This is a genomic window from Pseudoteredinibacter isoporae (assembly GCF_011602085.1).
Classification (GTDB): Bacteria; Pseudomonadota; Gammaproteobacteria; order Pseudomonadales; family Cellvibrionaceae; genus Pseudoteredinibacter; species Pseudoteredinibacter isoporae.
In genome coordinates this window covers 1958329-2015999 of sequence record NZ_JAAONY010000001.1, presented here as the reverse complement: position 1 = coordinate 2015999, position 57671 = coordinate 1958329, and the positions used below count along the sequence as shown (strand labels likewise).

Genomic DNA, 57671 nt, shown 5'->3' with positions numbered 1-57671 from the left:
AATACGCGAAGGAATATTCCTCCAATTTACGTGTGAGCTTCGCCTCCAGCTCGGCATTCTCCGCAATAAACACCTCGACCCGAAAACCGGCGCTCGCATCATCGCAGACAGTGACTTGCCCTTGAATGTGCAAGGAGCGCAGATTTTCTGCCACCACCTTGGCGGCGATGTCTCGATGTAAATCCGGTTTGAACACCTTGCCCACCGCAGTTGTTGGAATTTTATCGACAATATGAAGCTCTTTAGGAATGGCCGCGCGCTCACTGATATTGCCCTGGGCAAAACTCAGTAATTCCTGCCCGCTAATATCAATTCCCGCTTTTAATTGCACGTAGACAACCGGCAACTCGCCTACCCGAGCATCGGGCTTTCCTACCGCCGCAACCACCGCAATGGCATCGTGTTTATAGAACGCATCTTCAATCATCAGCGGGTCAATATTGTGGCCGCCGCGAATGATCAAATCTTTGCTGCGCCCGGAAAGCCAGAGATATTCATCCTCATCCAGATACCCCAAATCTCCGGTATCCAACCAATCACCGTGGACCCAGATATCAACATTCTTTTTAGGATCGGTGTAACCGGAAAACACATTGGGCCCTTTAATCAACACCGAACCCAGACTACCAGCCGGGCAATCCAGATACTCACCATTCTCCTGACGTTGTGCGATCTTGATCTGCATATAGGGCATTCGCAAACCAACTGCTCCGACTCGCTGTTCAATACCCGGCGCATGAATGGTACTGACCGCTGTACTTTCCGTAAGACCATAACCTTCCAACAGGCGCAAACCGGTTTTTCTTTCAAAACGACGCATCACTTCTCGAGACAATGGCGCCGCACCACAGCCAGCAAAACGCAGACTGCTTAAATCATAATGGTTCGAGGGAAGCTGCAATAAATCGTGAACAATGGTGGGAACCGTACTGAAATAACTGGCTCGATAACGTTCGATGATTTCCCAAAACGCTTCCTGCACATCGGCATTTCGATAACCGTTTTCGGTCGCTAAAACCACTTCAGCACCAACCATAAACGGCGCCAGGCCGGTAATAAACACCGCATTGACATGAAACATGGGCAGGACACATAAACCGACATCCTGTTCTGTAAGATTGACACTGCCGCCAAACTGCCAGGCATTCACCACTTCATTAAAGTGGCTATGGGGCGCAAGTTTGGGCACACCCGTTGTGCCGCCCGTATGGAACAGAGACGCACGTTGTTCACCAACGGGCGCCTTCACATTCAACTGCGCAGAAGAAAACTCAGCGATGCAGCGATCAAAATCGTCAACATGCAAGCCTTCAACGGTTAAAGAAGCAAGTTCCGCTTCGCTCACCCCCACTGTCAAGGCAGCTTTCAGACGGGGCACTTGTGCCTTAATATCATTTAAGGCGGCAACGTGCTGGGAAGACAACACGAGAACATGGGTTCTGGCTTCATTGAGCACCGCGCAGATATGTTCGATGTCCAGCAGCGGATTGATCGGGTTCACACAAGCCCCCGCCTCGGCGCCCCAGATTGTAAAATGTGCCTGGGGCACATTCTCCAGAAGCATAGAGACAGGCTTGTCGACACTCGCGCCCAAATGAACGAAGGCATTCGCGGTTTGATGGATGATCCCCAACAAATCAGGATAGGTAAAACTGTGCTCAACAATATCCGGCTTAATCGATTCCAGATAGCGCAAGGCAATTCGGTCCCGGTAGCGCTCCGCAGATCGTTTAAAAACCTCATAGCTGCTCACCGGTAACTGTTGTTCCGACAAAGGCACAGACTCAATGTTTTGGATGTCGCGAATATTCCGGATATTAAACGGCTGGATAGTGTTCATAGTGGACCTGTCAGCATTATTATGTTGTTGTGACCAGTAGCGTATCTGAGCCAGCTATTGACATCTCATCTCTCTACGCCAAAAATAAATCAAATCACGCCATCACCTATAACTTGTTCAAGTCAAGCGAAGCATGTTAATAGCAAAAAGGCCTTTAAATTCTGAATTTTCGATCATTGGAACCTGGCTGGCCTTATTTGCCGAGTCACTAAAAAGCTATAATTGCGACACAGTTTCGTTATTTGAAGAATACGACATCTCCCCAACCCAGGCCTTCGACCCCGATAACCGAATCGATGCCAGGCTGTTGAGCAAGCTCTGGGAAGCCGGTGTCCAACTGTCTGGAGATGAGGCCTTTGGTTTACGCACAGGCGCTCGCGCTCACCCAGGGACGTTTCAGGCGTTGGGATTAATGTTGTGTTGCAGCAGTTCCTTAAAAGAACACCTCCAGGACTGGATTCAATACAGCATTGCTTTTTCAACTGCTGGGTATTCCCGCCTTCAGGAAGGCCCTGACCGCTACTACTACAAAACCCGATTGCACAGGGACAAACAAGGCAATGCCAGCTCAAACGCCATCGCACTCGATGCCACCGTAGCCGCCGTTGTTCAACTGTGCCGAACACATTACGACCGCCGCTTTACCCCACTGAAGATCAAACTACCGATTCGTAAACCCGCTGATCGCCAACCCTATACCGAGTACTACAATTGCCCGGTTGAATTTGACTGCGATGGCTATGAAATTCAGATCAGCAAAAGCGATATGGAATCTCCGATTCCCCACGGTAATTCAGTGTTACGCCAGCAACTGGAACACGCCGTCGTCGATTACATTAGCGAACAAGGCCAGGCAGATGTGATCATTGAATTGAGAACACTGATTCAAGAACGTCTTTCCCAAGGCCCTATCCGCCAGGAAGAACTTGCAAAGGCACTGCACCTGAGCGTGCGCAGCCTGCAGAGGCACTTACGTGCAAGAGGCACCTGCTTCAGCGAACTGATTGACGATGTACGAAGGGAACAAGCCATGCTCCATATCCGGCATTCCAAATCCAGCATCGTTGAGCTTGGCGAACTTCTGGGCTTTTCTACTGCGGGTAACTTTTCCCGTAGCTTCAAGCGTTGGACCGGCACCTCCCCTCTGCAATATCGCAAACATCGCCTTTAGGCACCTTCGCCCAAATCCGTTTTACCCAACCTCACTCAGGCCCACTCCTCCTTATCGCTCCCCCCTGCTTCACTTCTCCTCCGGTTTGTAAAAATTGTAAATCCCATAGCTTAAGCACATAAAATTAATGATAATCACTATCATTACGATTAAGAGTGAGAGAGCAATGCGCGTACAATCCTATCCGCTGAAAACCCTGGCTATCGCAATCGCACTGAGCAGCCAAGCCGGTTTCGCTGAAGAAGACATGGAAGTTGTCGAGGTCGAAGGCCACCGTTTAAACGGGGTGAACATCGTCGACTTGACAGACATCCAGAAAAAACAAGCCAACGATCTGGAAGATATCTTCCGCGACCAACCCAGTATCACGGTAGGTGGTTCCTTTGGGATCGCTCAAAAAATCTATGTACGCGGCATCGAAGATACCAACTTGAATGTCAGCGTCGACGGTGCTACCCAGGCAGGCTATCTGTTTCATCATCAGGGCCGTCTTTCGATTGAGCCCGAACTGCTCAAGCAAGCCGAATTAAAAGCGGGGGCCGGTACCGCTTTGGACGGCCCCGGTGCTCTGGGCGGTGCTATTCGTTTTGAAACCAAAGACGCTGAAGACCTTCTTCGCCCGGGCGAAAACTTTGGTGCACTGATCAAGACCGGCTACTACAGCAACACCGACGGCTACAAAGCCAGCTTCAATTTATACGGCCGCCTCAATGATAACTGGAGCGGCCTGCTGGTCCTTGGTCGAAACGACACCCATGAAATTGAAGACGGTCGCGGCAACACCCTGGCCAACACCAGCACGGAGCAGGAATTGGGCCTGTTGAAGCTGAGCGGTGAACTGGCACCCGGCCACAAACTGAGTTTAAGTCATGAACGTCGTTACGATGACGGCCGCCGCAACCTCCGCCCGCACTTCTACGATGCTCCCTGGAACCAGACCACCGATCAGGTTAGTCGCCGCGACACCACCACGGTAAATTACGATCTTGATGGCAACAGTGACTTGCTGAATCTTGAAATCAGTGCGTTTAAAACTGACAGCTATCTGAACCAGAGAAACTCCAGCTTTAACGAAGGTGCCGGTGTTGAAAGCTACGGCCTGAATATTCGCAACAGCAGCCTGCTGGGCGACCATACCTTAATTTACGGTGTCGAGTATCGGGACGATCGAGGCTACTACATCAACCCGAACATCGAAGAAGACGCCAAGGTCTACGGTGTTTATATTCAGGATTTGTACGAGGTGAATGACGTTCTGAGTGTAAGCTATGGCCTTCGTTATGATCGCTACACTCTGGACGATGTAGACAATCAAAGTTTTTCTTCCAATGGCTTCAGCCCCAATGCCAATATCGAATACAAATTTACCGATCAGTGGTCAGTTCGCCTCGGCTACTCCACTGCCCTGCGCGGTCAGAAAATTAAAGAGGCCTATTTGATTGGCTTCCGTGCTAACCATCCGGACCTGAAAGAAGAAAAAGCCAATAACGCTGAAATTTCTTTGAACTATCAAGGCGACAGCATTCGCGGCAGCCTGGAAGTCTATCGCAGCGAAATTGAAGACGTGGTTGGTACAGTGGGCACGCGTGCGACGGGAAGATTCTTTGGCAACGCTGGCGATCTCGTAACCAAAGGCTTTGGTGTAAACATTGCCAAAAGCTGGGAGCGCGGTGAAATCAGCGTAAGCTATTCACACAACAAGCCAGAGCTGGACGGCCAACCTCTGGATGATGGTAATCTCGGCATTGGCACCTCCTTTGGTGATGCTCTGGTTATCAACGCCAATTATCGCTTCCCGGAACAAAACCTGGAACTGGGCTGGAGCGGTCGCTTTGTTCAGGAAATGGATGATATCCAGGAAGGTTACATTCCAAAACCCGCATTCAATACCCAGGACGTTTACCTGGAGTGGCTGCCCATGGGAACCGAGCAGCTGTCCGTCAACCTGACCGTAAGCAACGCCTTCGACAAGTATTATCTTGACCACGGCACCTTCGGATATGACCCGGATTCACAACGAACCATTGGCCTGCCCGAACCCGGCCGAGATGTTCGCTTGACTCTGGGTTGGAAATTCTAGATTCTCCTCCATTGAGATATTTGCCCGGCTAATGCCGGGCTTTTTTGCTTCTGAACATTCCTTTTTGACCCCTACGAATAGCAATCAAGACCATGTCCCGGCATATTCTAATTATTGAAGACGACCCCAAAGTGAATCAGCTTTTGCAGGATTTACTGAACGAACAGGGCTTCCATACCCAAGCATGCTTTGATGGTCAACAAGGTCTGGAATCCATCCGGCAACATACGTTCGATCTGATATTGCTTGACGTTATGCTCCCCAAAATCAATGGCCTTGACGTTCTCAGTCAACTGCGCGAACTTTGCGAAACACCCGTCATTCTGCTGACGGCCCTTGGAGCCGAACAAGATCGAATCGAAGGATTTAAAAGCGGAGCCGACGACTATCTGACCAAACCCTTCAGCACCGCTGAACTGCTCCTCAGAATTGAAGCCATTTTGCGGCGAACACAATACCAGCAACATCAACAAGCAACAAAGATGCTCAGCACTGAACAACTTGATGCTTTATCCCTGACGCCTGTCGAACGACAAATCGTGAACTTTTTCCTGGACAACTACGAGCAGACACTCAGCAAGCCCCTACTCTATCGCCAGGCCCTGCAAAAGAGCTTTAATCAGTACGATCGATCGCTGGATATGCACATCAGCAAGATTCGAAAAAAACTTCAAACTCTGGACAATACTCAGTTGGCCATACAAACCGTTCATGGCCAAGGTTATAGGTTGCACCGTGTTTAAACTACGACTTTTTGGCAAACTGAATTTATGGATTGCCATTTGCATTACAAGTTTCTACTGGTTGTTAACCGACTTAAATGAAAAAGTGGAAACAGAATTCAGCTACATTGCCGAGGCCCACAAAGAGCAGTTGATGGATTATGCCAAACAAGCTGAAAACATCATCGCGACAGGTAATGCTGAACAGCTTCAAGCCTGGAAAGATGCGGTCAGTCGCCAGGAAGATACGCTGGTTGCCGTAATTAAAGTCGACATTCACGATCTCGTAGATACCGAATGGGACAACACACCCTACGATGGAGGATATTTTGGTCGGCATATCGACTACCCCATCCACCTCTACCATACTGAAAATCCCTTAATGGATATTCCCTTTGGCAATGACGGTTACCATTTGTTGATTCGTCTTCCTCAAAGAATGCGCCCCGGCGCGTTTTGGAACGAATTGTATTTTGCCAGCAGAACCCTGCTACCGTTTTTATTCGCCATGCTGATCAGTTATCTGCTCTATCGTTATCTGTTGTCGCCTCTGAGAAAATTGAAATACGCCACGCGGCGTTACGCTAATGGTGATTTCAGCACCAAAATTTATCCTGCGATTGCCCGCCGCCAGGACGAAATTTCCGACCTGGCCGCCAGCTTTGATGATATGGGCAGTAAGCTATCCTCTGCCATCTCCCAACAACGGCAACTGATTCAGGATATTTCCCATGAGCTGCGCACCCCGTTGACTCGCATCCAACTCAGTCTGGATGGTAATGATGCCGAGGAAGTGGTCAACCGGGTTAAAAACGAAGTCGGCGCAATGCGGAAACTCGTGGAAGGTACGTTAACCCTGGCCTGGCTGGAAAACGAAAAGCCACAGCTGAACAAAGACAGTATTGAATTGCCCTCACTGATTGAAAGCATCATAGAAGATGCTCGCTTCGAATTCCCAAGCCATCCCATCAAAGGCGAACTCAATGAAATAGACACGCTAAAAAACAGCAGTCACCTGGCGCTTTCACAATCCATCGAAAACATTATTCGAAATGCCTGCAAATACACACCGGAAGGCAAAGAGGTTCTGGTAAAACTCTGGCAACAGCAAGACGATATTTTTATTGAAGTCGCCGATCAAGGCCCCGGAATCGACGAGCAACACCTGGAAGATATTTTCAAACCCTTCTTCCGTCTGGAAGAATCCCGAGATCGGGAAAAAGGGGGGTTTGGACTCGGGCTCGCACTATCAAAGCGCCAGGTAGAAGCTTGTGGAGGTCGCATTTCAGCTCACAACAGAAACCCCCAGGGCCTGCTGATACAGATTGAATTGAACAATTGTAAAAAACGTAAAAACTTTAGCAGTACCCATCCTGAAAACTTAAAATAAGGGCTTTCTCTAGCCCTTGTTTTCAAGTCTCAATAAATATCATGAAATCCAAACATCGACTGGCCTGGATGAAATGGCATGCCTACCTGGCCTGTTTTTTCTTGCCTCTTGCTCTGCTCTACACCGTGACCGGCACATTGTATATGCTGGATCTTCACGGCAGTAATCGCGAAGAAATTAAAATTGAATTGAATAATGTTCAAAGCTGGCCGGAGGAAGAAAATGCGGCCTATCAGTTGGCCAGTGAATACCTGCCCCAAGAATATGGAGCGATCTCAGGCAAATACTTCAGCTTCGGCGGCGGCCATAGCTGGTACGGTTTCAATCGCGAAGTTTTGCTGCTGACTGAAAAGAAAACTCTGGAAGTTCACATTCACGGCTGGTGGAAAAAACTGATTATGATTCACAAAGGCCATGCCCATATTGGCTTTTGGATTGTCGGCATTGCCCTGGGCCTTAGCCTATTTTTTAGTTTGCTCAGCGGTGTTGTACTGGCTTACAGCAATCCCCGCTACCGCCTTGTTGCCAACCGCTGCATGGCTCTGGGAACCGTTTTACTGGTGGCCCTGTATTTTGCTCCCATTCATCAAACAGCCCTATAAATAGCTCACAGTTTGAACTGCGGTTTTTCATTCAACTTTCGCCAGTCAGCTTTTTGAAAGCAAACTGGCGGAAACAGCCCGAAACACAAAACTTGCACTTTGCAGTACTGAATCCAGAGGCTTGTCAAAATTACAGAGCAGCCAGTGCACCAGAATGGCGTTCACCGAGCCCACCAGACCAATAGCCACCAACTCGACATCGTCAACGTCCAGATGTTTATCCGGATAGTAGTTCCGCAACTGCTCAATCAACATCATCGCAAAACCATGCGTAGTGCTGCCCAACAAATCATCCATTTCCGGACTGACACCACTGGTTTCGATATACAGAATGCGGGCAATGTTCGGGTTCTCTCGCATGTCACCATAGAACGCTCGTAACCCCGCCTCAATCCTCAGCTCCGGCTGCTCACCTTTACAATCCGCAACGGCAGACGCTATCTCTTCCATCACCCGTTCAGAGTGCTCCTGATAAATGGCCTGCAACAACGCTTCACGATTCGCAAAATTCTGGTAGAAGTAACGCTCGGTCAGCCCGGCCTGAGTGCAAATCATCTTACACGAGCAACCCGCATAACCTCTGCTTCCCATCACCTCAATCCCGGCCTGCATCAACTGCTTTCGCCGCATGGCTTGTCGTTCGCTGGTATTCAAGCCCTTATAGGAACGTTCAGCCGGCGCACCGTCTTCTGTTTTCGCTTGCATCGTTACACTCTCAATGGAACCTGCACATGTTGACACGCCATCATGTCAAAAGTAAAGTGACATGAGAGCATGTCACTTTTTACAGGCAGACCCATCATGAGCAATGAGCAGGAAAAACACATCGTCTTGATCCACGGCACTTGGGGCAATGCCGGCAACTGGGATGAGCTGCGGCCCGCATTGGAAGCCATAGGCTTTACCGTACATACCCCAACCCTCCGCCATCATGAGCTGGGATTTTTGGAATGTGCACTTGAGATTGGCTCGGTCTCTCTACGGGATTATGTCGATGACCTTGTCACATATATTGAAGAGCTCGATCACAGTCCGATTATTGCGGGTTTATCCATGGGCGGCCTGCTTTGTCAGCTTGTCGCCGCTCGCTGCAAACATCGCGGGGTCGTCTGCTTCTCACCGGCTCCCGCCTGGGGCATGTTTAACCTGTACCCGTCTATGGTACGAACCTTTCATTACTACACCAACCAGTGGGCCTTTTGGCGGAAACCTCTGTACCCTTCCTGGGAAGAGTTTCGTTGGGGAGTAGTGAACGAACAAACTGAAGAAAAAGCCCGGGAATATTTCCTCGCCTGCGTTCCTGAATCAGGCAAAGCCTACTTTGAAATGGGCTTCTGGTACTTCGACCGCAACCGAAGCAGCTATGTTGACGTTGATAGCATTCAATCACCGGTACTGGTGTTTGTGGGTCAAAAAGACAGAGTCGTCGCCCCAAGAATCGGACGCCTGACTGCCAAACGATACGGCAACAAAGCCACACTGGTCGAACTCCCCGACGCCGACCACTGCATGGTGATTGGTGAGCAATTGGAGAACGTGATGCCGGAGTTTGAGCGATGGGTTGAAAACAACAAGATTTACCTGGCAGATTAAACGACGACCGAATCTGTCAACTTTCCATCCGTCCTGGTCAAGCATTATCAATCAAATTGGTGATTGATAAACATTACGTCGGAGTCGGAGCAGCAGGTTAAAGGTAATGACACTTGTGGCGAAACCTGAAGATAAAGCACTTTAAGCCCTATAAATCGCTGCAAGCCTCCATAATCTGTCCACGTACCCAAGTATGGAGTTGATCCCGATGGTTACGATGATGCCACGCCAAGGAATAGCGCAACGGAGGCACTTTTATGGGGAGTGGCTTACACACAATATCCGATTGTTGCGCATACTGATCAGCCAGCGCTTTCGGAATGGTAAACACCAAATCTGTTCCAAGTAACAGATTAGGAATAGCTACGAAATGGGGGATACGCAGATCAACAACCCGTTGATAACCTTGTCGCTCCAAAATTTTATCAATCAAACTCGGCCCGGTTCCGGTGACGCTAACCATGCCATGTTTGCAAGCAGCGTATTGTTTAACACTGAGTTTTTTTAGGGCAAGCGGGTGATCAGCAGACATTACCGCAACCCAAGGACTGCTGTAGAGCGGCACACTGTGGAAGCTGCTACCTAAATCCGGCACAGCTTCAATCAAAAAATCGGCCTTACCCTCTTCCAGCGATTCCAAGGTCGATCCCCACTGGCAACCCAATTTAAGTTTAATTCCAGGAGCCTGTTGCTGAAGTCGTTTATAGATCGCGGGTAAAAATAAACTCAGGCAATCATCCATCGTCACAATGGTGATTTCAATTTCCGCGCTGCTTGGGTTATAGCACCCACTGTCATAAAACGCTTCAACCCCGGTCATCAAGGTATCGAGTTTTAGCCGTAAACTTCTCGCTACGGGTGTGAGTTGATAACCCTCATTGGATCTCAACAATAATGGGTCATCAAACTGCTGTCGTAAACGCCCCAAAGCCCGACTGACCGCCGGCTGGCTCATATTCAAACGCTGGGCCGTGCGGGTAATATGGCATTCCTCCAACAGTGCTTCAAGCACGACTAACAGATTCAAATCAATATTTCGCAAGCTCATAAGACATTCACTAGATGGATAGCTAATCATATTAATTATGCATTAGAGTAATCATAAAGGGTTTTTTATAGTTGGCCAAGTCACCTATCACCACCTCAGGAAGACGAAACAACTCATATCAGAAATTAGGAAGAGACCCTATGAAAATCAAAGCACCATTGGCATTGGCTATTTCATTCACCGCCATCAGCTTGTCATCAACAACTGTGATCGCCCAACAACAGGACAGTTTTTACCTCAAAGGGCAAATTGGCGTGACCTTTGCCGAGGATGAAAATACTCGCGATGAGGCTGCTGGTCGCCTGCGTGGGATAGACGTGGAAACAGCAATCTCCAGTGCTGTCGCCGTTGGCTATTCTTTTTCTCAAAACTATCGTATTGAACTGGAAGTGGCTCAAAGATCAGGCGATCTCGACGGTGCCGTTGAGGACTCCCCTTTTGCACCCATTATTGGAAGTCAAATCAACTCGAACTTTGACAGTACAAGCTTGATGATCAATGCCTTTTACGATCACCCTCTCGCAAAAGACTGGAATCTGATTCTGGGCGGAGGCATTGGTTTCAGTCGAAACGACGTAGGCGCCTTCGAAATCGATAACTTGAACCCAAATGTTCCCAACTTTATCGCACCAAGAGGACAACAGACCGAATTCGCCTGGAATCTTGGTGTGGGCCTGGCCTACAAACTCAGTGAACGCTCAAGCCTGGAGCTTATGTACCGCCATATTGATCTCGGAGAAGCCTCTTCCGACCCGGAACAGTTTGATGAAACCCTTTTAGGTGCCCCGGTGGCGACTGAAGCCGGTGCCGACTTGTGGGATGCCGAACTCAATGAAATATCACTGGGCCTGAGGGTCCATTTTTAACGAACTGCTACCGAACGTCATGCTGCATACCCATCAACTTTTCCCTTATTACACTGAGAGAAACATCAATGTCGTTACCTAAAGTTACGCTAGCCCTGTGCTTAAGCATCATCACCATATTCGTATCCTTTCCCGCCAGTGCCCAAACAAACGTCAAGCAACTTGCAGACGGCGTTTTTCACATCTGGTTAGACCATTACTCTTCTTTGGTTGTGATCGGAGAAAATAGCATTCTGATCAATGATCCGGCCAATACGGAACGTGCAAAAAAATTAAAAGCCGAAATCCAAAAACTGAGCCACAAACCGGTTCAAACCATTGTACTCAGCCACGAACACTATGATCACGTTGGCGGATCTGAAGTTTTTGAAGATGCTGAAATTGTCTGCCATCGAAACTGCGAATCTGTATTTCAACTCGATGAAAGCAATATGGCTCCCGCAAAAGTAGACACCAACTATTCCGATTTTTTGGAAATTGACCTGGGTACCGCCAAGGTAAACCTTCATCATGTCGGGGCAGCAGACGGAACAGCAACCACACTGATTCACCTTCCCGAACAGGGTATTGTAGCCAGCGCAGATATGTACGAGCCCAAAGAGCTTACCCACGAGCTGTTTATGGACGACGTGAATTATCTGGGCGTACGCCGACTCCTGCAAAAAGCCGTCGATCTAAACCCCAAACACGCCATCAATGCCCACTCCCCTGGCACTGACCCCATAGATCTCATTGAAGGCCTCAAGTTTGTCAACGATCTATACACACAAACAAAACCAGTCCTGTATAAAACCTTGCAAGAAGGAGGTTTTCCAGGCCTTATGCAAGCTATGCCCACATTGCACAAGCGCATCGACATGTCCAAATATCAAGAGTGGAAAAACTATGAGCATTTACCTACACATGTGAGGCGCATGGCGTTATCGATTTTTCATGGTGGCTAGCTTTTGCACTAGCTCATTCACATCGACTTTTTGGCCTCACCAAGAGGCCAAAGCATCCTACAAACAATACGAGTCAACAACCTCATATAACTCACAGCGCTAAGCAAATTCCCAAGTAGACCTTGGTTTTTATAAATTTGTGATGATTTCCCAGGCGCTTCCGCTAAGAATGCCTCTTTTCTCCGGACAAGGAATAAGAGAATGTCTATTCTGCGCAAGTTATTCGCTGTATGGCTAATGGGGTTTTCACTGCACATTGCTGCTCAACAATCTGCGGTTGTAGGTGTCGATCATGTCGGACTCGTGGTAAAGGATATTGAAGCCAGTAGATCCTTGTTTGTTGATGTCCTGGGCTTCTCAGAACGTGGAAGTGATCCAAGCTACCCGGCCTATTTTCTTTCGAACGGCAATACCACGATTACCTTGTGGCGTGCCAGCAACCCCAAATCTGCAACCCCTTTTGATCGTAAAACCAATATCGGGTTACACCATTTGGCACTGGGCATCAGTAGTGAGGATGAGCTCAATCGCCTGTATAAAGTTTTAAAGGCCTTCCCTGGGGTTAACATTGAATTTGCACCGGAACTGGCCTATGGCGGCCCAAGCAAACACATGATGTTCTACGAGCCAAGTGGCAACCGCATTGAATTGGTACATCGTCCCAAGAAGTAAATCCTTTTGAACATAACAGGAGTTCACCATGTCGAGAATGACGAAGGCCAACATTCTGACACTATACCAGCAGAGCCTCTGCCCTTATTGCATCAAAACCCGCAAGGCCATCAAACGGCTGGATTTGAAGATCACCATGAAAGATGTTGGCTTTTCAGGAAAAGTACGACAGGAGTTAATTAAGGGCGGCGGGAAATCCCAGGTTCCCTGCCTACGCATTGAGGGCAAGAATCAGGCGACTCAGTGGCTATATGAATCAGCGGATATTATTCGCTACCTTGAGTCACTCAAAAGCGCTTCCGCCTGATTCAGTACGTTTACTGAATGTTAAAGTCTTAAACCTGCCAGCGGAAAAGCGCCACACTCTCTGACTCAGAGGGCATGGCGCTTGCTATCATGACATTTTATCTGTACATCCCAAAAGCTCTCGATTTCACGAAAAAATGGAGGTGCTCCAGTAAGGGATCGCTTTCCAACTAATTGCGTGCCCGAATATATTCCAGTGCGAATAAGCTGACCCGGTGTGTTTTGTTGTAATACTGGCAGTAAAGCTTCTCTCCACCTTTAGGGGCCAGGGTGCTGGTAAACGCTCGCACGCTGAGCATGGTTTTTCCCTTCTTCTTGAGTTTTTTGCTCCACTCACCGCTGCGATGACTGTTGCTGCCTTCTGCACACTCTTCAATACCTTCGGAGTTTCCGCAATACAACATCATATCCTTGCCACTCAATGCACTGACCGAGTAAATGGATTCTGTTTTAGGTTCAGATTCCGTAAGTGCACCGGCGCTTGGATTTTCTGAACGGAGGCACTGCATTGTCCAATCGTTCGAGTTCCCCAGCGATTCATAGGCTTCCGTATCAACCTCCATATAGGCGAGTTGGCCAGATTTCAACGACGGCAGAATACAACCACCACTCACTGTTCCCGGCTTGCGCTGAATAAAACCAGAGCGCTCTTCTTTTTTGAAACCATCCTGAAAAGTATAGTCGCCCTGATAACCTGTCATAACATTTTCAATCTTGATGTTTGAACAGGTGGTCATTGCCGTCAGATTTTTAGCTGGGCCGCTTCCCAGATTAATCGATGAAGAAGGTTGGCTGTCATTGCTGGCTGCTGGTTTTTCGTCGCCTGCTTTCTGATTAATATTCTGCTCTATTGCCTTTTTGGACTCACTTTTAAGCTTTCCTTTTAATTGATCGAAAATATCCGCATCGGCACTGGAGACACCAGTCAATGCCAGAAGACCAATTGCCATTTTAATGGTTGATGAATTCATTGTTTGCATACCCTCGCTGTGAGTTGAAATAACGCGCGGGATAGTAACGAAAAAAGATAGGTCGCTGAGATTATTTACTACTATAGTAGGATCGAATCATGCAACTGAATAAGTCATTGAATGCACATCAAAAACTAGGCGGCCCTCTTCCGAATAAGCTCAAGCATTTTATGGTTGAAATTGCTTTGATTAATCGCAATCAGCTTATCACTAACTCTGAAAAAATCTTCAATGCTCTTTCCTGAGGAAATCAGTTCTTTCAGGCCTATTACGCCTTTCTTTTCGATGATTTCAGCGCACAGCAGAGCTGACATGACTGAGCGAACCGACACTTCACCGGGCAAGCGCCCCCCAAAATTCAGACCCGAGTTCGATGTAAACCAGTCAATCAGATTACTGTTCTCATCAACATGATTCGCTAAATATGTCAGCAGACGAGAAAACTCTGGAATTTCACCGTCTGCAGCGGTGTAGTATGCATTTCCCCAAAAGTAAGCAAGGCCTTCTTCTGCCGTCCAATTTCTTACCTTGTAAAGTTTCGATGAGTAGTAGTGAACAACATCATGGGAAAAATCTTCATTGTTCATTACCGAGAAAATCGTACCCGCTACAACACCATAACCCTCCCGGTAGACATCAGCGCGGGCTCTGTCGTAGTTGACACCTATTAAGCGCTGATATTCCTGAAAATTGCTTACCATGTAGAATGAAAATGACTCTGAGGGCAATTCAAAATAATAAGCAATCTGCCTGTTCTTTCGATCAAATCGCTTGGCTCGCTCGATATTAATAATGTTCTTATAGTGATAACGGGTATCTCCAACCTGTCTGGTTTTCCAATGGCGAGTATTCAAACCCAAAACCAAATCAAAATAAACCTTAGCTCTTTCGGGCTCATCTCTGGCCAAAAACTTGAACGAATAAAGCAGTGCTTGACTCTCCGTAGCCGTGTAAGACAGTGTGACACTGTGGTTGCCCTCGCCAACAGCGTGAATATTTGACAGGCGTCGTTCGGATTTCCCATCTATCACTTGTTGTTCGAACGCCTTCAACCTCTTGAAGACGGATGTCGCAAATGGCCTGTGCTCGGAATCAATATAGGGGCTGAGGGGTTTATCACTGTGAATCGATTGTAGAAAAGTATCAACAGCCCTTTTAATTCGGCCTTCAATTTCTTGAATTGGCAGCGGCTTTCTATAGACTTCTGTCACAGCACCCTGTTCCGATTGAGCATCCCAAAAGTCGCCACCGAATTGCATCGTTTCATGAACGGACAAGATTCCGCTCAACATCAAGAATACTGACAAAGCCGCTTTCACCATAGTGATTTACCCAAACCAAGCATTCATGGAAACAAGCCATTGAATGAAAAAAAGCCACAAATCGTGGCTAACATCAGATATTCCCAATACTGATAAAACGAATATTAACTGTCGCCGAAACCTACAGCCTTGCAGACAGTAATCATCGCGAACAACAGAGAAATCAGCTTGCCTTGATCAGCTCAACCATTTTCATCATGGAAGCTTTAAGCGTCTCAAGTTCGTCACCTCTGGGGGCGGCGTCTTTGGTGCAGTTGTTCAATGCCACCACAAAATCCATATACAATTTATTTTCGGGAAATCGGACAGAATAATTTTTTACGATAGACGCCCTGAAAGCATCCACCTGATCTTGTAACGATTGCGCTTGGGCTTTATCGCCCTTGCTGTACTTTAAAAGGCCTGGTGTTACAACGTCTCGTTGAATAAAGGTGTTGTACACATTCAAACCTTGAGATACTGCTTTTATATCGCCTGAACTGTATCGATCGGTGGACGCTTTGAGTTTCACGTGTAGAAAATCTATAAGCCCCTGGCATGACTGCATTGTCTGGACAGAGGCCGCCTGTACCATTGTCGAAGACAGAAATGGCATAGCCATAATAAACATCAGGGTCCATTTGATCGTTTTCATGTGTTTCACAGAGTTACCGTAGTCGTGTGGTTGATAGTGTCAATTCATCAATGGTAACGAGACGAATACTCGCGCTGTGAATATTCCATACTATAGTATGATCAGTTTTCCAGGGATTTAAGGGCTCAGCCATTGCATCATTTTTCGGCTTGCTTCATCATTCACCCCCGTTATATCAGCTGTTCCTTGGAAGACTAACAGGCATGAAAATCTTAAGTTTGGATGACCATCCACTATTCAGTGCGGGCCTGAAAGAGTCGCTCTCAAAATTCAATCCCGATTTCGATATTGTCACCACACTGACGACAAACGACGCACTGAGCTATCTCCGTGAGCACAATGATATCGATTTACTGATATTGGATTTGTCGATGCCGGATATGAATGGCATTTTGTTTATCAAAACCTTGATGGCCCGAGGCTTTCAAATTCCCATTGTTATTATGTCGGGTAGTGAAGATTTACTTAGCTTACAAGAAGCTTTTAAGCTTGGCGTACTGGGTTTTTTACCCAAAGCCTGGTCGGTAGAACGTGTCGCGAAAGCACTGATGGATATCAAAGCCGGTGACATGGTGATCCCCGACGATATTGCTCGTCGCCTGAACCGAATGCCCAAATACGCCATGGCAAATACCCAAACATCACTGAGTGAGCGTCAACTGGAAGTTCTGGAACTGGTTCGCAAAGGTCTTAGCAATCATGATATTGCCTCAACCCTGTACATCTCTGAAGCCACAGTGAAATCCCACCTGCAAACCATTTTTAAAATATTGGATGGTAAAAACCGCATGGATTGTGTTCGCAAAGCTGTGGCCGCCGGAATTCTGCCCTCGGCTTTATAGAAGCTGCTGTAATACCATACGTAAATGAGCCGGTTTAACAGGCTTGTGCAAAAAATGATAACCGCTCTCCATCACCTCTTTGATGCGCTTTGGCTCGGTGTCACCACTGATAATAACGGCGTTCAGCTGCTGATCGCCTGAATGGTTTTTCACAGCAATGATGGCTTCCACACCGGTTTTGTTATCTTTCAAACGATAATCCGCAATGATCAGGTCCAGCTTGCCTTCATGCAAACCGATCTGCTCACAAGCATCTTCGGCGGAACTCGCCGTCAAAACATTGCACTGCCAGTGGGTGAGCAGCTCATAGAGGCTATCAAGAACCTCGGGTTCATCATCGATAATGAGTATTCTTTTTCCTTCGGCGAGGTTGTTGATTACGGGTTTATTCGCGGAAATGTCATGTTTAACCGGTTCAGAACATTCGGTGAGCAGCAATGTAAAACAGCTTCCCTCACCTTTTTGAGAATTCAGCCTGATAGGAATATCCAGCAATAAGCAAAGCCGCTTTACAATGGACAAGCCCAGCCCCAAGCCCTTTCGTTTATCTCGTTCGGGATTGTGTAGTTGATAAAACTCTTCAAAAACTCGCTCTTGCTCTTCTTCGTTTAATCCAGGGCCGGTATCTCGAATTTCAACGCTGAGGCCGCCGAACTCTGAAATAAGGCTGACAGTAACTTTTCCTGACGCGGTATAAGTGATGGCATTTACCATCAAATTACTCAGAATCCGGCGCAGAAACACTGCATCACTGACGACGTACTGGTTTGACTCGGGAATTTCAAGTTGCAGGCCCTTCGCTTCGGCTTGTGCCCTGAGCTGTTGATTCAAGTCTTGTAATATATCCCCAATACAACAAGGCTCCTTTTTGAACGCTACGACCTCGGCATCAAGCCTAGACAAATCGAGGATTGAATTCAGAAGCTCGTTGATACCGTCAGTACATTTTTGCACTTTGTCATACACAGATTGGCCTTTCTCAGTATGCAATTCGGATCGCAACACCGAAAGGAAAAAGTTAAGCGCCTGCACTGGCTGGCGTAAATCGTGACTCGCCGCCGCCAGAAACCGGTTTCTGGAATCCGCCACACTCTCCGCTTCCTGCTTCTGGCGATCCAAGTTTCTGGCCAGCTTTTCATTCCGCTTACTGAGGAGAATATTCTGAGCGTTCCCGCGATGAAAGACGACAACAATCTGAGTCATGAAGGCAACAAACAGAGAAATTGACAGGGATAACAAATAATACGGCTCTGGAATTCCCACCAGATAAGCCAGGACGTAAATTGAAAAGACCGCAAAGTTATAAACCAGAAAGTACTCTACCCAATAACTGCCAATCCCCACCGATCCAGCAGTCAAACCAAACACAATGATATTGAGAAACACCGAAGCTTCAGGATAATTCTGGAAGTCCATGACGAACACCGTGCTTCCCCAAAGGCAGCCAGCGAGGAAAGACAGAAACAAGGAGAGTTGTTCAAATAGCTTTACGCGGCAAGGGGAATCATCCCTACAGAACCAGCCGTAGGTCAGATAAGCTCTGGCAAAGGTCACCAACAATATGGCAAACAACCAAGTCAGCAACCAACCCTTGTCAATCAAGGGATAAAACACATAAGCCAGCACTAAGGGAAACAGCGCTTGAACAAAAATGGTACTTCGAAATAGCTTTAAGTAGGCAATACGATGCTCGGATTCAATGAGCAAAGCTTCATCCATACTGTATTTATCTTTTGAAAAGATCTTCATCGCACGCTTAGAATTCCGTTCTAACGACAAGGTGAGCAAAAAGCATACAATACATGCTTTAAAGCCGCGTTATTGTAGACGGAAAAAGGCCACTGAGCTTAACCGTTGATAGTGAATTGCTCACCACTAATCGTATTTGTCGAAGTTCCGGCACATTACGATACGACATAAGTCGTTGATTTACATTGATTAAAAGCTACACTTAAAGGCAAACTTTTTAGCTTCAAAAGAGGGGCTTTCCAGAGCCATAGCTCAGACAGAATCCCCCATGCATGAGTCAAGTAACCACAGCGAAGCAACAACATGAACTATAAAACCGTACAAACACCAGCCCGGAAGGTTATCGCCCTGGTTGCCCACGACAACCTTAAGTCATCTCTTATCGACTGGTGCACAAAGCATGAGGCATCACTTTCACAACACAGGATTTGTGCCACAGGAACATCTGGCCAGCTGATCGAAAAGCACTGTAGTTTAAACATTGAAAAGTTGATCAGTGGTCCTCTGGGAGGAGACCAGCAGATTGGTGCCAGGATCAGTGAAGGCGATGTGGATATGCTGGTGTTTTTCTGGGATCCCTTTGAGCCCATGCCCCATGATCCCGATGTGAAAGCTCTGCTGCGAATAGCCGCCGTTTGGAATATCCCTGTTGCCTGTAACTTTGCCAGCGCCGATATGATGATGGCTTCCAGTCTTCTGGATCAGCCTTTCGACAAGCGCGTTCCCGATTACGAACGTTACATTCAACAACGCAGCCAATAAAGTGTTGGGCGAAAAGTCAGCTCGGCTGTCAACAAGATCAATCACCAAGCCATCAGATAGGCAGGCAGGAACAGTGATCTAAAGCCGGGAGAGAACACATCTTCCCGGCGGTTCCTGTCATCGATCAATAGACGTTTAGATATTGCGAGGCCGGGTCGTTAAGAATCGTCAGCCATGAGCCGTATGTTGGATTCCCCAACACAAACCATTTCTCTCCCCAGTTGTCTTTTTATTGATCAACAAGCACTCTTCTTTCCGCTGGCGTGATGTGCATTTTTACATCGGGCAAGAAATCGCCAAGGTCATCGCCGACCAACATAAGGACACGATACTTGTCAGCAATATAAGCTCTTCGGGATTGCTTTTCCGAGGTCCATTCTGGTATTTCGCTTTTAAGAAGCACATTCTCGGGCTTCACGACGCTGATACCCACGCTTTTTAGATTCTCAATGGTGTCCGTTTTTTGGGGGCAAGGGTCACCTGAAGATTCTCGCTGAACACATTCACGATTCGTAATAAAAACAGCATCGATGCCCGCTTCAGTCAGATGATTAATAAACTCAACAGATCCGGGAATCGCCTTGGCCGACGCCATGGCAACCCAATTGTCCCAACTTTCGGGCTCCCAGCCCTCCCCTTGAATAATTCGCTTTGCAAGATAAGGGGAGTTATCCAGGACAGTTTCATCGACATCGAGAATAACGGCAGCCCTGGAAGGTAAAACTGCCTGGCCGGATTGTTCTAACATTGCTGTCCATAATGGAGCGCTCATTGCTCGCCCGATTTTGTCACTGGCAGCACGATAACTCTGAATAGCCGTCGCGTGATACTCCGCAGAGGTCTGTATCCACAGCGCGCTATTCATATTGTTGTTCACCACTGCACCGTGATCTTCCTCAAGGTCTTTCGACCTGTCAGCACAACCTCCGATCAAAACTACAACCGCGATGGGAATCCACCACCAATACTTTTTGCACATAGATACGCCCTGTTTCATTCAAATCAGAATAAGCTTGAAAAACTATTCCACCCACAGCTCGCCCACGATAGGACAATGGTCAGAAATCTTGTTCCACTTGCGCTTATCTGCCTGTCGGAAATTCACATGCCGAAAGGAAGCCTGATCAAACCAGTTGGCTGCCCGCTTATCGAGAACAATGTGATCAATAAACGTCGTATACCTGTTATCACGGCAGCTAATGGGCATATCGGCGGTTATCGAAGTCAAATCTGCATTCGCAGGCTCCCTGTCATCCCACGCCCGCCAGACCAAATCCCCAACGGCATTGACCCTGCGATTAAAGTCTCCAAGAATGATAAAACCATCCGCCAGTCGGGCACTCTCGTCAATCCACTGCTCCAAAACCGGAACCTGCTTTTGTAAAACCTGGCAAGCGTAGTTAATACTCGAACTCTCGTTAGAAAAACAGCCGCTCTTTAAATGAACACTCATCAGGCGAATAGTTTTCCCGTTGTGCTCAAGATCAATACGCGTGCCTCGACGTTCACGCTCTATGTTTAACGCTTTAAAATCCTCTCGCGGTGTAACATTTAATCCCTTTTTATATGCAAACCCGGTGTTTTGATCCGCATCACGTTTGGATACCACGATATCGTAAACGTCAGTGTCCACAATACGCTTCAGCGCTTCCTCACCATCAACTTCCTGTACCGCGAGAATATCTGCGTCCAGACGCCGTATGTAACACTTGATACGTTCGTAATCCACATCTCGTCGTTTCACCGAATCTGGATAAACACTCTCACCATTTTTGGCATGAAGGTTCTCAATATTCCAACTGGCGATACGAAGACGCCCGCTTGGATGCTTTTCAGACGAGCCCTTCGGTGGGCACCAGTCCAGCTCCGAGGCCAGAGTCACCTCAGGAAGGTTCTGGCCATGGGAATTGGCCACATAACGCTTTGCAATCCAGCCGATGCTTCCACGGCCATCTGTGGCCTCACCGGAAACTTTTAGCCAGTGTCCGATCGCCTCAATTTTTACTTCCGATCCAGGTGTAAATCGAAAAGACACATTGAAATCACCCTCAGCAGGATGCGCGGGGACACCTTGATCGCGCTTAACAAGGGTCACACGATCACCAACTGATAAGTCAGCCGACACACTGGCACTGGTCCAAAAGACAAACAGAAAGAAGAAGATACGATAACTTGTGCGCATCAATTAACCACCCTCAAATGAAATATTCCGACAAAACTGGCAACCAACGGTATGGCGAGGACCATATTGCTCCATTTGCCATCCCTATGCTTTAGTAAAGCTTTTCCACGATACTGTTATGTTATAACATAACAGTATCGAAAACGAATCAATCCGTAAACTGCCTGAGTCCAAAGCAATGCCCCAACGACCGTTCATTCACCTGTTATGGGGACAAACACTCGCCCCAGAGGCAGAAGCCTCCAATGCGCTTGAGCAACCATAATTACGCTTACACCACCTGCAAATCAACCGAATCAGCGAAAACGACAACCGACACTCACTATGAACACTTCATCAAGTCATCCCGTTACTATTAGCCTACCCGATGGATCAACAAAAGAATTTCCCGAAAACCCGACGGTTATGGATGTTGCCAGAAGCATCGGCACCGGCTTGGCAAAAGCTACCATCGCGGGAGAAGTCGACGGCAAGCTTGCTGATGCCTGCGACCTTATCCAACATGATGCATCCGTAAAAATCATTACCGCAAAGGATGCCGACGGGCTTCATATTATTCGCCACTCCTGTGCCCATTTGATTGGCCATGCTGTCAAACAACTTTTCCCAAGCGCCAAAATGGTCATCGGCCCCGTCATCGACAACGGATTCTATTACGATATAGCCTATGAACGACCATTTACATCAGATGATCTGGAGTCTATCGAGCAACGAGTGAAGCTACTGGTCGCCAAACACTACGATGTCATTAAGAAAGTGTTGCCACGTAAGCAAGTGATCGAAACCTTCGAACAACGCGAAGAAAGCTACAAACTCAAATTGATTGAAGATATCGACGGAAATGAAGATCTTGCCTTGTATTTTCATGAAGAATATATCGATATGTGCCGCGGCCCTCACGTGCCCAACACTCGTTTTCTGGAACATATAAAGCTCACCAAGATATCCGGCGCCTATTGGCGTGGCGATGCCAACAATGAACAACTGCAGCGAATTTACGGGACTGCATGGGCGACCAAAAAGGAGCTGAAGTCCTACCTGAACATGCTGGAGGAAGCAGAAAAACGTGACCATCGCCGACTCGGCAAGGACCTGGAGCTTTTTTACTTTCACGAAGATGCCATTGGTGCCGTATTCTGGCAAAGCAAAGGTTGGACCCTGTTTCAGACCCTGATTAACTACATGCGCCGCCGTCAACAGGAAGCGGATTACATCGAAGTAAATACACCGGATATGATGGATCGAGGTCTATGGGAAACCTCCGGCCATTGGCAAAATTATCAGGAACATATGTACACCACTGACACCGCCGATGACAAAACTCTGGCACTCAAACCCATGAGCTGTCCTGGCAGTGTGTTAATGTATGACCACGGCCTGAAAAGCTATCGCGACCTTCCCATCCGCATGGCGGAGTTTGGTAAAGTGCACCGCTATGAACCGTCCGGTTCTCTGCATGGTCTGCTCAGGGTTCGTCATTTCACCCAAGACGACGCTCACATCTATTGTACGCCCGAACAAATGCAAGATGAATGCACCAACATTATCCATCTGGTATTGGACATCTACCAACAATTTGGCTTTGAAAACGTCTCCATCAAACTCTCCACTCGCCCTGAAAGCCGCATGGGTGACGACGAAACCTGGGATATCGTCGAAGCCGCTCTGGTCGAATCGCTACGCAACCTGAATCTTGATTACCAGCTAAATCCCGGAGAAGGCGCGTTTTACGGACCGAAGTTGGAATTTGTATTACGGGATGCCATCGGCCGAGACTGGCAATGCGGAACTCTTCAGGTTGACATGAATCTGCCCTCTCGTTTCTCACTGGAGTATGTCGATGAGTCGGGAAGCCGCAAAGCGCCAGTGATGCTTCACCGAGCCTTGTTTGGCTCCCTTGAACGCTTTATCGGCATATTGATTGAGCATTACGAAGGTAAATTCCCAGCCTGGTTAGCACCAACTCAAATCGTGGTGTTAACCATTACGGATGCCTCCAACGATTACGCCAAACAACTATGCGCGTCGTTTAAACGTGCCGGCTTACGTGCCACCGCCGACCTGGGCAATGAAAAAATCGGATACAAGATTCGACAGAACACACTCAAGAAGATCCCTTATATGGCAATTGTGGGGGCGAATGAAGCCGAAACCGGACAGGTTAACCTTCGTTTATTGGATGGAAGCAGCGTTAATCATGAAAATATCGATAGTGCATTGGCTTACCTGAGCGAAGCCTGTCGCTCACCTGATAATACGGTTAAATAAGCGACTTCAAATGCCTTCTATAGCAAGATAACACGTCCTTCAAATCTCCATTAATCTTTTTGGCGTACAGTGACCTATGCGATGTCGTTGTACGTCAAAGAATCTATCTTCACCTTTACCAAGCGCCATGTGAGAATGAAGCCCGTTGCCACCGATCAATCATACGTCAACGGCTATTGGAAAACGGGGCTAAGGTTTTACCTTAATTCTCTGAATAAAGCGCATCAATTTTCCAGAACGATTAACCGGTAATCTCGGCGTTACCAATATTATAAAAAGAGCGAATGGACTTGATAACATCGCCTTCCAACTCGTACCACTCACACACCGTCATTTCCAAGCCAGTGTTTTTATTGCTCTGCTCAAATTGAACACAAACATGAGTTCCCTCGGTGATTTGCTTTGTTACGATCAAGGTATTACCTAAAAAGTCCTGCTTATTTTTGGCGACAATTTCAAGGTAACGCTTTTTACCTTCGATGGTGCCAAATGGGCTGGTATGCGTAAAATCATCAGCAATAGGCAGATCTTCAATATTGCCCGAATTCCAGCATTCAAACCATTGCTCTACTGCTGGGCTTTTTATCTCTATCATGTTATTTGCTCCGACCAGGTTAATCGCTCAGATAACGATAACATAAGGGGGCCCATAAGGCGCTCAAACTGAAAGAATCCGAAAGGGGCCTAATAGGTTGATTGAAATCAAAATACTCAGGCTGCGGGGTCAAACATCAATCTGTAGAAGCCAACATTGGTAGATATAACTCGACAATAGAAATGAGTCTTCCTGATTAACTCGATAAAGCAGTCAAATTCGTTAACTAGCCTTGAATATCACCACATAATATTTGCGAAAAGGCATAACCATTTCTAGCTTTGTGATTCGCAACCTCGTTTGATCCTGATCTAAGAATTTATAAGTGTTAAAAGCATTTCATTGCGGACCGATAGTCCCGCGAGCCAGACGAGTTGCGAACCATAACATAGCCGCTGAAATAGCCCACTGAGTTTTCGCTTCTTGTAAGCCTTTATCATCAACGCTAGAAAAAGCAATGTAAGCAAGACACACACGATTGAAAAGACTTTAAAAACGATTGAGTAACTTCCTGAAAACAACACTGAACAAGGCGCTACAATTAAAGAAATCATGACAAACATTCCAGCCAAACCGTGAATCTGACCACGAAGACTCGCTTTAGGGGTGTACGGGTCCCGGTCCATCGGAAAGAGGCCAGCAAACGCTGTTGCGAGACCATGAATAATGATGCTGGCACCGACTAGCTGCTCTGTAAAATCCTCCTCACTTTTCAACAGGATCGACCACCCAAAAGCGCAAAACATCAGCGCCAAAGGATAGTTATTTATGATCGGAGAAAGTTGTTGAGTTGGGCTACCACTCGCACCCAACTCACTCATAAATTGCTTCGAGTGACTATAGCCAGGATAGAACTTACTAGTAACGAACACCCCTAACACCAAGTAAGCAACACTGACTATCCCTAATAGATTCAGACTAAATAACATTCGTTGTCGACCGTTTAAATCCGTTGTACTTCATACTATCATCCCATATTGACATTAATAACCAATAAAAACGGGAAGGATTATCCCGATTGCGAATCAATATGTTGAATTATGATGATATCGCGGTAGTGGTAGCTATCGCTGAGAATGGTAGTTTTATCTCGGCCTCCAAAGCATTGGAAATACCGTCCAGCACGATTAGTCGGAGGGTGAGTGAGTTTGAAAACCAATTAGGTGCGCGTTTATTCGAACGTAATACGCGGTCTCTGAAACTCACAGCAAAGGGGGAAGAATTGGTCAGAGCCTGCAGTCAAGAAGTAAAGTCTATGAAACACGCCCTGCAAACCCTCTCAAGAGAAACTGGCCCTATGTCGGGCATATTGAAGGTCTCCCTCCCCCTAACATTAGGCATAGACCTGATGTCCAGATGCTTTACCCGCTTTATCAACGAATATCCCGATATTAAGCTGGAACTGGATTTGGATAATAAACATGCAGAACTATTTAAGCAGGATGTCGACATTGCCATAAGGGTTGGTCCCCTAAAAAGCTCAGGTCTAGTTGCACAAAAACTCTTCTCTACCAATATGATCCTGTGCGCAAGCCCAGGCTTTATTCAGAAACATTCCATCGTACCAACTAATATACGAAGCCTAAAAGGCATACCTTTCTTAAGTTATACAAACACTTCTACGACTCTCACAGCCCTTAACAGGCAAACACAGATCGAAGAAAAGATTACCGTTATAGATAAGTTTTCAAGCAATAATACATTTGTACTTAAGACTGGTTGCATGGATGGGCTAGGCTTAGCGTGTTTACCTGAAGTGAGCATCCAGCAAGAAGTCGACAGCGGCGAACTCATTCCGCTATTTAAAAATTATAAATTCTTTGATGAAAAAACGGTTTATGCGGTATACCCAAGCAGAACGCATCGACCTGACTATGTGAAAACTTTCATTGAATTCACACAAGAGGCTGCAAACACCCTCCTTCCTGAGTAACAAGAGGATTATTCCATCTAGGACATTATTTCTCCTGAGTGCTTCGACGAACAATCGACATACATGCTCTACGATCATTTTACGGGTAACTTCTTGAGCCATGAGGTGGTCTATAGATTGAACAACATCCACCTCAAGTGTTCATCGAGTCTCAATCTACTTTTTTCTTTCTCGCGCCAGGAACACGTATCCCATTAACACACTCATCCACAATGTACTCCTGAAGATATAAAAAGACTTGCACCCGGGTTTCATAGCTTCTAAAGCCTTAACTGATAGTCGTTTACAAGCACTTTTGGTATGCTGCACTGCTCGCAATTCGCTGCCTTTTGTTCGTCGCGCAAAGCCACAAAAAACCAAACAAAAGTACTGTTTGCGACACTTTTGCTCGATATTTCTTGGCTTCATATAAGAGCCTAGAGACAGCAAGGGATCTGTAACCCATTGATTTATATAAACTAAAGCTATTTTAATGACCAAAAGCACTTCCAAATCCGGCGCCGCCAAACCTACCCATACCCCCATGATGCAGCAGTACCTGAAGATCAAGGCTGAGCATCCGAATGAGCTGGTGTTTTACCGTATGGGCGATTTCTATGAGCTGTTTTATGACGATGCCAAGAAGGCGGCTCGTTTGCTGGATGTGACACTGACGGCGCGAGGCAAATCGGGTGGCGATCCGATTCCCATGGCGGGGATTCCCTTCCATGCGGCGGATAACTATCTCGCCAAGATAGTGCGGGCGGGCGAGTCAGTTGCTATCTGTGAGCAGATCGGCGACCCAGCGACCAGTAAGGGGCCAGTTGAGCGCAAAGTAGTACGCATTGTTACACCAGGCACCATCAGTGATGAAGCGCTTTTGGACGGCAGCCAGGACAATCTGTTGGTCGCTATTCATGCAGAACCCAGTGAAGATCGCAGTGAGTTTCACTATGGAATTGCCGCACTGGATATCGGCGCGGGCCGCTTCTGGGTCCTTCAGGTTGATGGCGACGATGCCCTGCAAGGTGAGATTCAACGTTTGAATCCTGCCGAGCTTCTTGTCGCCGAAGAGCTGGCCGATAATCCGATGTGGTCCCAGCGCCCGGGCCTGCGTCGCCGCGCACCTTGGGAGTTTGAGTTGGAAACCGCTGAGCGATTATTGAATCAGCAATTTGAAACCAAGGACCTCAGCGGCTTTGGTTGTAGCCACCTGCCTTTGGCGATTGCAGCTGCAGGTTGTCTGTTTGCCTATGCCCAGGAAACTCAACGCACCGCCCTGCCCCATATCCGCTCCATTCGTGCGGAGGATAGGGATCAGGCCGTAGCGATGGACGCTTCCACCCGTAAAAACCTGGAGTTGGACTGCAACCTCAATGGCGAGCAGGACAACACGCTCTACGAAGTATTTAATCAAACTGGCACCGCTATGGGTGGTCGCTTGTTGCGTCGCTGGCTGCATCGCCCACTTCGCGATTTGGAAACTCTGCAACAGCGCCAGGAAGCCATTGCTCAGCTACAGGATGGTTATCGTTACGAATTGCTGCAACAACAGCTGAAAAATATTGGCGATCTGGAACGTATTTTAGGTCGTGTTGCTTTGCGCTCTGCACGTCCGCGTGATCTTTCTCGCTTGTTAAGTTCTTTGGCTTGCTACCCGCAAATTCAACAGCAGTTGAGTGAACTTAATGCACCACGCTTGAAAAGTCTCGCCACACAAATTTCAGAATTCCCTGAACTGCTTGATCTGCTGAACAAAGCCATTGTAGAAAACCCACCCGTGGTGATTCGCGATGGTGGCGTGATCGCTGAAGGTTACGACGCCGAGCTGGATGAGTTACGTAACATCAGCAATAACGCCGGGCAATTTCTTATCGATTTGGAAACCCAGGAACGCGAGCGCACTGGCATTGCCACATTAAAAGTTGGCTACAATCGGGTTCATGGTTACTTTATCGAGATCTCAAAAGCCCAGGCTGAATCCGCGCCGGCGGAGTACATTCGTCGACAGACCTTAAAAAATGCCGAGCGTTTTATTACGCCGGAACTGAAAGAATTTGAAGACAAGGCGCTGTCTGCAAAATCGCGCGCCCTGTCTCGCGAAAAAGCCTTATATGAAGAGCTGGTTGAAATCATTAATCAAGATTTGCTGACGCTGCAAGATTCCGCCGCAGCGGTTGCTGAATTGGATGTTCTGAATAACCTGGCCGAGCGCGCCGATCAACTCAGCCTGGTACGCCCAACACTCAAAGAAGAAAGCGGTATCGAAATCGAACAGGGTCGCCATCCAGTTGTCGAGCAGGTTCTTGACGGTCCTTTTGTTCCGAACGATGTTAATTTTCACAATGAACGCCGAATGCTGATCGTCACCGGTCCGAACATGGGTGGTAAGTCGACCTATATGCGTCAGACGGCATTGATCGTTTTGCTCGCACAAATTGGTAGCTTTGTTCCTGCGCAATCCGCGAACATTGGTTTGGTTGATAAGATTTTTACGCGCATTGGCTCTTCGGATGATCTTGCGGGTGGTCGATCAACCTTTATGGTTGAAATGACCGAAACCGCCAATATTCTTCACAACGCCACGGAACACAGTCTGGTGTTGATGGATGAAATTGGCCGTGGCACCTCCACTTTCGATGGCCTATCTTTAGCCTGGGCTTGCGCCCAACACCTGGCCAGCATGGTGCGCGCCTTTACCTTATTTGCAACGCACTATTTTGAGGTAACTCAATTACCCGAAACGCTCAACAGCGTGGCGAATGTGCATCTGTCTGCAACCGAACATAACGATAACATTATTTTTCTGCACAACATCGAAGAAGGCCCCGCTAGCCAAAGTTACGGTATTCAAGTTGCAAAACTGGCGGGCATTCCAGCAGCAGTACTCAATGAAGCGAAAGCGCAACTGGCCGCTCTGGAAGCCGATTCAAATCATCAATTACAAACGGCTGTCGCTGACAATGCCCCCACTGATGTAAAGGTTGAGGAAAATTCCGGTATTGATTCGGTAAACCTCGTAACCGAGGCTATTCCAGCAGAGACAAACAACGCTGTCGATCCAAATCCATTACAGTCGGATATGTTTGCCAGCAGTCACGCTGCAGTTGATGCTCTGTCGAATTTAAACCCGGATGATTTAAGCCCTCGTCAGGCACTCGAAGCGCTTTACCGCTTGAAATCGATGGTATAAACGCCCCGTAAATCTAAGTGATTCTTAGTTCGCTAAATTTTGTACTGTTCTGAATCAAGTAGATCAAATGTGTCTATAATTAGACCGAATTGAACCAACAAAGCGGCACAAAATACTGCTAAAATGCGCGCCGATTTGTAAAAAGGCCGACAAGAGCCGGATTAGCCTAAGCATAATTAAGGAGCTAGCATGACATTTATCGTTGCCGACAACTGTGTGAAGTGTAAGCACACAGATTGCGTTGAGGTCTGCCCGGTAGACTGTTTCTATGAAGGCCCAAACTTTTTGGTCATTCACCCCGACGAGTGCATTGATTGCGCCCTGTGTGAACCCGAATGTCCTGTAGACGCCATCTTCTCGGAAGATGAAGTACCCGAGGGGCAAGAGGTATACGTTGAGCTGAACGCGGAGTTGGCCGAGGTCTGGCCCAACATTACCGAGAAGAAAGACGCCCCAGCCGATGCCGAAGAGTGGGACGGCGTAGAAAACAAACTGCAGTATCTCGAACGTTAAGAGATTCTATAAAAGGGCCAGAACCCCAGCGGTTCCGGCCCTTTTTTTATGCCTATGAGTAAGATTTTATTAGTTCGCCATGGACAAGCCGCTGCCAACTGGGGAGAAGAAACCGACCCGGGCCTGAGTGAACTCGGGCAGAATCAGGCGGCCAGTATCCAGACTGCTCTGTCACCCTATACGAACTTTTCTGTCCTCAGCAGCCCCAAGGCACGCGCCAGCGAAACCGCCCGCATTGCCATGCCCGGTACTCAAATAGATATCGATTCTCGCTTCACGGAGATTCCGTCTGGCGACCGCAGTCTGGCGGACCGTGGCGGCTGGTTGAGGCAGATTTTCAAGCAGAACTGGTCAGAGCAGGAAGCTCAGGTAAACGCCTGGAGAGGGGGCATTCTGGATGCACTCTACCAACAATCAGACGGTATTATTTTCTGTCATTTTGTGGTGATTAATGCGGTGGTCGCGGCCGCCCGTAAAGACGATCACGTTATGCAATGCCGACCCGATTATTGTTCCATCTGGGAATTTGAAACCGAGGGCAAATCCATTCGCTTGATAAGCCCCGGTGCTGAAGACGAAAGCCTCGTGCTGTAACTCACCAGCCTGCGGAGTTTCCATCCCAAGCCAGGAACCTAGAAACCTGGAAACCTGGAAACCTGGTGATTCAAATCCGCCCACCCCTGCTCTTCACTTAATTAATGCCCATAAAAAAGCCGCTATAAAAGCGGCTTTTTAACCCAGGAGCTTTCGTGTAACGGTTCAGCCAAGAGAGCCAAACAACGCTTCCGAATTCAGACCCTGCTGCTCCAAAATACCACGCAGGCGTTTTAGAGCTTCTACCTGGATCTGACGAACACGCTCACGGGTCAAACCAATTTCTCGCCCGACTTCTTCCAGCGTGCTGGTCTCATGACCGCGCAGACCAAAGCGACGCGCAACCACCTCTCGCTGCTTCTCGGTTAATTCATCCAGCCAGGAATCCAGGTTCTGATGCAAATCACTGTTTTGCAACAACATGGAAGGATCGGAAACGTGCTGATCAGGAATGGTTTCCGATAGGGTTTTCTCGGAACTCGGCCCCACCGGGTTATCGATGGATGTCACACGTTCGTTCAAGCCCAGCATCTTTTCAACATCGGCCACGGGTTTGTCCAGCAGCTTAGCGATTTCTTCCGGGCTCGGCTCGTGGTCGAGTTTCTGTGTCAATTCACGTGCTGCACGCAAGTAGACATTCAATTCTTTCACCACATGAATCGGCAAGCGAATGGTTCGCGTCTGATTCATAATGGCACGTTCGATGGTTTGACGGATCCACCAGGTCGCGTAAGTGGAGAAGCGGAAACCGCGTTCCGGATCAAACTTTTCAACCGCTCGAATCAGGCCCAAGTTGCCTTCTTCGATCAAATCCAGCAACGCCAGGCCACGGCTTACGTAGCGACGGGCAATCTTCACTACCAAGCGTAAATTACTTTCGATCATGCGCTTACGCGCTGCCTCATCGCCCTTCAGCGCCAAACGTGAGAAGTAAACTTCTTCTTCTGCACTGAGCAGGGGGGAGAAACCAATCTCATTGAGATACAACTGGGTAGCATCAAAAGACTTGTTGTCGCGTTCATCTGGTGGAAGGGTGGTTAAGGCCTCACCGCCATCTGACTTTACAATAGGATCCGACTCTGCTTTACCAACATGTGATTCTTGATTCTGGACTGCCATGTCGATACCTGTACCTTATTTCAAATTAGTGTTTGTGGAATCTGGCTCCACACCTAAGACTCGCATGCGCCCTCCCTGGGCCGCTAGCAGTGCCTGTGGTGTTTATTCGGCAACGCTGGTCTTAACTCTCCACATCAACCCAATTAGCGTTTTGGTAAGTAACTTAAAGGGTTGACCGATTTGCCGTTTTTTCGAATCTCGAAGTGCAACTTCATTCGATTAGCACCACTTGATCCTATGTCGGCAATTCTCTGCCCGCCTTTAACAATATCGCCTTCCTTCACTCGCAATTTATTATTGTGGGCGTAGGCACTAAGGTATTGTTCATTGTGTTTGATGATCAATAACAAGCCATAACCCCGCAATCCATTGCCCGCGTAAACTACGCGTCCAGCGGCGGCAGAGACAACAGGCTCTCCCAAATTCCCGGCAATATCAATACCCTTGTTTAGCCCGTTTGGCCCGCTGAAGCGCGCGAGTAAGCGCCCCTTAGCTGGCCAGCGCCAGGAAATCCCCGCTTGCTTCTGAGTCTTGCTTTTCTTGTTGGACGGAGCTCGTGTTTTTGTTTTTGAACGCGGCTTACTCGTGGCGCCTGAAGCAACCTTGGGCGCCGCTTTAGTTTTCACCTTCGGTTTTTTAGGTTTACTGCTGCTGGATTTTGGAACAGTTTTTGGGGAACTCTTATTTGATTTCGCGACCTTGCGAGGCGGCTTGGAGCGCGGTTTACTTGTCCAAAGTGATAGCTTTTGACCGGGGAAAATGGTGTAAGGGCTTGATAAACCGTTGCGTTGAGCTATGGTTTTGACGTCCAGTCCGTAGCGCCAGGCGATCGCATAAAGGGTTTCTCCCTTGCTGACCACATGATGGGCAATTTTTTGACTGGGTGGTTGTTTTCTTTCTTGAATAGGGGCAATATGCCCGCCTGTTGAGCAGGCAAGCAAAAGCAGAGTGATCAATATATTGAACAGCCCTAACTTCATGGCTCTCCCCCAGTTCATACTAAAGTTGTGATTTAAGTCACTGCAACTATCAGAACTCTAGCAAATTATTATGATTTTCTGTGATTAAACAGATGAATCAATAACAAAACAATCTAAAAACACCCTAGTAAAAGTCGTTAAATTCAGGAACTAAAGTCGTTTTTCCGAGATACAACGTTTTTGGTGATCGTTTTCTCGATCAGGAATTTTGCTCTTTCTGCCCCCATTTCTCCAAAAGTATCACTAAGAGCAAGCCAGCGGCGCAAAAACAACTCGCCAATAAGGAATGTGATGACATGCCTGTCAGCGTTTCAAATTGACTCGGCAACACATTCTCCTGAAGCAGTGGCACCTCAATCCCTTTGCTGTTGATTCGCGAGCTGATGACGTGCTTCCAGGGCCAGATTAAGTTTAATGATCCGAACAGGAAACCGGTCAGGCTGGCCATAGTAAGCGCCCGAAAACGATGTAACAGAAATGACAATACGTGGGAAAAGGCGACAAGGCCTATTCCAGCTCCAGCGGCAACATAGAGGAGATTGAGAATTTCAAAGTTCTTGATGGCATCAATCACCGGCTGATACAGACCCAGCATCAGCAAAATAAAACCACCGGAAATACCCGGCAGTATCATCGCGCAGATGGCCAGTGCCCCGCCGCCAAATAATACCAGCGGTGAAACTTCCAGCTCATTCACCCCCAGTTTTGACACCGAATAAGCCGCGATAGCGCCTAAGACAAGCGCAGTCATTGTCGCCAGACTGTGCTCGGATATCTGCCGCCACAGTAAAATCGCCGACGCGAGAATCAAACCAAAGAAAAACGACCAAATAAAGATTGGATATTGGGTCAATGCCGCACTGATCAGCTTCGCCAGGGAAAAGACACTAAGAAAGATACCGCCGAATACAGCGGCCAGGAACGGGCCATTCACTTCCCGCCAGACCGCCAGAGGCCCCTGGCGAAATAACGTCATCACCAAACCGGGTTTGATGGAACGCAGGGAATCAATTAACTCGGTGTAAATCCCACTGATAAAAGCCACGGTACCACCGGAAACACCGGGAACCACATCGGCCGCTCCCATCGCCATCCCTTTGGCAACCAGGCCCGCATACTGCTTGGCACTGCGTCGGTTGCCGAACTCAGGCATCGATCGTTCCTGACTTCAGGGGTACAAACTTAACAGGTTCGAGTACCTGGGTAATGAAATTCTCGCTGTCGCCATCGCGCATCACCAGATGCAGCTCCTGCTTGTCGCCGCCGATAGGAATCACCAAGACACCATTAGGGGCCAACTGAGCCAGAAGCTCTTTGGGCATTATTTGAGGTGCGGCTGCGCTGAGAATGGCATTGAATGGACCGACCTCCGGCCAGCCAAAGCCGCCGTCAGAATGCTTGAAACGCACATTACGCAAGCCCAGATCACGCAAGCGTTGCTTGGCTTTGTCCTGCAGGGGCTTAATACGCTCGACGCTGTAAACCTGTTTGACCAGTTGAGCCAGCACACTGGTTTGAAAACCCGAGCCCGTTCCCACTTCAAGAACCTTATCAAGGCTGCCAGCGGCACCAAGCAGAATTTCGGTCATGCGGGCAACAATATAAGGCTGAGACAGGGTTTGTCCGAAACCAATCGGTAGAGCCGTATCTTCATAGGCGCGGTGTGAGAGCGCTTCATCCAGAAAGATATGGCGCGGGGTGTTACGCATTACATCCAACACTTCCCAATTGGAAACGCCCTGGTCCATCAGTCTTTGCACCAAGCGCTCTCGGGTACGCTGGGAGGTCATCCCCAAGCCTTGCAGTAAATTCTGGTTCACACACTGTCCTTATTCAACACACTCGCCGCTCACATCAATCGCCGAGACTTATATCAATCACCCGGCAGGTACTGGCGGCTAAACCCCGCAATATACCATAGTTGCCCTACTCTTCGACTATTTCGGGCTGCTCCAAATGACATAATTCCCGCAGCAATGAGGTGGCGTAAGCCCCCGGCGGAAGCCTAAACTGCAGCTCAAGGTCGCCCTCCAGCCACTGCCAACTGAGATCCATGGCTTGCATGGCCAGAGCACGTCGGTCCTGCCGCAAGCCCAGGTGCTCCAGTCGTTCACACCAATTGCTCATAGGGGCCAGCACGCGCTCTTCCAAAGCCAGTACCTCAGCGGTCGATTCCAATCGTCCCCGCCCCCACATCGGGCCAGAGGCTTTACCCTCCAGTAAGCACTCACCTTCCAAGGTCATCTGCCAGCTGTGATTTTGAACCCGCTCGCTTAACACACGATTAAAGAGGTAGGAACGAGCGGCGGACACAATGAATTTCTTCTGCTGGCGGTTGCGGATACTCACACCTTCGTCAAACCATTGGGAGGCACGCTGTAAATTGCCACCGTCCGCCCCGAAGCGTTGCTCGCCAAAATAATTCGGTACGCCCTGGCTCAATAATTTCAAGCGAGCTTCCAGGTCCTCAACACGCGCGCTCGGGTTGCGCAAGCGAATCACAAAGCGATTATCCGCATGATCACCCCGGCGCAATTTACTGCGGCCCCGACTGACCGTTAACACCTCGGCCCCTTGAATATCCAATTGCTGCCAATTGGGCTCGCTGCCCTTTGGCATGTACAGGCTGAACCACTGCTCCGTTACAGCGCGGCGATCTTTCAGCCCCGCGTAACCGACATCCATATTTTGGATACCGGCGGCTTTGGCGAGCTGCTTGGCTATCCAGGCGGTATTGTTATTGGTTTTACGAACATATAAATAGACGTGCTCGCCCTCGCCTTCCGGTGCCTTGGGTAGCTGCTCATAAACCTGGAAGTCACTGTACTCACAACGGAAACCGGCATTACCCAGGGGTTCCCCATAGGCATAGGAAAAATTTAAATTCAGTTCGGTCACGTTTTTATACCTCAGTACCTTTTTCAATGAGCACTGTGGCATAAGCAGCGATACCTTCCTTACGGCCGGCAAACCCCAGCTTTTCGGTGGTCGTCGCCTTAACATTAATGGCGTCAAGATCGCAGACACAATCGGTACTGATATGTTCACACATGGCTGGAATATGAGGGGCCATCTTGGGCGCTTGCGCCACGATGGTCAAATCGGCATTGACCAGTTGGTAGTTCAAATCCGACAGTTTACGAATCACCAAACGCAACAACTCACGACTATCAATGCCTTTGTATTGTGCGTCGGTATCTGGGAAGTGCTTTCCGATATCACCCAGCCCGGCAGCACCCAGAAGCGCGTCGCAAAGTGCATGCAATAGCACATCGCCATCGGAATGGGCCTTCAAACCCCGTTGGTAATCGATGCGAACACCGCCAATGACAATATGGTTTTTGAACGGCTCGCTGTCTTCAAAGGCATGGACATCGTAACCTTGTCCGACTCGGATTGCTGTCGCCACTCCGGCTCCTCTTTTAATTGGTCAGGAACACCTTGTTCAACAAGATTCGTTCTGACGGCTCAAAATAAATTCCGCCAAAGGCAAATCTTCAGCGCGGGTAATTTTAATGTTGTCACTCGGCCCGCAAACTACTTTCGCTGAATGCCCAGCCCATTCGACGGCACTGGCTTCATCGGTAATGTTTACACCTGCGGCTAGCGCACGCTGCAAACTGTCACGCAGTAAGCCGAAGCGAAACATTTGAGGCGTCTGCGCTTGCCACAATTGCTGGCGATCAACGGTTTCGAGAATCTCGTCTTCATTCGCCACTTTTTTAATGGTGTCGTTAACCGGGTTAGCAAGTATGCCACCACGGCTTTCACCACTCAGTGTATCAAGCAACAGGTGAACGCTTTGTTTTCGCAGGCAGGGGCGCGCAGCATCGTGCACCAATACCCAATCCTGATCACCAGCAACATCCGCCATCGCAGTCAACGTATTCAAGACGGAATCCGCTCGTTCTTTGCCGCCCAACAAGGTCTTAATTTTGGGGTGCCTGCTGATTCTCAGATCAGGCCAATATCCATCGTGCTCAGCCAATGGGATATACACTGCTTCAATTCGCTCATGGCTAAGCAAATGCTGCAGGGAATGTTCAATAACGGTTTTATGTTGCAGGGGCAGGTACTGCTTGGGACGATCACTGGCCATACGCGAGCCAATGCCAGCGGCGGGAACCACCGCCCAGTAACGCACACTCATGAATCCTTGGGCTCCACAACCATATAGAAAGTCTCCCCTTCCTTGATCATTCCCATATCCCGGCGGGCCTTTTCCTCGATGGCTTCATTGCCTTTGCGCAGCGCTTCCACCTCAATTTCCAACAACTTATTGCGTTGTTTCAGGCGCTCATTGGTCTGTTCCTGCTGTTCGAGTTCACGCTCCAGACGATCGATGTGCGCCAGGCTTCCTTCGCCCACCCACAGGCGATACTGCAACCCAAGCAAGAGCAGCAGTAGCAGTAGGCTTATCCATTTAATGGCATTCACAATCGGGGTACCTGATGGTGTTCAAAGGCGTATTAGAGAACCGTTTATTGGCAGTAAGGGTAAACAGTTTTGTGCAAACTGTGAATAGCCGTAAAACACAATCGGCCAGCCCGCGTATGCGAGCTGGCCGATGAAGAGCGAAAATAGAACTTTACGCTTAGGCTTTGAATTCCGCGCGGCCGCGATAAGGTGCCTTTCCAGACAGCTCAGCTTCAATGCGCAGCAAACGGTTGTACTTGGAAACGCGATCGGAACGACACAGGGAGCCTGTCTTGATCTGACCCGCCGCTGTCGCCACCGCCAGATCAGCAATGGTGGTGTCTTCGGTTTCACCGGAGCGGTGAGAAATCACTGCCGTGTAACCTGCATCTTTGGCCATTTTAATGGCGTCCAGAGTTTCACTCAAAGAACCGATCTGGTTGAACTTGATCAGGATGGAGTTAGCAATGGACTTATCGATACCCTCTTTCAGAATCTTGGTGTTGGTTACGAACAGATCATCACCTACGAGCTGAACACGCTCACCGAGTTTTTCAGTCTGGTATTTCCAACCGTCCCAGTCAGATTCGTCCTGACCGTCTTCGATGGAGATAATCGGATACTCGTCGCACAAACCGGCCAAGTAATCACTGAAACCTGCGGCGTCGTAAACTTTACCTTCACCGGACAGATCGTATTTACCATCTTTGTAGAATTCCGACGCAGCGCAGTCCAATGCCAGGGTGACATCTTCACCCAGCTTGTAACCTGCCGCTTCAGTCGCTTCTTTAATAACGGCCAGAGCATCGGCGTTCGAGGCCAGGTTAGGTGCAAAACCACCTTCGTCACCCACAGCGGTGTTCAAACCTTTTGCGCTCAGTACTTTTTTCAGCTGATGGAAAATTTCCGCACCGACTTGCAGAGCTTCGGTGAAGCTTTTGGCCGCAACGGGTTGAACCATAAATTCCTGAATATCGACATTGTTGTCCGCGTGCTCACCACCGTTGATGATGTTCATCATTGGCACAGGCATGCTGTACTGACCAGGGGTGCCATTAACATCGGCAATGTGTTGGTACAGAGGAATGTTTTTGTCGGCGGCAGCGGCTTTTGCAGCGGCCAGAGAAACCGCCAGAATAGCGTTTGCACCAAAATTGGCTTTATTGTCGGTACCATCTGCTTTGATCATCGCCTCGTCCAGACCACGTTGATCAGCGACGTCCATACCCACCAGCAGTTCTTTAATCGGGCCGTTTACATTGGCAACCGCTTTCAATACACCTTTGCCCAGGTAGCGGCCTTTGTCGCCGTCACGAAGTTCCAACGCTTCACGGGTTCCGGTGGAGGCACCGGAAGGTGCACAAGCGCTGCCCACAACGCCGCTTTCCAGAACAACATCGGCATTTACCGTTGGGTTGCCTCGGCTATCCAGTACTTCAAAGGCTTTAATATCAACAATCTTAGTCATAGCTAAAGATGCTCCTGCTATAGGTGTGTATCAAGTTTTAAACGAATAAGTTTTCAGGCTCGCTACTGGATATCCAGTTTCGGCAGAGATTTAACCAGGTCATCAACGGCTTTCATCTGGGCCAGGAATGGCTCCAGTTTATCCAGCGGCAAGGCGGATGGGCCATCGCATTTGGCCTGGTCAGGATTCGGGTGTGCTTCCAGGAACAGACCGCCCAGTTCCAGTGACATACCTGCGCGGCCTAGCTGTGCAACCTGGGAACGGCGACCACCGGAAGCGGCGCCCATTGGATCACGGCATTGCAAGGCATGAGTCACATCAAAAATAATGGGCGCGCCATTGCTCACCTCTTTCATGGTATCGAAACCCAGCATATCAACGACCAGATTGTCGTAGCCGTGGCAGGCGCCGCGCTCACACAACATCACCTGCTCGTTGCCACACTCGCGGAATTTTTCCACGATGTTTTTCATTTGCGGTGGGCTCAGGAACTGAGGTTTTTTCACATTGATCACGGCACCGGTTTTCGCCATGGCTTCCACCAGATCGGTTTGGCGCGCCAAAAAGGCCGGTAGCTGAATCACATCACAAACCTCGGCGACCGGTGTTGCCTGATGCACTTCATGAACATCGGTAATCACCGGTACATTAAAAGTTTGCTTGATTTCAGCAAAGATCTTCAAACCTTCGTCCATGCCCGGACCTCGGAAGGAATGAATGGAAGAGCGATTTGCTTTGTCGAAAGACGCCTTAAATACGTAGGGAATACCCAGCTTCTGGCAAACCGTTACATAGTGCTCGGCGATGCTCATGGCCATATCGCGAGATTCGAGCACATTCATGCCACCGAACAAAACGAAGGGCAAATCATTGGCCACTTTTATGCCGTGGCCCGGCAACTCAATTACTTGCTGTTGCATAGCTAACCTTATTTATTGCCTGCCGCTTTGTTGGCCGCTTCAATATAACTGGTAAACAGAGGGTGGCCATCACGTGGGGTCGAGGTGAATTCCGGGTGGAACTGACACGCTACAAACCAGGGATGATCTTCAATCTCAACCACTTCCACCAGTTCGTCGTCCGCGGACCAACCACCAATTTTCAAACCGGCGTTCTGCAAACGCTCAACGTAATTGTTGTTCACTTCAAAGCGGTGACGGTGACGCTCGACAACCAGCTCGCTGCCATAGATCTCGGCAACCTTGGAGGATTTTTCCAAACGACATTCCTGACCGCCCAGGCGCATGGTGCCACCCAGATCAGAGTTTTCGTCACGACGCTCGACGCTGCCTTCCTCGTTGATCCACTCGGTAATCAAACCCACTACCGGGTCTGGCGTGCTTTTATCAAACTCGGTGCTGTTCGCGTTTTTCAGGCCCAGCACATTGCGGGCAAATTCAATCACCACCGACTGCATACCCAAACAGATACCCAGATAAGGAATATTGTTTTCACGGGCGTGGCGTACGGCCATTAATTTACCTTCCAGACCACGTTCACCGAAACCACCGGGAACCAGAATCGCATCAGCGCCATCCAGCAGGCCCAAACCTTGTTCTTCAACGTCTTCGGCATTGATGTAATTCACATTCACTTTGGTGCGAGTGTGAATACCAGCGTGCTCCAAAGACTCGTTCAGAGATTTGTAGGCATCGAGCAAATCCATGTACTTACCCACCATGGCAACGGTAACGCTGCGCTCGGGGTTGAGCTTGCCATCGATCACTTTATCCCACTCGGACAAATCCGCTTCGGGCTGATCAGCCAGGCCAAATTTCTCCAGAATAATGTTGTCCAGCCCCTGGGACTTTAACAGGCCCGGAATGCTGTAAATGGTATCGGCGTCGGGCAGCGGCACAACCGCACGCTCTTCAACATTGGTGAACAACGCGATTTTGCGGCAGGAATCCTGATCGATCATGCGCTCGGAACGACACAGCAACACATCCGGCTGCAAGCCGATGGTACGCAATTCTTTTACCGAGTGCTGAGTAGGTTTGGTTTTGGTTTCACCGGCCGTTGCAATGTAAGGCACCAGTGTCAAATGAACCAGTTGCGCACGGCTGCTGCCCAATTCAACTTTCAGCTGACGGACCGCTTCGAGGAAAGGCTGGGATTCAATATCACCGACCGTACCGCCGATTTCTACCAACGCGACATCAACGTCTTTGCCGCCTTCCATCACGCGGCGTTTGATTTCGTTGGTGATGTGAGGGATTACCTGAACCGTGCCGCCCTGGTAATCACCACGACGTTCTTTTTTCAGAACCGTCTCGTATACGCGACCGGTGGTGAAGTTATTGCGCTTGCTCATACGCCCGCGAATAAAGCGCTCGTAGTGCCCAAGATCCAAATCGGTTTCGGCGCCATCTTCCGTCACGTAAACCTCGCCGTGCTGGAAGGGGCTCATAGTGCCCGGGTCTACGTTGATGTAAGGGTCCAACTTGAGAATGGTTACGCTCAGGCCGCGAGCTTCGAGGATGGCAGCCAAAGACGCCGAGGCAATGCCCTTACCTAATGAAGAGACAACCCCGCCAGTAACAAATATAAAACGCGTCATGCAAAAGCCCTGATGTTTGCAGTCAGTATTGAAATAGTGGATGGAGAATCGCCTTTGAAACGGCAATAGACATGAGCCCCCGGTGAACTGGCCAGGGTCAATACATGTTTATCAGGGTTTCAAGAACGCTCTCAAGATGGGACGCCAGATTACCAGAAAAGCCCCCTGGACTCAATTGAAGACTTGGGGCGATTTGCGCTATTTCTCACTCCCCACATGACGCCAGGTTAGCTGGCAATAGCGGGCACCAGGCAGGCCCTGGCAACACTCAGCACCAGCCTTTTCAACCCACAAATCACCCACAGCCAACAGCTGCCCCCGATAGGCGATAAACGGTATATGGCCACGCAACCATGGTTCCAGGCCCTGCTCCTGCAAGAGTTTCTTGGTACTCTGGGAATGAGGGCGCGATAAGGGATGGGCGCGTTTAAAGGCTTCCCGTCCTCTCAGTTCCAGCTCCGCTGCCAACCACAGGCCTGGCTCGCTGGGGTCGACCTCTCTGGCCAGCAATTCCCAGCCATTTCCCAAAAGCAGGGGCTGCTCCGATTGCCAGTGCTCGGGCAGAACTTCGGGCAGCGCATTCTGGGGCCAGCAATACAAGCGCCCCTTATGACTGGCGAAACTGCAAGCACCAGTGTGAACGATAGCCTCACTGTCCTGTCGACCACCCATTAAAATCTGACGGTCTAACTCCGTCAGTTGGGCTCGGCTGGGCATTGGGAGTTTCATACGGGATAAAGCCGAACGAATCAGCAAGCTTTGTGAAGCCTCAGGGAATTCCCTCAAAGTTTGCAGGCAGAGACTGTATCCCAGGCGCTCCGAGCGCCAATCACAGTGATTCAGGCCCTGGGCCTGATAGTCTTCGAGCTGTTCATCGCTTTGCCGGCAAAGATCAGCCGTGCCAGCCCATCGCTCCGCGAAGCCCGGCCAACGATTTTCCAAAAGCGGCATGATCTCTTTACGCAGAAAATTTCGCTCAATATGAATATCCTGATTACTTGGATCTTCTACCCAGCGAAGGGACAATTCACTCGCACAGTGCTGTAGTGCCTCCTTCTCCAGATCCAGCAATGGACGCACCAACTGCCCCTTGGTCAAGGTTCGACGAGCCGGTATGCCCGCCAAGCCTTTCGGACCTGCACCACGCATTAATCTCAGCAACAGGGTCTCCGCCTGATCACCCTGATGATGGGCCTGCAACAAAACGTCGCCCTCATTCATTACCTGTTCAAAGGCTCGATAGCGTTCCTTTCTTGCCGCAGCTTCCATACCACCAGCATTCTTAATGAATTGATCGTCCATTGATAAATTGGCACTGTGAAACTCCACCGCCAGGGCACTGGCCTGTCTCTCACAGTGCCTCTGCCACTCCGTCGCCAGATCGGATAAACCATGATGAACATGCACCGCCTTGAGCGCTCTACCTCCCAAAGCCCGAGAATCTCTAAGATGCGCCATCACGTGCAATAACACCGTCGAATCCAAGCCACCGGAATAGGCCACGATCACCGACTGACAAGCACCCCACTGCTCCGTGCTCAATAGGGATTGAATACGACTCAAACAATGATTTGCCAAAACATTTAAAGGCTGTTTTTCTGACATAGCTGATGTGCATCAAAAGCGCATAATCGCCCAACTGGGTCCAATGCAGGCATTAAACCCCAAAGCCCCGCAACATAGCAAAAGTGGAAAGTGATAAAGCCGGAACGACAAGGTACAATTTTACCCATTCGGCGCATACTCCAACATAATCAGCGGGCGCTTGTTCATTTAGAAAGACAGATATCTTATGACACATTCAAACCATAAAATTGCTGCGCCCTGCGGCAGCTGGGCTTCTCCTATTTCTGCGTCGCTTCTCGTCGCTGACAGTGTTCGTTTGAGCGAGCCACGCGTTCATGAGGATTACAATTACTGGCTTGAAGGTCGCCCACAGGAAAAAGGCCGCTCGGTACTGGTTCGAGCCCCTCAACATAATCCTGAACAAACAGAGGACCTGAGCCCCAGCCCATTCAGTGTGCGATCGGCTTGCCACGAATACGGTGGCGCCAGCTACTGCATTGCCGGAAATGCCGTATTTTTTGTAAACGCCAAAGATCAGGATATTTATCGTTTATGCCTGACGAGCAAAGACATCGAACGAATTACCAAACTGGAACACACTCGTTTTGCCGATTTACTTTGGGATGCACAACGCCAGCGCTTAATTGCCGTTTCGGAAGATCATGCGCGCTGCGATGAAGGCCATGAACCGGAAAACACCATCGTCAGTATTGATATTGCAGGCGCACCCGACGCACGTACTACAACCTTATTCAGCGGTGCCGATTTTTACTCAAATCCTTGCCTCAGCCCGGACGGAAAAAACCTGAGTTATCTTTGCTGGCATCATCCCAATATGCCCTGGGATGCAACAGAGTGCTATGTTGTGCAACTTGATGATCAAGGGGGGGTAAAAAACCAGAGAAGAGTTTCTGCAATCGACACCCCAACTTTGGAAGCTCAACAGGAATCCATTTTTCAACCGAGTTTCGGCCCGGATGGAAACCTATACTTTGTGTCCGATTGCAGCGATTGGTGGAACCTCTATCGCTATTCCCTCGACACGGAAAAATTGGACGCCTTGCAGCCCATGGAAGCAGAATTTGCCACACCCCAGTGGGTGTTCGGTATGAGCTGCTATGGCTTTTTGAACAACAACACCATTGCCTGCTGTTATACACAAGACGGACGTTGGCAACTGGGCGAGCTGGATATCGATACGAAAACCCTGAAGAACATCGAAAGCCCTTACGATGATATTTCCATGATCAATTGTGCGGAAGGCCGCGCTCTGTTTTTCGCTGCCAATAGTCAAAGTGCCAGCCAACTTTGCCAATGGCAGAACCAAACTATCCGCCAGGTTTGCACCAGTAGCAGCTCGGATATCGAGCCCGAATATATTTCTGCTCCACAGGCCTTGAGCTTTGCAGCCGGTGGTGAGACCGCACACGGTTTTTATTACGCGCCCTGCAATCCTGAATACCAAGCCATGCCCGATGAAAAAGCCCCACTGATCGCCTTGTGCCATGGCGGTCCAACGGGCGCAACCGAGACGGCATTGAGCGTAAAAATTCAATTCTGGACCAGCCGAGGTTTTGCGGTCTTTGATATCAACTATCGCGGCAGCACCGGTTATGGTCGCCCTTATCGCGATAGCCTGAAAGGCCAATGGGGAATTAAAGACGTGGAAGACGTCTGTGCGGGCGCCCAGTTCCTGGTGGATAAAGGTCTCGCCGATCCAGAACGTTTATGCATTAAAGGTGGCAGCGCAGGCGGCTATACCGTGCTCGCCGCCCTGACCTTTGCAGAAACCTTCGCCGCCGGCGCAAGCCACTATGGCATTGGCGATTTGGAAACTCTGGCTCGTGATACCCATAAATTTGAGGCACGCTACCTCGATTCCATGGTTGGCCCCTATCCAGGAGCCAAAGAGATTTATCAACAACGTTCACCGATTAACCACGTCGAACAACTGAATTGCCCGGCTATTTTCTTTCAGGGACTTGAGGACAAAGTGGTGCCACCGAATCAGGCGGAAGCCATGCTTGAAGCATTAAACAATAAAAAACTTCCCGTTGCCTATGTTCCCTTCGAAGGAGAAGGCCACGGCTTTAGAGGTGCAGAAGCCATTGTTACTGCACTGGAAGGTGAACTGTATTTCTATAGCCGCCTGTTTGATTTCAACGCCCCGGATCTAGAAGCAGACTCTATCAACGCCGTTAATATTTTGAACCTGGAGACCAACTGATGGGGCGTTGGCGACCACCAAGCCGCAAAGGTTCACCCTATATTACCCGCGAAGGTGCTGATGCTTTACAGGCGGAACTCAGCCACCTATGGAAAGTTGAGCGCCCAGAGGTAACTAATGTGGTACATGAAGCAGCAAAAAATGGCGATCGCTCGGAAAACGGTGATTATATCTACGGTAAACGCCGCCTCCGTGAAATCGATCGCCGTGTTCGCTTTCTGAGTAAGCGCCTGGACGAACTGACCATTGTCGATCGCGCACCTGCCGAACGAGATAAAGTATTCTTCGGCGCCTGGGTCACCATTGAGGACGAAGACGGCGAAGAACAACGCTTTCGCATTGTGGGCCCCGATGAATTTAATGTCGCCGACAGTAAACTCAGCATGGACTCACCACTGGCCAAAGCCATGTTAGGTAAGAAACTCGATGATGAAGTGATATTGAGGAAGCCCGAAGGCGAAGAGGTTTTTTATATTGTCGCTATTGATTATGAATAGCGAGCGTGGATCGCATTAAAATATAGCGCTCCAGGCTTGAGGGAACACTGGAGCGCTATAACGACTAAAAGATTTACTGTTTGATGTTCTGTTAACTTATTGCTTGCTAACGGCTATCGCTTACTTACTGCTTTTTGACTTAGCGGTTTTGTTTTTAGACTTTTTCTTGGCCTTGCTTTTCGATTTAGCTTTGGTTTTAGATTTGGCTTTAGCTTCAGCCAACTCAGTTTTGCCTTTGGCTTTATCCTTGCTTTTGGTTTTCGCTTTGGAAGTGCTGGACTTTGCTTTTTTCTCAGCAGATTTGCTTTTTGCGGAGAGCGAACTCTTGGCCTTTCCAGAGGCGGCACGGCAATAACCTTTGACGTTCTTGCCATCTTTTCTTTTGTAGCCCTCTACCCAGCTACAACTTCCACCTTTGCCGCAGGCCGATTGGCTCTGACCTTTACAGTCCTTACTGTAACCCAAAGAACTGAGAGATAGCGCCAAAACAGCAAGGAGAGTTGTCATCAATGTTTTCATAATTATCTATCCTATGAATGTGGTTTCCTGTTGGCCGTTACCCCGATTCATCGGTGATAACAGCGAGCAAGGCTCATCTTATATGGGACTTGGGGCAATGCTAGAGCCATTAGTATTAACTGCCACTGAATCATACCTATGGCGGTGTAAATCGTGCGGGAATCAAAGACGTTTTCAGGCAGGAACGTTAAATCAAAAAGAACTCTCGGACAACTGGCCCAACAAGCCCAAAGGTAAGTGGCCACCTTCACACAGCTGCTCCCAAAGATTTTCCGGCAGTAGACCTTGCTGCTCCAGGGAATACAAGCGACTGATATAGACCGCCTGTTGAAGAAGGGTGACATAGGTACCGACATAAGTACTGGCACAAGTACCGGCATAGGTACCGGAACGCTCTGCCGCTTTTTCTTCGTGTACGGCTTTGGAAAATTCAGCGAAAGCCATAAGCTGCTTACCCAGCTCATCGGGCATCGGCCAATCGGAAACAATTTCAGCGCTGAGCTCATTCCCAAACACCAGACAGGCTTCGGCAATCGCTCGGTTATCGGGAACGCGATTGTTCTCGCGCCAATGTTTTAAAAACTCATTGTAGAGCGTGGTATAACCCAGCCCCTGACACAGCCCCAATAAGTAAGCTACAAAGCTGTCTACGCCATGAACATGGGCGAGAGCTTCAGCAGCCAATGCCGTGCGTAAACTGTACTGCCAGATATCGCCACCTTTATGTTCGCTGTGGGTATCGGCTCTTTTGGCAATCGGCTTAACCAAAGCCGCACAGACCACTCGGCGCAAACCTTCAATGCCCAGGCTGACCACTGCCTGCTCAATATCCAGAGCCTCGCCCCCACCCGGACGATAAAAACTGCTGTTGGCAATCTGCAATACCGAAGCCAATAGAGCCGCATCCTGCCTGATTAACTCAATACAGTCGCGAGCGGTAACTTCAGGATCACGCAATGCACGCATGAGCTTAGGCAGCACCGCTGGCAAACGAGGGACAGCTGCCTGACGATAAGCCTCGTCAAGCAACTTCAATTTTAACGGCGTGGGAATAGATGGCTGCAATTCTTTGGCAGAATCAATTTCAAGCCAGGCGCAAAGATATAAATGTTCGGCCTCGACATGAGAAAAATCAGGCAAGCCATTTTGTTCGCATTTCAGGAGCAGCCGCTTTTCCTGAGCTGACTCACTTTCTTTGGGCATGGCGAGATTGGCGACCGCCGTTACCTCTTCTCGCTCATGAAAGAATGTACTCAGTTTTGCCCAAAGTCCCATCTGGTCTCCGTTGTCCAGGCAGCAAAATCCGCCAGCACCTCAGTGTTGCCAACTGCCCGCTTCGTCCTCTAAGTCTGTGTTTTGCAGAGAAAATCCCTTTTCGGGTTCAATTGACCTATTGTCGGAAGCACCGATATAGTAAGCGCCAAACAACAATATATGCAGAACATGTGCACTTTAGGCTAGTCCATAATTGAACAATGCGCAAAGTGAAGCCCAGATACCACGCGGCTCACAGCCAATACAGACCTGAGCACTGTCTGCCAACACCGAGAGCAAAGCATGCAATACTGGCAAGATATTCCCATTGGCCAACATTACCGCGCCGGACCGATTACCCTGCATAAAAAGGACATTCTGGAATTCGCTGCAGAATTCGACCCTCAACCTTTTCACCTCAGCAGTGAAGCCGCCGATGAATCTATCTTTGGTGGATTGTGCGCAAGTGGCTGGCAAGTGTGTGCCTTGATGATGCGCTTATTAGCCGACACCCTGAATCAGGAAAACATTATGGCGCTAGGCTCTCCCGGCGTGGAACAACTTCGTTGGTTAAAGCCGGTGTTTGCCAATGATCAGCTGCATGCTGACATCACTATCGAAGACAAAACCAAACACCAGGACTATGGCGATCTGATCTGTAATATCAGCGTTTATAATCAGGAAGAAAAATGCGTAATGAGTTTAAGCAGTCCAATTATGGTGGCCTACCAAAACGAAGGAGACAGCCGCAATGACTGAACAACTGGTCTTTCGCAGCCGCTGGTTTGAAGACATTCCGGTAGGGGAATTTCACGTCTTTGGCAGCCACACCTTTGGCGAAAAAGAAATTATTGATTTCGGAAAACGTTACGCGCCTCAGCCGTATCATACGGATCCAGAAGCCGCCCTGGGCACTCGCTATCGCGGCCTTGTCGCTTCCGGCTGGCACATCAGTGCTATCTGGATGAAGCTGATGGTCACTTATATGGAACGTTACGCTACCGGTGTGCGTGATGGTCGCCGTAATGGTGCAGGGGTTGGTTTCCAGAATATGAAGTGGTTAAAACCCGTTCGCCCAGGACACACACTCACATACACTTATGAAATTACCGACAAACTGGAAAAAATTGTACGCGGACAATGGGGTATTATTCGCAGTCGCAACGAAGCATACAACCAATATGGAGAGTTAGTGTTTACCTTTGAAATTGATATTTTGGCGGAATTGAATCCAGATAATCGAGCGTAATGTTAGGGTAAGCTTCCTTAACAACCAGATCGGGAAACCAAAAAAGAGCTTTATATCGGACTTGGGTATAAAGCTCTTCGACACATCAACATTTCGTAAACGGCGGGTGAAGATTTTCACCTTGAAAAGAAAGCCCGTTCTTCTTTTTACTCCATCTACTCCATGAGACCGTTTCCGCTCTGCGGGATTTCCAATTACATCACTTCACCCAGCTACATCACCTCACCACCGGCAACCGCAATAGCCTGCCCGGTAATGGAATCACTGCCATCCTGACATAGCCACAAGACAGTATTGGCCACTTCTTCAGGCTGAATCAAACGCCCTTGTGGGTTGCTCTTGGCCAGTTCCGCGCGAGCGTCTTCCTCACTGCGACCCGTTTTGTCCATAATGGTCTGAATGGAATCGCGCACCAATTCCGTTTCTGTGTAACCCGGGCAAACCGCATTGACGGTGATGCCATGTTGCGCCGTTTCCATAGCCAATGCCCGGGTTAAGCCCAGTACACCGTGCTTGGCTGCCACGTACGCCGACACATAACCATAGCCTTTCAGGGCTGCTGTACTGGCAATGTTGATGATGCGCCCCGATTTAGCTGGACGCATATCGGCCATGGCTTCCTGGCAACAGAAAAAGACACTGTCGAGATTAACGCCCATCATCTGACGCCAGGTGGCTTTATCCATTTTATGGAAAGGTGCCGTCGCCGCCTGACCGGCATTATTCACTAACACATCGATAGGCCCGAAGCCCTCTCGAGCCTTGGCAAAGCCTTCACACACGGCGTCGGGGTCCATTACATCTACGGCAATACATTGGGCCTTGGGCAACCCTTCAGCCTTTGCTTCCAGACCGGCCAGACTGCGCCCCATCAGACTGATTCTCGCACCCTGTGCCGCCAGCGCATCAACAATAGCTGCACCAATCCCCTTGGAAGCGCCGGTTACTACGATATGCTTATTATCCAAACTCATTACTGTTCTACTGTGTTAGCCCCGCAAAACAGCCCATAAAGGACCCGGGCGGAGGTAAGGAAACCACTACTTGGGAGCATTTAAGCCCAAAATGCCTCATTTATTGACATATTCAACCAATCTTGCCCCAAGCTCTTGATTAAAACCATACAAACTATTACTTTACTTGTAAATATTTTCCGTATTAATTTATTTTGCCGGTAGCTATACCGCAAAAGAATAAACAACAGCTATAAACAACAAGCGAGCAGAACAAGGGGCCCATCATGATTCGAGACGCCAACCGCTTTGATCCCGGCCAATATCAGCCAGAGCATTTTCTTTGGAGCTACAGCGAAGGTGTGGCCACCATTACCCTGAACATTCCTGAGCGTAAAAACCCACTGACCTTTCAATCCTATGCCGAACTGCGCGATCTATTTCGCGATCTGGTGTACGTGGATGACGTGAAAGCGGTGGTGATTACCGGCGCAGGAGATAATTTCTGCTCCGGCGGCGATGTGCATGACATCATCGGCCCGCTGACCAAAATGGACATGCGCGGCCTGTTGGATTTCACACGTATGACCGGCGATCTGGTTAAAGCCATGCGCGCCTGCCCACAGCCCATTATTGCCGCCATTGACGGTATTTGTGTTGGCGCTGGTGCCATCATCGCCATGTCTTCGGATTTCCGTTACGGCACCGAGCGCACCAAAACCGGCTTTCTGTTTACCCGCGTTGGTCTGGCCGGTTGTGATATGGGTGCCTGTGCGATTCTGCCTCGCATCATTGGTCAAGGCCGCGCCGCAGATCTACTGTACACCGGTCGCATGATGAGTGCCGAGGAAGGTGAGCGCTGGGGCTTTTTTAATCGCCTGGTCGCACCGGAAGAAGTACTGCAAACCGCCGAAGACATGGCTCACTCCCTTCTGAAAGGCCCCACTTTCGCCCACGGCATCACCAAAACCATGTTGCATCAGGAGTGGAACATGAGCATCGACCAAGCTATTGAGGCCGAAGCACAAGCCCAGGCGATTTGTATGCAAACCGAAGATTTTACCCGCGCCTATAACGCTTTCGTGGCAAAACAAAAGCCGGTTTTTGAAGGCAACTAAGGAGAGGCCCCTATGAGTGATAAATCCTATTTAAGCTGGCCTTTTTTAGAACCTCAGCACCGTGAATTGGCTGAGACTCTGGATGCCTGGGCTGCTGACAATATCGATAGCAATCCCCACCACGGTCCTGATGTCGATGATGAATGTAAAGAGCTGGTACAAAAGCTCGCGGAAGGTGGCTGGCTGAATTACGCCGTTGCTCTGCGCAGCGAAGGCCAGAAGCTGGATGTGCGCTCCCTGTGCCTGATTCGTGAAACCCTTGGTCGTTACTCCGGCTTGGCTGATTTTGCATTTGCCATGCAGGGTCTGGGCAGTGGCTCCATTAGTTTGTTTGGCAGCGATGCCCTGCAACAGGAATACCTCACAGCGGTGCGCGAAGGGCGCAAGATTGCCGCTTTTGCCTTGACGGAACCCGACGCAGGTTCCGATGTGGCCGCCATGAGCACCAGTGCCGAAGATGCTGGTGATCACTACATCGTAAACGGTGAAAAAACCTTTATCTCCAATGGTGGCATTGCCGATTACTACGTGCTGTTTGCCCGTACCGGCGGCACAGGAGCCAAGGGCATCAGCGCCATGATTCTCGACGCTGACACCGAGGGCTTGGAAATTGCCGAACGCATTCAAGTGTGTGCGCCGCATCCATTGGCGCGCCTGAAAATGACGAACTGCAAAATTCCCAAGAGCAAATTGCTGGGCAATGAAGGCGAAGGCTTCAAAATTTCCATGGCGACTCTCGATGTCTTCCGCTCAACCGTAGGCGCTGCCTCACTGGGCTTTGCGCGCCGCGCATTGGATGAAGCCATTGCCCGCACCACCAGCCGTGAATTGTTTGGTGCACCGATGGCTGATCTGCAGCTGGTACAAACTCAATTGGCGGAAATGGCTCTGGATATCGATGCCTCTGCCCTGCTGATCTACCGGGCCGCCTGGACCAAGGACTGCGTCGCTGAGCGAGTCACTCGCGAAGCCGCCATGGCCAAATTGTATGCCACCGAAGCCTCACAAAAAGCCATCGATACGGCAGTCCAGCTGTTCGGCGGTTTAGGTGTAACCGTCGGCATGCCGGTCGAGGAGTTGTACCGCGAAGTACGCGCACTGCGTATTTACGAAGGCGCCTCAGAAGTACAGAAACTCATCATTGCCAAACAAACACTCATGAACGAAGGCCACTAAGGCTCGCACTATTTTATAAGCAGGTATCAGTATGGAATTTTTACAGCCAGAAAATTGGGTCAAGCCAAAGGGTTATGCCAACGGCGTTGCAGCCCAAGGTCGCATGGTGTTCACGGGTGGTTTAATTGGCTGGGATGAAAACGAGACGTTTCCCAGCGGCGATTTTGCCGAACAGGTGCATCAGACCTTTAAAAATATCGTCGCGGTGTTGGCCGAAGCCGGTGCCAAGCCCAGCGATATTACCCGCTTGACCTGGTACATCACAGACAAGAAAGCTTACCTTTCTTCCCTGAAAGAAATCGGTGCGGCCTATCGCGATTGCTTCGGCCGCCATTTTCCCGCCATGGCAGTCGTGCAAGTCTCAGCCTTGATGGAAGACGAAGCCAAAGTTGAAATTGAAGCAACGGCTGTTATTGAAGAGTAAGCGTTTGCCCTGCAGCTTGAATGGAACTCAGGCTGCTTTTTCCCTTTCGTACAGCCTTTTGCCTTTTCAGAAGCTGAATCTGGAAACACGTCTCACAAACCCCATAAATCCCTACATTTCGGGGTGAATATCGTACTGACGTTCGATAGAATTCAAACTCTTATTGGTCTTCAATAGACGTTTTGCCGACGAAGGAGTGTTTCGGGCATGGTTTACCTTATATTATCGGTTTTGCTTCAATTTGCGTTTGTGGTTCACATCGTGAAAACCGGACGCAGCACAACCTGGATATGGATTGTGTTGATGCTGCCCATGGCCGGCATATTGGCCTACCTGTTCCTGGAAGTCCTGCCCGATCTTGGTAATACCCGTCAGGGCCGCAGGGCCAGCCAAAAAGTAAAAGAAGCGCTCAATCCAAATAAAGATATTAACGACGCTTCAGCTCGCTACCAGCAATCAGATACCGTGGAAAATTCCATGAACCTGGCCAATGCCTGCCTGGAAAAAGGTCTCTATGAAGAAGCCAAACAACTCTTTGAAAAATGTCTGAAGGGCCCCTTGGCCGATGATCCGAACCTGATGTTTGGCTTGGCGAAAGCCGAATTTGGCTTAGGCAATGCGGCAGATACCCAACGCATTCTCGATGAGTTGATCGAGAAGAATCCGGAATTCAAACATCAGGATGCCCACCTGCTGTACGCTCGCTCTCTGGACCGCCTGGATAAAGTGAGCGATGCCCAACATGAATATGAAACACTCTATTCGTATTATACGGGCCCTGACGCAGCCTATTACTACGCCAAATTTCTTTCCGCCAATAACGCTGGAAACAAAGCACAAAAGATTTTCTCTGAAATCGTCAGCTCTGCTCAATCACAGAGCCATCACTATCGCGATCTACATAAAACCATTATTAATCAAGCGAAGTCAGAACTCAGACATTAGAAATATTCTTCATCCGTTGATTGGGATATAACATTCCTGTCGAAGCAGCGCGCGCCCCTGATTTCGCGCATTGGAAAACGAAGCCGGATTACGCGCATCAATGTAACCGCAAACAAAAGCAAATTGTTCGTTCCGGCTCGCCAAAAAGCCTCTTTGCAGGGAAGAGGCAAAACCTTTGCCTCGGAATGCCGAGGCAATAAAAATATCGCTGATCATCACGCCGTCAAAGCCCAGCTCGGCACTGCTCTCAGCCATCACCATGCCCAACTTCTCTCCTTTATAAAGGGCGATATCGCATAAGCCCTCTTCACAAGCTTCTTCCAGTTCTTCCTCATCGGATATGGGGACGATGTATTTAAACTTGGGGTTCTGCTCCAGAAATGCTTGATACTCACGCTCATACCATTCCCAATCTTCAGCCATCGAAAACGGGCGGAACTCTAGGGCATGATTCTGCACCAGAGGAATATTCTTCATTGCTCCGGCCCAAAAGCCATCGGCCATATAGCTGCCTTCAATCTCGGACAGCTGCCTGGCCCCTTCACTTCCTACTCGCGGCCAGCACACAAAATACCGGGCATTGGCCCAGTAGAAAAACTGCTTTAAGTAGCCGGCCCAGTTGTCAAAAAACGTTTTATCGTGAACCTCGGTGCTGAACACCTCAATTAAAGTCTCGTCGGCGTCGTTTCGACAAACATTCGCCAACAACAAGCCTCCATTTTCCAGCTCGAATACTCGGGCCATCAGCTCTTCATCCTGAACATCAGCGCCCAAGCCTCGACGTTCACGAACTCCTTGCAAGCTTTCGGGATTATCATCATCCGTCAATGACCACAGATCTGTACGCTCATTCTCCAGAGCGGCTTCTTTATCAAAGTTGGCCAGGCCCTCAAAACAATAGCTCTGTAAAACGGCGTCAGATAAACGCCTTAAGTTATCATTACTGATATCTTTTAATGGGTAATGCAATAAAGGAGAATGCACAAAAAATCCTTACTCTGTCTAACGAGAGTAAGGATATAGTGTCGAAGGATCTATTTTTAAAGCGTCAAGTTGAAAAGAAAATTTAATCGGTCAGCAAATCAGGCGTAGCCGGCTCAATCAAACGTCCCAACATAATCTGCAGGCGTATATTAAGAAGAATTGCACTCACAATAATGCCCGCTAAAAAACCGGACCAATAACCGTAAATACCATAGCTTTCGCCCCAGAAATCCGTCGCGCCCAAGCTATAGCCCAGCGGGAACCCCAAACACCAGTAACCAAATACCTGGAACAACATCGGCACCTTGGTATCTTCAAAGCCCCGTAGAATTTGAGCTACACTCGCCTGAGCGGAATCAATCAACAGAAAAAGCGGAGCAAACACCAGCATCGCCAGAGACACATTCGCAATAGCGCTGTCCTTGGTAAATAGGGATATCACCAAACCCGGCTTCCAGGCAATCAGCAAACCGAATACAAATGCATAGGACAAGCAAATGGTTAAACCTACTTTCGCCTGCCGTGCAGCCAACAAAGGTTTGCCAGAGCCAATACTGCTGGACAAACGAATTGACGTCGCCTGCCCCAGCCCCAAACTGAGCATCAAAACCAACGCAACAATCTGCAAAGTAATTTGATGCGCACCCAGCGGCTCAGTCCCGAGCGGCGCAATCAGTAATGCTGTCACACTGAAAAAACCTTCTTCCGCAAGCAATGACAAACTGATCGGCAGCCCCAACATAAAAATGGCTCGCCAGCGCTGAAAATCCAGGCGCGGCATGCTGCGAAAAATTTTCAAGGCTTTAAATTCAGGGATCGTTTCAATATACGCCACCCCCATCAACGCCCAGAGAATATAAATACTCAAGGTGGTTAAAGCGCAGCCCACTGCCCCCATGGCCGGCATGCCAAACTTGCCAAATACAAAGATGTAATCGAGTACCGCGTTCAGCGCCAGCACAATCAAACTGGAGCCTAAAGAATAGCGGATGTCGCCACAGCCTTCACATAAACACAGCATCACCCAAATCACACCACTCGCAGGCATACCCCAGGCAATGATGGACAAATAGGACTGGGCTGTTTCGGTCACTTCAGGGCTTGTGCCCAAATGAGACAACAGGGGAACGATGGACCAGATCAACAACATGGCCAATGTGCCAATTCCCAAGGCCATCAACATGGCCTGCTGAGCTTCATGACGAATCTCTGAAGGTTTCCCGGCACCTTTTAATCGCGCAAAACGTGGCGTGGTTGCGCTGATCCAGCCCCCCATAAACAGTTCGATGACCAACCAGATATTGGCACCCACCGCCAAGCCGGCAAGCTCGGTACTGCTGACTTGTCCAGCCATCATGGTATCGACCACTTCAAGGCCAACCATCGCCACGTGAGCAATCATCAATGGAATGCCCAAGCGCATAATATGTAGGGCTTCACGCCCAAAAAATGAGAAAGATTTATTTACCAACATAATTCAAGGCTCGTTATAAACGATATCGCAAAGCCAGAGCAGTTAAGCCCTGCCTTCTTTTTTGTAGCGCTTGAAAACGTGAGCTATTCAGGAGGCCAGCAATCGATTTCCAGATTACGGCGGGTATGAGCAAACCCGGCCCACATAGCAGCAGCGCTACGCGGATAGAAATTGTGGCAAGCGGCCACGTGTTTCACCGGAATTAACATGGGAATACGCCTCAAAGGCAAAGTTGAATAATTATTTAAATCTTAGCGGGCCATATGGGTGTTGGCAAGCCGGATTCATCACAGAGTCAAATAACCATAGAGCCAAAGTAAACACTACGGCGCTATTATTATCATTTTCAAAAGGGACTAATAGAAGTCAGGGCATCAACGGCTGAAACCGTCAGATGGAACGCACTGTCGGAATCAATCGTCCAGGTGCTCGACCGGAATCTCCAACTCAAACTCGGCCACAATTTGCTCGCACCAGCGATTCAAACGAGCGGCTGTCATTTCTTCCTGCTGATCCTCATCAATGGCCAGCCCCATGAACAGCTTTTGATCTTCCAGCAAAGCCTTTGATGCCTCAAAGTCGTAACCTTCTGTGGGCCAATAACCGATAAGCTGTGCGCCCTTGGATTTTACGACATCGTGCAACATACCCATGGCATCCAGGAAATAGTCGCCATACCCAAACTGATCCCCCAGACCAAACAAGGCAACACGTTTATTGCTGAAGTCCACCTCGGAAACATCATCCCAGAACTCTTCCCAGTCGGATTGTATCTGACCAAAGTCCCAAGTCGGGATGCCCAGAACAATACAATCATAATCGGCAAATTCCAGTTGAGTGACATCGGCAATATCCATCACATCCACAAACTCTTCACCTAAACGCTGCTGGATACGGTACGCCACGGCCTCGGTATTGCCTTCGTCACTGCCGAAAAATAAGCCAATTGCTGCCGTCATCTACGTTTATCTCCTGGGTTTGCGGTGCTGAAGCCCCATTCGGGCCCCAATAATCGAGCTGCGGATTTTGGCAGCTAAAAGCATTAGGTGCAAACCTCTCTCAACGGCTCTGGAAATCTGGCTCGCTTTTGGAAAAAGCAGACCCTTTAAAAGTGTATACAATGTGCCAGAATACAAGCCCCATGCGGCCTGTAGCGGGATTAGACACAATTGTTAAGCCCTATGTTAAGAAGAGTAATAGGCACTGACGGCGCAAGACGACTCAGGCAAACTAGCGCCCTGTGATTAGATCGATAGCGGAAAACCCTATGGCAAAACTGTTACTTGTGGACGATGATCAGGAGCTTTGTGCCCTACTCGGTGAGTTTTTATCCACCGAAGGCTTTGAAACCACCATGGTGCATGATGGACAAGCGGCTCTGGATGCCACAGCGGAAGGCACTTTTGATCTGATCGTTCTCGATGTAATGCTGCCAATCTACACTGGTTTCGAGGTGCTGCGTAAACTGCGCGACTACTGTCAGACTCCCGTATTAATGCTGACAGCCAAGGGCGAAGATGTGGATCGTATTGTGGGCCTGGAGATGGGCGCCGACGATTACCTTCCCAAACCCTGCAACCCCCGTGAGCTGGTTGCTCGCATCCGCGCCATTCTGCGCCGCGTCGACCAAACCCAGCCAGAACAACCCAGCGATCATCTTGTGGTCGATCAGTTAGAGCTGCAGATCAGCGCTCACTCCGCCAGCTACAGCAACAAACCTCTAACCCTGACGGGTGCCGAATTTACCGTTCTCGAACTCCTGATGCGCTCCTCCGGTCAGGTAATCAGCAAAGAAGCCCTGACCGAACAAGCCCTGGGCCGCAAACTGACCCCTTATGACCGCAGCATTGATGTGCATGTCAGTAATCTACGTAAGAAACTGGCCGAGAAAGGCGCATCTAAAGAGCTGATCATTAATATTCGTGGCGCTGGCTATATGCTGACCGTCAGCGGCAAGCTCAACAACGCCTG

General features: G+C 49.0%; 55 protein-coding genes (2 of these 55 only partly in view). 26 read left to right on the top strand and 29 right to left on the bottom strand.

Annotated features, from left to right (window positions below):
• Window positions 1-1840, bottom strand: partial view of an acyl-CoA synthetase gene (locus G8768_RS08725; RefSeq protein WP_166848389.1) — the 5' portion only. It extends 47 nt beyond the left edge of the window; only the first 1840 of its 1887 coding nucleotides appear in the window; the start codon lies at window positions 1838-1840; its stop codon lies beyond the left edge, outside the window.
• Between the two features lie 133 nt (window positions 1841-1973).
• Here G8768_RS08725 and G8768_RS08720 point away from each other — a divergent pair, with 133 nt between their 5' ends.
• The 5 genes from G8768_RS08720 (at window position 1974) to G8768_RS08700 (ending at window position 7805) form a co-directional block, all read left to right on the top strand.
• Entirely contained in the window at window positions 1974-3011 is a 1038-nt protein-coding gene (locus tag G8768_RS08720) for an AraC family transcriptional regulator (RefSeq protein ID WP_166848392.1), read from the top strand.
• A 166-nt stretch (window positions 3012-3177) separates the two neighbouring features.
• Complete coding sequence (locus G8768_RS08715) at window positions 3178-5091, top strand: TonB-dependent receptor domain-containing protein (RefSeq protein WP_166848395.1); 1914 nt, start codon at window positions 3178-3180, stop codon at window positions 5089-5091.
• A gap of 92 nt (window positions 5092-5183) precedes the next feature.
• The gene (locus tag G8768_RS08710) at window positions 5184-5834 is read left to right on the top strand and encodes a response regulator transcription factor (protein WP_166848398.1); all 651 of its coding nucleotides are present in this window, start codon (window positions 5184-5186) and stop codon (window positions 5832-5834) included.
• Window positions 5827-7203 carry an ATP-binding protein gene (locus tag G8768_RS08705; RefSeq protein ID WP_166848401.1) on the top strand — a complete coding sequence of 459 codons (1377 nt, stop codon included), beginning with the start codon at window positions 5827-5829 and terminating at the stop codon, window positions 7201-7203. Before G8768_RS08710 ends, G8768_RS08705 begins: the two co-directional genes overlap by 8 nt.
• Window positions 7204-7244: 41 nt before the next feature.
• Entirely contained in the window at window positions 7245-7805 is a 561-nt protein-coding gene (locus G8768_RS08700) for a hypothetical protein (RefSeq protein WP_166848404.1), read from the top strand.
• A gap of 45 nt (window positions 7806-7850) precedes the next feature.
• On the opposite strand, the gene G8768_RS08695 is transcribed toward G8768_RS08700, so the two are convergent.
• Complete coding sequence (locus G8768_RS08695) at window positions 7851-8510, bottom strand: TetR/AcrR family transcriptional regulator (protein ID WP_166848407.1); 660 nt, start codon at window positions 8508-8510, stop codon at window positions 7851-7853.
• A 69-nt stretch (window positions 8511-8579) separates the two neighbouring features.
• Between G8768_RS08695 and G8768_RS08690 the strand changes: the two genes are divergently transcribed.
• Window positions 8580-9398 (top strand): alpha/beta hydrolase, encoded by an 819-nt coding sequence (locus G8768_RS08690; protein ID WP_208020096.1) that lies wholly within the window; start codon window positions 8580-8582, stop codon window positions 9396-9398.
• Window positions 9399-9546: 148 nt separating this feature from the next.
• On the opposite strand, the gene G8768_RS08685 is transcribed toward G8768_RS08690, so the two are convergent.
• Window positions 9547-10446, bottom strand: a complete 900-nt coding sequence (locus tag G8768_RS08685) for a LysR family transcriptional regulator (RefSeq protein ID WP_166848410.1) — start codon at window positions 10444-10446, stop codon at window positions 9547-9549.
• A gap of 140 nt (window positions 10447-10586) precedes the next feature.
• Here G8768_RS08685 and G8768_RS08680 point away from each other — a divergent pair, with 140 nt between their 5' ends.
• The 4 genes from G8768_RS08680 to G8768_RS08665 all read left to right on the top strand — a co-directional run bounded on the left by G8768_RS08680 (window position 10587) and on the right by G8768_RS08665 (window position 13235).
• Entirely contained in the window at window positions 10587-11312 is a 726-nt protein-coding gene (locus tag G8768_RS08680) for an outer membrane protein (protein WP_166848413.1), read from the top strand.
• A gap of 68 nt (window positions 11313-11380) precedes the next feature.
• Window positions 11381-12256, top strand: coding sequence for an MBL fold metallo-hydrolase (locus G8768_RS08675; protein ID WP_166848416.1), 876 nt, complete (start codon window positions 11381-11383; stop codon window positions 12254-12256).
• Between the two features lie 201 nt (window positions 12257-12457).
• On the top strand, window positions 12458-12928 hold the full coding sequence (locus G8768_RS08670; RefSeq protein WP_184679363.1) for a VOC family protein: 471 nt from the start codon (window positions 12458-12460) through the stop codon (window positions 12926-12928).
• Between the two features lie 28 nt (window positions 12929-12956).
• A complete protein-coding gene (locus G8768_RS08665; RefSeq protein ID WP_166848419.1) occupies window positions 12957-13235 on the top strand; it encodes a glutaredoxin family protein in 279 nt (92 codons plus the stop codon).
• Between the two features lie 169 nt (window positions 13236-13404).
• On the opposite strand, the gene G8768_RS08660 is transcribed toward G8768_RS08665, so the two are convergent.
• The 3 genes from G8768_RS08660 to G8768_RS08650 all read right to left on the bottom strand — a co-directional run bounded on the left by G8768_RS08660 (window position 13405) and on the right by G8768_RS08650 (window position 16161).
• A complete protein-coding gene (locus G8768_RS08660) occupies window positions 13405-14205 on the bottom strand; it encodes a hypothetical protein (RefSeq protein WP_166848422.1) in 801 nt (266 codons plus the stop codon).
• A 134-nt stretch (window positions 14206-14339) separates the two neighbouring features.
• Entirely contained in the window at window positions 14340-15527 is a 1188-nt protein-coding gene (locus tag G8768_RS08655) for a hypothetical protein (RefSeq protein WP_166848426.1), read from the bottom strand.
• Between the two features lie 163 nt (window positions 15528-15690).
• Window positions 15691-16161, bottom strand: coding sequence for a hypothetical protein (locus tag G8768_RS08650; protein ID WP_166848429.1), 471 nt, complete (start codon window positions 16159-16161; stop codon window positions 15691-15693).
• 203 nt (window positions 16162-16364) lie between these two features.
• Here G8768_RS08650 and G8768_RS08645 point away from each other — a divergent pair, with 203 nt between their 5' ends.
• Window positions 16365-17003, top strand: coding sequence for a response regulator (locus G8768_RS08645; protein WP_166848432.1), 639 nt, complete (start codon window positions 16365-16367; stop codon window positions 17001-17003).
• Here the strand turns inward: G8768_RS08645 and G8768_RS08640 are convergent.
• Window positions 16998-18752, bottom strand: a complete 1755-nt coding sequence (locus G8768_RS08640; RefSeq protein ID WP_166848434.1) for a hybrid sensor histidine kinase/response regulator — start codon at window positions 18750-18752, stop codon at window positions 16998-17000. The two genes, G8768_RS08645 and G8768_RS08640, sit on opposite strands and share 6 nt — an antisense overlap.
• A gap of 303 nt (window positions 18753-19055) precedes the next feature.
• Here G8768_RS08640 and G8768_RS08635 point away from each other — a divergent pair, with 303 nt between their 5' ends.
• On the top strand, window positions 19056-19514 hold the full coding sequence (locus G8768_RS08635; protein ID WP_166848436.1) for a methylglyoxal synthase: 459 nt from the start codon (window positions 19056-19058) through the stop codon (window positions 19512-19514).
• Between the two features lie 229 nt (window positions 19515-19743).
• On the opposite strand, the gene G8768_RS08630 is transcribed toward G8768_RS08635, so the two are convergent.
• Both G8768_RS08630 and G8768_RS08625 read right to left on the bottom strand, forming a co-directional pair.
• Window positions 19744-20493, bottom strand: coding sequence for a 5'-nucleotidase, lipoprotein e(P4) family (locus G8768_RS08630; protein ID WP_166848438.1), 750 nt, complete (start codon window positions 20491-20493; stop codon window positions 19744-19746).
• Between the two features lie 42 nt (window positions 20494-20535).
• A complete protein-coding gene (locus tag G8768_RS08625; RefSeq protein ID WP_166848440.1) occupies window positions 20536-21696 on the bottom strand; it encodes an endonuclease/exonuclease/phosphatase family protein in 1161 nt (386 codons plus the stop codon).
• Between the two features lie 324 nt (window positions 21697-22020).
• On the opposite strand from G8768_RS08625, the gene thrS reads away from it, so the two are divergent.
• Entirely contained in the window at window positions 22021-23964 is a 1944-nt protein-coding gene (gene thrS, locus G8768_RS08620; RefSeq protein ID WP_166848442.1) for a threonine--tRNA ligase, read from the top strand.
• 241 nt (window positions 23965-24205) lie between these two features.
• On the opposite strand, the gene G8768_RS08615 is transcribed toward thrS, so the two are convergent.
• Window positions 24206-24559: a nuclear transport factor 2 family protein gene (locus tag G8768_RS08615; RefSeq protein WP_166848444.1), complete on the bottom strand. Its 354-nt coding sequence runs from the start codon at window positions 24557-24559 to the stop codon at window positions 24206-24208.
• Between the two features lie 311 nt (window positions 24560-24870).
• Window positions 24871-25488: a DUF998 domain-containing protein gene (locus tag G8768_RS08610; RefSeq protein WP_166848446.1), complete on the bottom strand. Its 618-nt coding sequence runs from the start codon at window positions 25486-25488 to the stop codon at window positions 24871-24873.
• Window positions 25489-25589: 101 nt separating this feature from the next.
• Here G8768_RS08610 and G8768_RS08605 point away from each other — a divergent pair, with 101 nt between their 5' ends.
• The 4 genes from G8768_RS08605 to G8768_RS08590 all read left to right on the top strand — a co-directional run bounded on the left by G8768_RS08605 (window position 25590) and on the right by G8768_RS08590 (window position 30771).
• On the top strand, window positions 25590-26492 hold the full coding sequence (locus tag G8768_RS08605; protein ID WP_166848448.1) for a LysR family transcriptional regulator: 903 nt from the start codon (window positions 25590-25592) through the stop codon (window positions 26490-26492).
• 472 nt (window positions 26493-26964) lie between these two features.
• Entirely contained in the window at window positions 26965-29664 is a 2700-nt protein-coding gene (gene mutS / locus G8768_RS08600; RefSeq protein ID WP_243749379.1) for a DNA mismatch repair protein MutS, read from the top strand.
• Between the two features lie 189 nt (window positions 29665-29853).
• Window positions 29854-30177 carry a ferredoxin FdxA gene (fdxA, locus tag G8768_RS08595; RefSeq protein WP_166848450.1) on the top strand — a complete coding sequence of 108 codons (324 nt, stop codon included), beginning with the start codon at window positions 29854-29856 and terminating at the stop codon, window positions 30175-30177.
• Between the two features lie 54 nt (window positions 30178-30231).
• Entirely contained in the window at window positions 30232-30771 is a 540-nt protein-coding gene (locus tag G8768_RS08590) for a histidine phosphatase family protein (protein ID WP_166848452.1), read from the top strand.
• 165 nt (window positions 30772-30936) lie between these two features.
• On the opposite strand, the gene rpoS is transcribed toward G8768_RS08590, so the two are convergent.
• The 12 genes from rpoS to tilS all read right to left on the bottom strand — a co-directional run bounded on the left by rpoS (window position 30937) and on the right by tilS (window position 42919).
• Window positions 30937-31890: an RNA polymerase sigma factor RpoS gene (gene rpoS / locus G8768_RS08585; RefSeq protein ID WP_166848454.1), complete on the bottom strand. Its 954-nt coding sequence runs from the start codon at window positions 31888-31890 to the stop codon at window positions 30937-30939.
• Between the two features lie 143 nt (window positions 31891-32033).
• Window positions 32034-32870: a peptidoglycan DD-metalloendopeptidase family protein gene (locus G8768_RS08580; RefSeq protein WP_166848457.1), complete on the bottom strand. Its 837-nt coding sequence runs from the start codon at window positions 32868-32870 to the stop codon at window positions 32034-32036.
• A 199-nt stretch (window positions 32871-33069) separates the two neighbouring features.
• Window positions 33070-34023 carry a DUF368 domain-containing protein gene (locus G8768_RS08575; RefSeq protein ID WP_208020095.1) on the bottom strand — a complete coding sequence of 318 codons (954 nt, stop codon included), beginning with the start codon at window positions 34021-34023 and terminating at the stop codon, window positions 33070-33072.
• Window positions 34016-34660 (bottom strand): protein-L-isoaspartate(D-aspartate) O-methyltransferase, encoded by a 645-nt coding sequence (locus G8768_RS08570; RefSeq protein WP_166853272.1) that lies wholly within the window; start codon window positions 34658-34660, stop codon window positions 34016-34018. The genes G8768_RS08575 and G8768_RS08570 overlap by 8 nt, the downstream gene beginning before the upstream one ends.
• A 136-nt stretch (window positions 34661-34796) precedes the next feature.
• Window positions 34797-35768, bottom strand: coding sequence for a tRNA pseudouridine(13) synthase TruD (gene truD, locus G8768_RS08565; protein WP_341800987.1), 972 nt, complete (start codon window positions 35766-35768; stop codon window positions 34797-34799).
• 4 nt (window positions 35769-35772) lie between these two features.
• Window positions 35773-36267: a 2-C-methyl-D-erythritol 2,4-cyclodiphosphate synthase gene (gene ispF / locus G8768_RS08560; protein WP_166853277.1), complete on the bottom strand. Its 495-nt coding sequence runs from the start codon at window positions 36265-36267 to the stop codon at window positions 35773-35775.
• Window positions 36268-36315: 48 nt separating this feature from the next.
• Complete coding sequence (gene ispD, locus G8768_RS08555; RefSeq protein ID WP_166848462.1) at window positions 36316-37020, bottom strand: 2-C-methyl-D-erythritol 4-phosphate cytidylyltransferase; 705 nt, start codon at window positions 37018-37020, stop codon at window positions 36316-36318.
• Window positions 37017-37298 carry a cell division protein FtsB gene (ftsB, locus tag G8768_RS08550; RefSeq protein WP_166853281.1) on the bottom strand — a complete coding sequence of 94 codons (282 nt, stop codon included), beginning with the start codon at window positions 37296-37298 and terminating at the stop codon, window positions 37017-37019. The genes ispD and ftsB overlap by 4 nt, the downstream gene beginning before the upstream one ends.
• Window positions 37299-37464: 166 nt before the next feature.
• Window positions 37465-38754: a phosphopyruvate hydratase gene (gene eno, locus G8768_RS08545; RefSeq protein WP_166848465.1), complete on the bottom strand. Its 1290-nt coding sequence runs from the start codon at window positions 38752-38754 to the stop codon at window positions 37465-37467.
• Between the two features lie 62 nt (window positions 38755-38816).
• Complete coding sequence (gene kdsA, locus G8768_RS08540) at window positions 38817-39674, bottom strand: 3-deoxy-8-phosphooctulonate synthase (protein WP_166848468.1); 858 nt, start codon at window positions 39672-39674, stop codon at window positions 38817-38819.
• A gap of 8 nt (window positions 39675-39682) precedes the next feature.
• Window positions 39683-41314: a CTP synthase gene (locus tag G8768_RS08535; protein WP_166848472.1), complete on the bottom strand. Its 1632-nt coding sequence runs from the start codon at window positions 41312-41314 to the stop codon at window positions 39683-39685.
• A gap of 198 nt (window positions 41315-41512) precedes the next feature.
• Window positions 41513-42919, bottom strand: a complete 1407-nt coding sequence (tilS, locus tag G8768_RS08530; RefSeq protein ID WP_166848475.1) for a tRNA lysidine(34) synthetase TilS — start codon at window positions 42917-42919, stop codon at window positions 41513-41515.
• 187 nt (window positions 42920-43106) lie between these two features.
• On the opposite strand from tilS, the gene G8768_RS08525 reads away from it, so the two are divergent.
• Together G8768_RS08525 and greB are read left to right on the top strand one after the other, a co-directional pair.
• Window positions 43107-45107, top strand: a complete 2001-nt coding sequence (locus G8768_RS08525; protein WP_166848478.1) for a S9 family peptidase — start codon at window positions 43107-43109, stop codon at window positions 45105-45107.
• Window positions 45107-45604, top strand: a complete 498-nt coding sequence (gene greB, locus G8768_RS08520) for a transcription elongation factor GreB (RefSeq protein ID WP_166848481.1) — start codon at window positions 45107-45109, stop codon at window positions 45602-45604. The genes G8768_RS08525 and greB overlap by 1 nt, the downstream gene beginning before the upstream one ends.
• A gap of 120 nt (window positions 45605-45724) precedes the next feature.
• Here the strand turns inward: greB and G8768_RS08515 are convergent, their stop codons facing one another.
• Window positions 45725-46123, bottom strand: a complete 399-nt coding sequence (locus G8768_RS08515; protein WP_166848484.1) for a hypothetical protein — start codon at window positions 46121-46123, stop codon at window positions 45725-45727.
• Between the two features lie 192 nt (window positions 46124-46315).
• Window positions 46316-47398, bottom strand: a complete 1083-nt coding sequence (locus tag G8768_RS08510; RefSeq protein WP_166848487.1) for an HDOD domain-containing protein — start codon at window positions 47396-47398, stop codon at window positions 46316-46318.
• 282 nt (window positions 47399-47680) lie between these two features.
• On the opposite strand from G8768_RS08510, the gene G8768_RS08505 reads away from it, so the two are divergent.
• Together G8768_RS08505 and G8768_RS08500 are read left to right on the top strand one after the other, a co-directional pair.
• On the top strand, window positions 47681-48136 hold the full coding sequence (locus G8768_RS08505) for a MaoC/PaaZ C-terminal domain-containing protein (protein ID WP_166848490.1): 456 nt from the start codon (window positions 47681-47683) through the stop codon (window positions 48134-48136).
• Window positions 48129-48626, top strand: coding sequence for a MaoC/PaaZ C-terminal domain-containing protein (locus G8768_RS08500; protein WP_166848493.1), 498 nt, complete (start codon window positions 48129-48131; stop codon window positions 48624-48626). Before G8768_RS08505 ends, G8768_RS08500 begins: the two co-directional genes overlap by 8 nt.
• A gap of 212 nt (window positions 48627-48838) precedes the next feature.
• On the opposite strand, the gene G8768_RS08495 is transcribed toward G8768_RS08500, so the two are convergent.
• The gene (locus G8768_RS08495; RefSeq protein WP_166848497.1) at window positions 48839-49600 is read right to left on the bottom strand and encodes an SDR family NAD(P)-dependent oxidoreductase; all 762 of its coding nucleotides are present in this window, start codon (window positions 49598-49600) and stop codon (window positions 48839-48841) included.
• Window positions 49601-49866: 266 nt separating this feature from the next.
• On the opposite strand from G8768_RS08495, the gene G8768_RS08490 reads away from it, so the two are divergent.
• From G8768_RS08490 to G8768_RS08475, 4 genes are all read left to right on the top strand, one after another.
• Entirely contained in the window at window positions 49867-50697 is an 831-nt protein-coding gene (locus G8768_RS08490; protein ID WP_166848499.1) for an enoyl-CoA hydratase family protein, read from the top strand.
• Between the two features lie 12 nt (window positions 50698-50709).
• Window positions 50710-51873, top strand: a complete 1164-nt coding sequence (locus G8768_RS08485; RefSeq protein WP_166848501.1) for an acyl-CoA dehydrogenase family protein — start codon at window positions 50710-50712, stop codon at window positions 51871-51873.
• Between the two features lie 31 nt (window positions 51874-51904).
• Window positions 51905-52297, top strand: a complete 393-nt coding sequence (locus G8768_RS08480; protein ID WP_166848503.1) for a RidA family protein — start codon at window positions 51905-51907, stop codon at window positions 52295-52297.
• 207 nt (window positions 52298-52504) lie between these two features.
• Entirely contained in the window at window positions 52505-53242 is a 738-nt protein-coding gene (locus tag G8768_RS08475; RefSeq protein ID WP_166848505.1) for a tetratricopeptide repeat protein, read from the top strand.
• Between the two features lie 9 nt (window positions 53243-53251).
• Here G8768_RS08475 and G8768_RS08470 read toward each other — a convergent pair whose 3' ends face one another.
• The 3 genes from G8768_RS08470 to fldB all read right to left on the bottom strand — a co-directional run bounded on the left by G8768_RS08470 (window position 53252) and on the right by fldB (window position 56659).
• Entirely contained in the window at window positions 53252-54226 is a 975-nt protein-coding gene (locus tag G8768_RS08470; RefSeq protein WP_166848507.1) for a hypothetical protein, read from the bottom strand.
• Window positions 54227-54308: 82 nt separating this feature from the next.
• Window positions 54309-55700 (bottom strand): MATE family efflux transporter, encoded by a 1392-nt coding sequence (locus G8768_RS08465; protein ID WP_166848509.1) that lies wholly within the window; start codon window positions 55698-55700, stop codon window positions 54309-54311.
• A 413-nt stretch (window positions 55701-56113) separates the two neighbouring features.
• Window positions 56114-56659 carry a flavodoxin FldB gene (gene fldB, locus G8768_RS08460; RefSeq protein WP_166848511.1) on the bottom strand — a complete coding sequence of 182 codons (546 nt, stop codon included), beginning with the start codon at window positions 56657-56659 and terminating at the stop codon, window positions 56114-56116.
• 308 nt (window positions 56660-56967) lie between these two features.
• Here fldB and G8768_RS08455 point away from each other — a divergent pair, with 308 nt between their 5' ends.
• Window positions 56968-57671 carry the 5' portion of a response regulator transcription factor gene (locus G8768_RS08455; protein WP_166848514.1) on the top strand. Its footprint extends 1 nt past the window's final position, so 704 of the gene's 705 nt are visible here — the first part of the coding sequence; its start codon is at window positions 56968-56970; only part of the stop codon is in view: it crosses the right edge, with 2 bases visible at window positions 57670-57671.

Excerpts from the sequence above, each read along its gene's own strand:
- G8768_RS08720 (WP_166848392.1), top strand. The coding sequence starts at position 1,974 with ATGTTAATAGCAAAAAGGCCTTTAAATTCTGAATTTTCGATCATTGGA.
- G8768_RS08715 (WP_166848395.1), top strand. The coding sequence starts at position 3,178 with ATGCGCGTACAATCCTATCCGCTGAAAACCCTGGCTATCGCAATCGCA.
- G8768_RS08710 (WP_166848398.1), top strand. The coding sequence starts at position 5,184 with ATGTCCCGGCATATTCTAATTATTGAAGACGACCCCAAAGTGAATCAG.
- G8768_RS08700 (WP_166848404.1), top strand. The coding sequence starts at position 7,245 with ATGAAATCCAAACATCGACTGGCCTGGATGAAATGGCATGCCTACCTG.
- G8768_RS08695 (WP_166848407.1), bottom strand. The coding sequence starts at position 8,510 with ATGCAAGCGAAAACAGAAGACGGTGCGCCGGCTGAACGTTCCTATAAG.
- G8768_RS08690 (WP_208020096.1), top strand. The coding sequence starts at position 8,580 with ATGTCACTTTTTACAGGCAGACCCATCATGAGCAATGAGCAGGAAAAA.
- G8768_RS08685 (WP_166848410.1), bottom strand. The coding sequence starts at position 10,446 with ATGAGCTTGCGAAATATTGATTTGAATCTGTTAGTCGTGCTTGAAGCA.
- G8768_RS08680 (WP_166848413.1), top strand. The coding sequence starts at position 10,587 with ATGAAAATCAAAGCACCATTGGCATTGGCTATTTCATTCACCGCCATC.
- G8768_RS08675 (WP_166848416.1), top strand. The coding sequence starts at position 11,381 with ATGTCGTTACCTAAAGTTACGCTAGCCCTGTGCTTAAGCATCATCACC.
- G8768_RS08670 (WP_184679363.1), top strand. The coding sequence starts at position 12,458 with ATGTCTATTCTGCGCAAGTTATTCGCTGTATGGCTAATGGGGTTTTCA.
- G8768_RS08665 (WP_166848419.1), top strand. The coding sequence starts at position 12,957 with ATGTCGAGAATGACGAAGGCCAACATTCTGACACTATACCAGCAGAGC.
- G8768_RS08660 (WP_166848422.1), bottom strand. The coding sequence starts at position 14,205 with ATGAATTCATCAACCATTAAAATGGCAATTGGTCTTCTGGCATTGACT.
- G8768_RS08655 (WP_166848426.1), bottom strand. The coding sequence starts at position 15,527 with ATGGTGAAAGCGGCTTTGTCAGTATTCTTGATGTTGAGCGGAATCTTG.
- G8768_RS08650 (WP_166848429.1), bottom strand. The coding sequence starts at position 16,161 with ATGAAAACGATCAAATGGACCCTGATGTTTATTATGGCTATGCCATTT.
- G8768_RS08645 (WP_166848432.1), top strand. The coding sequence starts at position 16,365 with ATGAAAATCTTAAGTTTGGATGACCATCCACTATTCAGTGCGGGCCTG.
- G8768_RS08640 (WP_166848434.1), bottom strand. The coding sequence starts at position 18,752 with ATGAAGATCTTTTCAAAAGATAAATACAGTATGGATGAAGCTTTGCTC.
- G8768_RS08635 (WP_166848436.1), top strand. The coding sequence starts at position 19,056 with ATGAACTATAAAACCGTACAAACACCAGCCCGGAAGGTTATCGCCCTG.
- G8768_RS08630 (WP_166848438.1), bottom strand. The coding sequence starts at position 20,493 with ATGTGCAAAAAGTATTGGTGGTGGATTCCCATCGCGGTTGTAGTTTTG.
- G8768_RS08625 (WP_166848440.1), bottom strand. The coding sequence starts at position 21,696 with ATGCGCACAAGTTATCGTATCTTCTTCTTTCTGTTTGTCTTTTGGACC.
- thrS (WP_166848442.1), top strand. The coding sequence starts at position 22,021 with ATGAACACTTCATCAAGTCATCCCGTTACTATTAGCCTACCCGATGGA.
- G8768_RS08615 (WP_166848444.1), bottom strand. The coding sequence starts at position 24,559 with ATGATAGAGATAAAAAGCCCAGCAGTAGAGCAATGGTTTGAATGCTGG.
- G8768_RS08610 (WP_166848446.1), bottom strand. The coding sequence starts at position 25,488 with ATGTTATTTAGTCTGAATCTATTAGGGATAGTCAGTGTTGCTTACTTG.
- G8768_RS08605 (WP_166848448.1), top strand. The coding sequence starts at position 25,590 with ATGTTGAATTATGATGATATCGCGGTAGTGGTAGCTATCGCTGAGAAT.
- mutS (WP_243749379.1), top strand. The coding sequence starts at position 26,965 with ATGACCAAAAGCACTTCCAAATCCGGCGCCGCCAAACCTACCCATACC.
- fdxA (WP_166848450.1), top strand. The coding sequence starts at position 29,854 with ATGACATTTATCGTTGCCGACAACTGTGTGAAGTGTAAGCACACAGAT.
- G8768_RS08590 (WP_166848452.1), top strand. The coding sequence starts at position 30,232 with ATGAGTAAGATTTTATTAGTTCGCCATGGACAAGCCGCTGCCAACTGG.
- rpoS (WP_166848454.1), bottom strand. The coding sequence starts at position 31,890 with ATGGCAGTCCAGAATCAAGAATCACATGTTGGTAAAGCAGAGTCGGAT.
- G8768_RS08580 (WP_166848457.1), bottom strand. The coding sequence starts at position 32,870 with ATGAAGTTAGGGCTGTTCAATATATTGATCACTCTGCTTTTGCTTGCC.
- G8768_RS08575 (WP_208020095.1), bottom strand. The coding sequence starts at position 34,023 with ATGCCTGAGTTCGGCAACCGACGCAGTGCCAAGCAGTATGCGGGCCTG.
- G8768_RS08570 (WP_166853272.1), bottom strand. The coding sequence starts at position 34,660 with ATGACCTCCCAGCGTACCCGAGAGCGCTTGGTGCAAAGACTGATGGAC.
- ispD (WP_166848462.1), bottom strand. The coding sequence starts at position 37,020 with ATGAGTGTGCGTTACTGGGCGGTGGTTCCCGCCGCTGGCATTGGCTCG.
- eno (WP_166848465.1), bottom strand. The coding sequence starts at position 38,754 with ATGACTAAGATTGTTGATATTAAAGCCTTTGAAGTACTGGATAGCCGA.
- kdsA (WP_166848468.1), bottom strand. The coding sequence starts at position 39,674 with ATGCAACAGCAAGTAATTGAGTTGCCGGGCCACGGCATAAAAGTGGCC.
- G8768_RS08535 (WP_166848472.1), bottom strand. The coding sequence starts at position 41,314 with ATGACGCGTTTTATATTTGTTACTGGCGGGGTTGTCTCTTCATTAGGT.
- tilS (WP_166848475.1), bottom strand. The coding sequence starts at position 42,919 with ATGTCAGAAAAACAGCCTTTAAATGTTTTGGCAAATCATTGTTTGAGT.
- G8768_RS08525 (WP_166848478.1), top strand. The coding sequence starts at position 43,107 with ATGACACATTCAAACCATAAAATTGCTGCGCCCTGCGGCAGCTGGGCT.
- greB (WP_166848481.1), top strand. The coding sequence starts at position 45,107 with ATGGGGCGTTGGCGACCACCAAGCCGCAAAGGTTCACCCTATATTACC.
- G8768_RS08515 (WP_166848484.1), bottom strand. The coding sequence starts at position 46,123 with ATGAAAACATTGATGACAACTCTCCTTGCTGTTTTGGCGCTATCTCTC.
- G8768_RS08510 (WP_166848487.1), bottom strand. The coding sequence starts at position 47,398 with ATGGGACTTTGGGCAAAACTGAGTACATTCTTTCATGAGCGAGAAGAG.
- G8768_RS08505 (WP_166848490.1), top strand. The coding sequence starts at position 47,681 with ATGCAATACTGGCAAGATATTCCCATTGGCCAACATTACCGCGCCGGA.
- G8768_RS08500 (WP_166848493.1), top strand. The coding sequence starts at position 48,129 with ATGACTGAACAACTGGTCTTTCGCAGCCGCTGGTTTGAAGACATTCCG.
- G8768_RS08495 (WP_166848497.1), bottom strand. The coding sequence starts at position 49,600 with ATGAGTTTGGATAATAAGCATATCGTAGTAACCGGCGCTTCCAAGGGG.
- G8768_RS08490 (WP_166848499.1), top strand. The coding sequence starts at position 49,867 with ATGATTCGAGACGCCAACCGCTTTGATCCCGGCCAATATCAGCCAGAG.
- G8768_RS08485 (WP_166848501.1), top strand. The coding sequence starts at position 50,710 with ATGAGTGATAAATCCTATTTAAGCTGGCCTTTTTTAGAACCTCAGCAC.
- G8768_RS08480 (WP_166848503.1), top strand. The coding sequence starts at position 51,905 with ATGGAATTTTTACAGCCAGAAAATTGGGTCAAGCCAAAGGGTTATGCC.
- G8768_RS08475 (WP_166848505.1), top strand. The coding sequence starts at position 52,505 with ATGGTTTACCTTATATTATCGGTTTTGCTTCAATTTGCGTTTGTGGTT.
- G8768_RS08465 (WP_166848509.1), bottom strand. The coding sequence starts at position 55,700 with ATGTTGGTAAATAAATCTTTCTCATTTTTTGGGCGTGAAGCCCTACAT.
- fldB (WP_166848511.1), bottom strand. The coding sequence starts at position 56,659 with ATGACGGCAGCAATTGGCTTATTTTTCGGCAGTGACGAAGGCAATACC.